The organism is Afifella aestuarii (assembly GCF_004023665.1).
Lineage (GTDB): Bacteria > Pseudomonadota > Alphaproteobacteria > Rhizobiales > Afifellaceae > Afifella > Afifella aestuarii.
In genome coordinates this window covers 850,440-904,714 of sequence record NZ_SAUF01000002.1, presented here as the reverse complement: position 1 = coordinate 904,714, position 54,275 = coordinate 850,440, and the positions used below count along the sequence as shown (strand labels likewise).

Annotated in this window: 60 protein-coding genes (2 of these 60 cut by a window edge); 15 read left to right on the top strand and 45 right to left on the bottom strand. The window is 66.1% G+C overall.

Annotated features, from left to right (window positions below; all coding sequences use genetic code 11):
• From EO094_RS12645 to petA, 3 genes are all read left to right on the top strand, one after another.
• Window positions 1-409: the final stretch of a sensor histidine kinase gene (locus EO094_RS12645; protein WP_128292623.1), read on the top strand. The gene continues 1,925 nt to the left of window position 1, outside the view; only the last 409 of its 2,334 coding nucleotides appear in the window; its start codon lies off the left edge, out of view; it ends in the stop codon at window positions 407-409.
• A 119-nt stretch (window positions 410-528) separates the two neighbouring features.
• Window positions 529-1,443 (top strand): LysR family transcriptional regulator, encoded by a 915-nt coding sequence (locus EO094_RS12640; protein ID WP_128292622.1) that lies wholly within the window; start codon window positions 529-531, stop codon window positions 1,441-1,443.
• A 162-nt stretch (window positions 1,444-1,605) separates the two neighbouring features.
• Window positions 1,606-2,175, top strand: a complete 570-nt coding sequence (gene petA / locus EO094_RS12635; protein WP_128292621.1) for a ubiquinol-cytochrome c reductase iron-sulfur subunit — start codon at window positions 1,606-1,608, stop codon at window positions 2,173-2,175.
• A gap of 57 nt (window positions 2,176-2,232) precedes the next feature.
• Here the strand turns inward: petA and EO094_RS12630 are convergent, their stop codons facing one another.
• From EO094_RS12630 to EO094_RS12555, 16 genes are all read right to left on the bottom strand, one after another.
• Complete coding sequence (locus EO094_RS12630; RefSeq protein ID WP_128292620.1) at window positions 2,233-5,238, bottom strand: bifunctional [glutamine synthetase] adenylyltransferase/[glutamine synthetase]-adenylyl-L-tyrosine phosphorylase; 3,006 nt, start codon at window positions 5,236-5,238, stop codon at window positions 2,233-2,235.
• Entirely contained in the window at window positions 5,168-6,658 is a 1,491-nt protein-coding gene (locus EO094_RS12625; protein WP_128292619.1) for a sensor histidine kinase, read from the bottom strand. The genes EO094_RS12630 and EO094_RS12625 overlap by 71 nt, the downstream gene beginning before the upstream one ends.
• The gene (locus EO094_RS12620; RefSeq protein ID WP_128292618.1) at window positions 6,651-7,328 is read right to left on the bottom strand and encodes a response regulator transcription factor; all 678 of its coding nucleotides are present in this window, start codon (window positions 7,326-7,328) and stop codon (window positions 6,651-6,653) included. The genes EO094_RS12625 and EO094_RS12620 overlap by 8 nt, the downstream gene beginning before the upstream one ends.
• Window positions 7,329-7,488: 160 nt before the next feature.
• Complete coding sequence (locus EO094_RS12615) at window positions 7,489-9,024, bottom strand: Do family serine endopeptidase (protein WP_128292617.1); 1,536 nt, start codon at window positions 9,022-9,024, stop codon at window positions 7,489-7,491.
• Window positions 9,025-9,263: 239 nt separating this feature from the next.
• Window positions 9,264-9,701, bottom strand: coding sequence for a GtrA family protein (locus EO094_RS12610; protein ID WP_128292616.1), 438 nt, complete (start codon window positions 9,699-9,701; stop codon window positions 9,264-9,266).
• A 16-nt stretch (window positions 9,702-9,717) separates the two neighbouring features.
• Window positions 9,718-11,829, bottom strand: coding sequence for a hypothetical protein (locus EO094_RS12605; protein WP_128292615.1), 2,112 nt, complete (start codon window positions 11,827-11,829; stop codon window positions 9,718-9,720).
• Window positions 11,826-12,803, bottom strand: a complete 978-nt coding sequence (locus tag EO094_RS12600) for a glycosyltransferase family 2 protein (protein ID WP_128292614.1) — start codon at window positions 12,801-12,803, stop codon at window positions 11,826-11,828. The genes EO094_RS12605 and EO094_RS12600 overlap by 4 nt, the downstream gene beginning before the upstream one ends.
• 213 nt (window positions 12,804-13,016) lie before the next feature.
• Entirely contained in the window at window positions 13,017-13,457 is a 441-nt protein-coding gene (locus EO094_RS12595; RefSeq protein ID WP_246008529.1) for a cytochrome c-type biogenesis protein, read from the bottom strand.
• Window positions 13,458-13,513: 56 nt separating this feature from the next.
• On the bottom strand, window positions 13,514-15,508 hold the full coding sequence (locus EO094_RS12590) for a heme lyase CcmF/NrfE family subunit (RefSeq protein ID WP_128293368.1): 1,995 nt from the start codon (window positions 15,506-15,508) through the stop codon (window positions 13,514-13,516).
• An 8-nt stretch (window positions 15,509-15,516) separates the two neighbouring features.
• Entirely contained in the window at window positions 15,517-15,969 is a 453-nt protein-coding gene (gene ccmE, locus EO094_RS12585; protein WP_128292612.1) for a cytochrome c maturation protein CcmE, read from the bottom strand.
• Window positions 15,966-17,219: a c-type cytochrome biogenesis protein CcmI gene (gene ccmI, locus EO094_RS12580; protein WP_128292611.1), complete on the bottom strand. Its 1,254-nt coding sequence runs from the start codon at window positions 17,217-17,219 to the stop codon at window positions 15,966-15,968. Before ccmI ends, ccmE begins: the two co-directional genes overlap by 4 nt.
• A 168-nt stretch (window positions 17,220-17,387) precedes the next feature.
• Window positions 17,388-17,864, bottom strand: coding sequence for a glycine zipper 2TM domain-containing protein (locus tag EO094_RS12575; protein ID WP_205649907.1), 477 nt, complete (start codon window positions 17,862-17,864; stop codon window positions 17,388-17,390).
• Window positions 17,865-17,991: 127 nt separating this feature from the next.
• Window positions 17,992-19,410 (bottom strand): ATP-binding protein, encoded by a 1,419-nt coding sequence (locus EO094_RS12570; protein ID WP_128292610.1) that lies wholly within the window; start codon window positions 19,408-19,410, stop codon window positions 17,992-17,994.
• On the bottom strand, window positions 19,403-20,089 hold the full coding sequence (locus tag EO094_RS12565) for a response regulator (protein WP_128292609.1): 687 nt from the start codon (window positions 20,087-20,089) through the stop codon (window positions 19,403-19,405). The genes EO094_RS12570 and EO094_RS12565 overlap by 8 nt, the downstream gene beginning before the upstream one ends.
• Window positions 20,090-20,257: 168 nt before the next feature.
• Window positions 20,258-20,533: a PepSY domain-containing protein gene (locus EO094_RS12560; RefSeq protein WP_205649906.1), complete on the bottom strand. Its 276-nt coding sequence runs from the start codon at window positions 20,531-20,533 to the stop codon at window positions 20,258-20,260.
• A gap of 116 nt (window positions 20,534-20,649) precedes the next feature.
• Window positions 20,650-21,090 (bottom strand): hypothetical protein, encoded by a 441-nt coding sequence (locus tag EO094_RS12555; RefSeq protein WP_128292608.1) that lies wholly within the window; start codon window positions 21,088-21,090, stop codon window positions 20,650-20,652.
• An 11-nt stretch (window positions 21,091-21,101) separates the two neighbouring features.
• Between EO094_RS12555 and EO094_RS12550 the strand changes: the two genes are divergently transcribed.
• Together EO094_RS12550 and EO094_RS12545 are read left to right on the top strand one after the other, a co-directional pair.
• Window positions 21,102-21,389, top strand: coding sequence for a hypothetical protein (locus EO094_RS12550; protein ID WP_128292607.1), 288 nt, complete (start codon window positions 21,102-21,104; stop codon window positions 21,387-21,389).
• A 48-nt stretch (window positions 21,390-21,437) separates the two neighbouring features.
• A complete protein-coding gene (locus tag EO094_RS12545) occupies window positions 21,438-21,704 on the top strand; it encodes a type II toxin-antitoxin system ParD family antitoxin (RefSeq protein WP_128292606.1) in 267 nt (88 codons plus the stop codon).
• Window positions 21,705-22,074: 370 nt separating this feature from the next.
• Here EO094_RS12545 and EO094_RS12540 read toward each other — a convergent pair whose 3' ends face one another.
• The 18 genes from EO094_RS12540 to EO094_RS12460 form a co-directional block, all read right to left on the bottom strand.
• Window positions 22,075-22,275, bottom strand: a complete 201-nt coding sequence (locus EO094_RS12540; RefSeq protein WP_128292605.1) for a hypothetical protein — start codon at window positions 22,273-22,275, stop codon at window positions 22,075-22,077.
• Window positions 22,272-23,090, bottom strand: a complete 819-nt coding sequence (locus EO094_RS12535; RefSeq protein WP_128292604.1) for a peptidoglycan-binding protein — start codon at window positions 23,088-23,090, stop codon at window positions 22,272-22,274. The genes EO094_RS12540 and EO094_RS12535 overlap by 4 nt, the downstream gene beginning before the upstream one ends.
• 51 nt (window positions 23,091-23,141) lie before the next feature.
• Window positions 23,142-27,032: a baseplate multidomain protein megatron gene (locus EO094_RS12530; RefSeq protein ID WP_128292603.1), complete on the bottom strand. Its 3,891-nt coding sequence runs from the start codon at window positions 27,030-27,032 to the stop codon at window positions 23,142-23,144.
• Window positions 27,032-27,481 (bottom strand): NlpC/P60 family protein, encoded by a 450-nt coding sequence (locus EO094_RS12525; RefSeq protein ID WP_128292602.1) that lies wholly within the window; start codon window positions 27,479-27,481, stop codon window positions 27,032-27,034. Before EO094_RS12525 ends, EO094_RS12530 begins: the two co-directional genes overlap by 1 nt.
• A 25-nt stretch (window positions 27,482-27,506) precedes the next feature.
• Window positions 27,507-28,406, bottom strand: coding sequence for a DUF2163 domain-containing protein (locus EO094_RS12520; protein ID WP_128292601.1), 900 nt, complete (start codon window positions 28,404-28,406; stop codon window positions 27,507-27,509).
• Window positions 28,403-29,044, bottom strand: a complete 642-nt coding sequence (locus EO094_RS12515) for a DUF2460 domain-containing protein (protein ID WP_128292600.1) — start codon at window positions 29,042-29,044, stop codon at window positions 28,403-28,405. The genes EO094_RS12520 and EO094_RS12515 overlap by 4 nt, the downstream gene beginning before the upstream one ends.
• Before the next feature lie 6 nt (window positions 29,045-29,050).
• Window positions 29,051-29,638, bottom strand: a complete 588-nt coding sequence (locus EO094_RS12510; protein WP_128292599.1) for a phage tail tape measure protein — start codon at window positions 29,636-29,638, stop codon at window positions 29,051-29,053.
• Window positions 29,639-29,644: 6 nt separating this feature from the next.
• The gene (locus EO094_RS12505; RefSeq protein WP_425455895.1) at window positions 29,645-29,785 is read right to left on the bottom strand and encodes a phage tail assembly chaperone; all 141 of its coding nucleotides are present in this window, start codon (window positions 29,783-29,785) and stop codon (window positions 29,645-29,647) included.
• Window positions 29,786-29,856: 71 nt separating this feature from the next.
• Window positions 29,857-30,222 (bottom strand): gene transfer agent family protein, encoded by a 366-nt coding sequence (locus tag EO094_RS12500; RefSeq protein WP_128292598.1) that lies wholly within the window; start codon window positions 30,220-30,222, stop codon window positions 29,857-29,859.
• A 12-nt stretch (window positions 30,223-30,234) separates the two neighbouring features.
• A complete protein-coding gene (locus EO094_RS12495) occupies window positions 30,235-30,642 on the bottom strand; it encodes a phage major tail protein, TP901-1 family (protein ID WP_128292597.1) in 408 nt (135 codons plus the stop codon).
• A gap of 142 nt (window positions 30,643-30,784) precedes the next feature.
• Window positions 30,785-31,198 carry a DUF3168 domain-containing protein gene (locus tag EO094_RS12490; protein WP_128292596.1) on the bottom strand — a complete coding sequence of 138 codons (414 nt, stop codon included), beginning with the start codon at window positions 31,196-31,198 and terminating at the stop codon, window positions 30,785-30,787.
• Window positions 31,198-31,539 carry a head-tail adaptor protein gene (locus EO094_RS12485; RefSeq protein ID WP_164879655.1) on the bottom strand — a complete coding sequence of 114 codons (342 nt, stop codon included), beginning with the start codon at window positions 31,537-31,539 and terminating at the stop codon, window positions 31,198-31,200. The genes EO094_RS12490 and EO094_RS12485 overlap by 1 nt, the downstream gene beginning before the upstream one ends.
• A 32-nt stretch (window positions 31,540-31,571) precedes the next feature.
• A complete protein-coding gene (locus EO094_RS12480; RefSeq protein WP_128292594.1) occupies window positions 31,572-32,126 on the bottom strand; it encodes a head-tail connector protein in 555 nt (184 codons plus the stop codon).
• A 145-nt stretch (window positions 32,127-32,271) separates the two neighbouring features.
• Complete coding sequence (locus EO094_RS12475) at window positions 32,272-33,591, bottom strand: phage major capsid protein (RefSeq protein ID WP_425455878.1); 1,320 nt, start codon at window positions 33,589-33,591, stop codon at window positions 32,272-32,274.
• Between the two features lie 29 nt (window positions 33,592-33,620).
• Window positions 33,621-34,247, bottom strand: coding sequence for an HK97 family phage prohead protease (locus EO094_RS12470; protein WP_128292593.1), 627 nt, complete (start codon window positions 34,245-34,247; stop codon window positions 33,621-33,623).
• Complete coding sequence (locus tag EO094_RS18480) at window positions 34,244-34,411, bottom strand: hypothetical protein (protein ID WP_164879654.1); 168 nt, start codon at window positions 34,409-34,411, stop codon at window positions 34,244-34,246. Before EO094_RS18480 ends, EO094_RS12470 begins: the two co-directional genes overlap by 4 nt.
• Window positions 34,412-34,426: 15 nt before the next feature.
• A complete protein-coding gene (locus EO094_RS12465) occupies window positions 34,427-34,615 on the bottom strand; it encodes a hypothetical protein (RefSeq protein WP_092810102.1) in 189 nt (62 codons plus the stop codon).
• A 57-nt stretch (window positions 34,616-34,672) separates the two neighbouring features.
• On the bottom strand, window positions 34,673-35,554 hold the full coding sequence (locus tag EO094_RS12460) for a LysR family transcriptional regulator (protein ID WP_128292592.1): 882 nt from the start codon (window positions 35,552-35,554) through the stop codon (window positions 34,673-34,675).
• A gap of 138 nt (window positions 35,555-35,692) precedes the next feature.
• Here EO094_RS12460 and EO094_RS12455 point away from each other — a divergent pair, with 138 nt between their 5' ends.
• Window positions 35,693-36,532 (top strand): DMT family transporter, encoded by an 840-nt coding sequence (locus tag EO094_RS12455; protein WP_128292591.1) that lies wholly within the window; start codon window positions 35,693-35,695, stop codon window positions 36,530-36,532.
• Between the two features lie 6 nt (window positions 36,533-36,538).
• Here the strand turns inward: EO094_RS12455 and EO094_RS12450 are convergent, their stop codons facing one another.
• Window positions 36,539-37,690, bottom strand: a complete 1,152-nt coding sequence (locus EO094_RS12450) for a phage portal protein (protein WP_128292590.1) — start codon at window positions 37,688-37,690, stop codon at window positions 36,539-36,541.
• Window positions 37,691-37,852: 162 nt separating this feature from the next.
• Window positions 37,853-38,722 carry an SDR family oxidoreductase gene (locus EO094_RS12445; RefSeq protein WP_128292589.1) on the bottom strand — a complete coding sequence of 290 codons (870 nt, stop codon included), beginning with the start codon at window positions 38,720-38,722 and terminating at the stop codon, window positions 37,853-37,855.
• 115 nt (window positions 38,723-38,837) lie between these two features.
• Between EO094_RS12445 and EO094_RS12440 the strand changes: the two genes are divergently transcribed.
• Window positions 38,838-39,248, top strand: a complete 411-nt coding sequence (locus tag EO094_RS12440; protein WP_205649905.1) for a winged helix-turn-helix transcriptional regulator — start codon at window positions 38,838-38,840, stop codon at window positions 39,246-39,248.
• A 382-nt stretch (window positions 39,249-39,630) separates the two neighbouring features.
• Here the strand turns inward: EO094_RS12440 and EO094_RS12435 are convergent, their stop codons facing one another.
• Window positions 39,631-40,890, bottom strand: a complete 1,260-nt coding sequence (locus EO094_RS12435) for a DNA-packaging protein (protein WP_128293354.1) — start codon at window positions 40,888-40,890, stop codon at window positions 39,631-39,633.
• A 142-nt stretch (window positions 40,891-41,032) separates the two neighbouring features.
• Window positions 41,033-41,650, bottom strand: a complete 618-nt coding sequence (locus tag EO094_RS12430) for a hypothetical protein (RefSeq protein WP_128292588.1) — start codon at window positions 41,648-41,650, stop codon at window positions 41,033-41,035.
• Between the two features lie 553 nt (window positions 41,651-42,203).
• Here EO094_RS12430 and EO094_RS18475 point away from each other — a divergent pair.
• Both EO094_RS18475 and EO094_RS12425 read left to right on the top strand, forming a co-directional pair.
• Window positions 42,204-42,647, top strand: a complete 444-nt coding sequence (locus EO094_RS18475) for a hypothetical protein (RefSeq protein ID WP_164879653.1) — start codon at window positions 42,204-42,206, stop codon at window positions 42,645-42,647.
• Window positions 42,628-43,116, top strand: coding sequence for an ImmA/IrrE family metallo-endopeptidase (locus EO094_RS12425; protein WP_128292587.1), 489 nt, complete (start codon window positions 42,628-42,630; stop codon window positions 43,114-43,116). Before EO094_RS18475 ends, EO094_RS12425 begins: the two co-directional genes overlap by 20 nt.
• Window positions 43,117-43,165: 49 nt before the next feature.
• Here the strand turns inward: EO094_RS12425 and EO094_RS12420 are convergent, their stop codons facing one another.
• The 3 genes from EO094_RS12420 to EO094_RS12410 all read right to left on the bottom strand — a co-directional run bounded on the left by EO094_RS12420 (window position 43,166) and on the right by EO094_RS12410 (window position 47,019).
• Window positions 43,166-45,241, bottom strand: coding sequence for a putative bifunctional diguanylate cyclase/phosphodiesterase (locus EO094_RS12420; RefSeq protein WP_164879652.1), 2,076 nt, complete (start codon window positions 45,239-45,241; stop codon window positions 43,166-43,168).
• 162 nt (window positions 45,242-45,403) lie between these two features.
• Window positions 45,404-46,426 carry an LLM class flavin-dependent oxidoreductase gene (locus tag EO094_RS12415; protein WP_205649904.1) on the bottom strand — a complete coding sequence of 341 codons (1,023 nt, stop codon included), beginning with the start codon at window positions 46,424-46,426 and terminating at the stop codon, window positions 45,404-45,406.
• Between the two features lie 131 nt (window positions 46,427-46,557).
• Window positions 46,558-47,019, bottom strand: a complete 462-nt coding sequence (locus EO094_RS12410; protein ID WP_128292584.1) for a YcgN family cysteine cluster protein — start codon at window positions 47,017-47,019, stop codon at window positions 46,558-46,560.
• A gap of 136 nt (window positions 47,020-47,155) precedes the next feature.
• Between EO094_RS12410 and EO094_RS12405 the strand changes: the two genes are divergently transcribed.
• The 3 genes from EO094_RS12405 to EO094_RS12395 are packed head-to-tail and all read left to right on the top strand — an operon-like array spanning window position 47,156 to window position 50,497.
• Window positions 47,156-49,303 carry a transglycosylase domain-containing protein gene (locus EO094_RS12405; RefSeq protein ID WP_128292583.1) on the top strand — a complete coding sequence of 716 codons (2,148 nt, stop codon included), beginning with the start codon at window positions 47,156-47,158 and terminating at the stop codon, window positions 49,301-49,303.
• Window positions 49,304-49,313: 10 nt separating this feature from the next.
• The gene (locus tag EO094_RS12400; protein ID WP_164879651.1) at window positions 49,314-49,889 is read left to right on the top strand and encodes a DUF1214 domain-containing protein; all 576 of its coding nucleotides are present in this window, start codon (window positions 49,314-49,316) and stop codon (window positions 49,887-49,889) included.
• Entirely contained in the window at window positions 49,886-50,497 is a 612-nt protein-coding gene (locus EO094_RS12395) for a DUF1254 domain-containing protein (RefSeq protein WP_128292581.1), read from the top strand. Before EO094_RS12400 ends, EO094_RS12395 begins: the two co-directional genes overlap by 4 nt.
• Before the next feature lie 24 nt (window positions 50,498-50,521).
• Here the strand turns inward: EO094_RS12395 and EO094_RS12390 are convergent, their stop codons facing one another.
• From EO094_RS12390 to EO094_RS12380, 3 genes are all read right to left on the bottom strand, one after another.
• Window positions 50,522-50,707 carry a hypothetical protein gene (locus tag EO094_RS12390; protein ID WP_128292580.1) on the bottom strand — a complete coding sequence of 62 codons (186 nt, stop codon included), beginning with the start codon at window positions 50,705-50,707 and terminating at the stop codon, window positions 50,522-50,524.
• A 96-nt stretch (window positions 50,708-50,803) separates the two neighbouring features.
• Window positions 50,804-51,175: a DUF1491 family protein gene (locus EO094_RS12385; protein WP_342772737.1), complete on the bottom strand. Its 372-nt coding sequence runs from the start codon at window positions 51,173-51,175 to the stop codon at window positions 50,804-50,806.
• 79 nt (window positions 51,176-51,254) lie between these two features.
• Complete coding sequence (locus EO094_RS12380) at window positions 51,255-51,866, bottom strand: peptidoglycan-binding domain-containing protein (RefSeq protein WP_164879650.1); 612 nt, start codon at window positions 51,864-51,866, stop codon at window positions 51,255-51,257.
• A 341-nt stretch (window positions 51,867-52,207) separates the two neighbouring features.
• On the opposite strand from EO094_RS12380, the gene EO094_RS12375 reads away from it, so the two are divergent.
• On the top strand, window positions 52,208-52,732 hold the full coding sequence (locus EO094_RS12375; RefSeq protein WP_128292578.1) for a DUF5330 domain-containing protein: 525 nt from the start codon (window positions 52,208-52,210) through the stop codon (window positions 52,730-52,732).
• Between the two features lie 66 nt (window positions 52,733-52,798).
• Here EO094_RS12375 and EO094_RS12370 read toward each other — a convergent pair whose 3' ends face one another.
• Window positions 52,799-53,257, bottom strand: a complete 459-nt coding sequence (locus EO094_RS12370) for an Lrp/AsnC family transcriptional regulator (protein ID WP_128292577.1) — start codon at window positions 53,255-53,257, stop codon at window positions 52,799-52,801.
• Between the two features lie 101 nt (window positions 53,258-53,358).
• On the opposite strand from EO094_RS12370, the gene EO094_RS12365 reads away from it, so the two are divergent.
• Both EO094_RS12365 and EO094_RS18750 read left to right on the top strand, forming a co-directional pair.
• Window positions 53,359-54,147, top strand: coding sequence for an AzlC family ABC transporter permease (locus EO094_RS12365; RefSeq protein ID WP_205649903.1), 789 nt, complete (start codon window positions 53,359-53,361; stop codon window positions 54,145-54,147).
• On the top strand, window positions 54,047-54,275 hold the 5' portion of the coding sequence (locus tag EO094_RS18750; RefSeq protein WP_246008528.1) for an AzlD domain-containing protein. Its footprint extends 47 nt past the window's final position; only the first 229 of its 276 coding nucleotides appear in the window; it begins with the start codon at window positions 54,047-54,049; its stop codon lies beyond the right edge, outside the window. The genes EO094_RS12365 and EO094_RS18750 overlap by 101 nt, the downstream gene beginning before the upstream one ends.

The following is a 54,275-nucleotide window of genomic DNA, read 5'->3' as shown; positions in this document are numbered from 1 at the left end:
AAACAACATCGACATCCGTCTGGAGGTGGAGAAGGACTTCCGGCTCGATGCCGACCGCAAGGCTCTGCGTCAGGCGCTCCTCGCCGTCGTCTCCAACGGCGTCAAATTCACGCCCGCCGACGGCAAGGTGAAGATCAGCGCCCGCAGGCGCGGCGGCGAAGCGCTGATCGCCGTTGAAGATACTGGCATCGGCATTCCGAAAAAGGCTCTCGAGCGGCTGGGCCGGCCCTTCGAGCAGGTGGCCCGCCAGATGACCCGCGACCACAAGGGTTCAGGTCTCGGCCTCGCCATCACCCAGTCGATCGTGCAGCTGCACGGCGGCGATATGCGCATCGATTCCTCCGAAGGCGTCGGCACACGCGTTACGCTGTCCCTGCCGCTGCACCAGCAGGCGGCGAACGCTGCCTGAGCATCCGGCACGGCGCTCCCGCCCGCGACGTTCCGCCCGCCGATCACGGCTTAATCCTGCGGCCGCGATCCTTATATGCAGGTTGCATTATGTGATCCCCGCAGCAGCAAGGCAGGCCGTTGGAATTTCACCATTTGCGCAGCCTCGTCGGCGTTGCCGAGACCGGTTCGATCTCGCGCGCGGCCGAGCACCTCGCCACCAGCCAGCCCGCTGTCAGCGCGCATATCAAGCAGCTTGAGGAAGAGTTGGGCTTTGCCCTCTTCGAGCGTTCCTCGCAGGGCATGCGGCTCACGGCGGCAGGCGCCGAAATGCTGGTGCGCGCGCGTGCGGTCATCAAAGCCCGCGCCGAATTCCTCGATCACGGCCGCTCTCTCGGCGGCACCCTCAAGGGCGTCATCAGCCTCGGCATCTCGCCCTGCGCCTGCGAGCATCGGCTGGCAGGCCTCATCGCCGGCATGGCGCTGGCGCATCCCCTCACCCGGCTCGACATCTGCGAGGCCTCCTCGGCGGAGATCCTGGAGCGCATTCGCTCCGGCGAGCTTATGGCCGGCTGCGTCTCCACAGAGCCCGATCTCGAAGCCGGGCTTGCCGCCGTGGAAATCGACACGATCGTGGTGCGCGCCGCGATCCCGAGCGCCTGGGAGGAACGGCTCGCCGGCGCCGACAGCGACACACTCTCCGAAACGCCCTGGCTTCTGCCGCCGCCCGGCACCCAGTGCCGCAGGCTCGCCGAGGCGATCCTAGAGCGGCGCGGCATCCATCCGCAGGCGATCGCCGGCACGGTCCCCGAAAAGACCGCGCGGGAGCTCATCGCCGGCGGCATGGCCGGCGGCTTTCTCCACATCTCCGCCTGCTCGGCCGAAACGCCGGGTATCTCCTGGCTGTCTGATATGGAAGGCCGGGCGGCGCAGCGTCTCGTCTACGCGGACAGAAAACCCCAGAACGCACTTCTCACCGGCCTTCTCGACGTCGCGCGCAGTGCTTTGCCTCAGCCTTCCGGGAGACCCTCGCAAAAGCTGAGTATGCCCCTCTGATATTACTATTTCTGCGGTCGTGAGCGCTCACCTACATTGAATTTGCCGGACCAACGGATGGCCTGCGGCGGCGGCTGTACCGACACGACCTCGTCCCCACTCCGTCGTTGACACGCTCTCCGAAGGGCCGGCGTCCTTTTTATCGGCAAGGGAGCAAATTCCATGACCGCAGCTGTAACGAGCGGAGGCGGCGAGCCTACGCGACGCGACTTCATCGTCGTCGCGACCGGCGCCATGACGGTCGCGGCTGTCGGCGGCCTCGCCTGGCCGTTCATCGACCAAATGAACCCCGACAGTTCGGCACTCGCGCTGGGCTCCATCCAGGTCGACGTGTCCGGCATGGAAGCCGGCCAGTCGATCACCGTCATGTGGCGCGGCAAACCGGTCTTCATCCGCTACCGCACCCCGGAAGAGGTGGCGGCAGCGCGCGACACGCCGCTTTCGGACCTGAAGGACCCGGTGGCACGCAATGAAAACCTCGAAGCCGGCGCCCCGGCGACGATGGAAAACCGCAGCCCGGCGGGCCGCGAAGAATTCCTCGTCATGATCGGCATCTGCACCCATCTCGGCTGCGTGCCGACCGGTGAAGCGGGTGAGTTCGGCGGCTGGTTCTGCGCCTGCCACGGCTCCGTCTACGACACGGCCGGGCGCATCCGTCATGGGCCGGCGCCCCGCAACATGGATATTCCGATCAACAATTTCGTCGACGACACGACGATCAAGATCGGCTGACGGCTTGGGCGGCGCTCACCCCCGGCGCCGCCTTCTTTTTCAGGTCAGGTCTCGCTTTCAGGCGCCGTCGCCCTCGTCAGCCGCCTGAGAGCCCTCCCGGCGCAAAATCGCGTCGAAGATCTTGTGCACCTCGGCCTGCGCCTGATCGAGGCGCGCAATCAGCCCGTCGAAATCGCTCATCACCTGGCTCGGCGGCAGATCGCCAGCTTCGGCGACGATCTCCGCCTGCGTGGCGAGCCGCAAGAGCAGACGCTTCGTGCCCTCCGCCGTCGCATCCGGATCGCGTGCCGCATCTTCGCCGATAAGCCGGAGCCCCTGCAGCAAAGCCGCCTGCAGGCGCGAGGCTTTGGCCAGCACCTTCCACGTCCCGTCTTCCCCCGCATTGCCCCGCTCTTCGTCCCCTGCATCGTGCAGGCTTTCGAAGATGCGGTGAGGCGGCGCCGGCTGCGGGGCCGCCCGTCCGGCCAGGATCAGATACTGCGCCAGGAATTCGAGCGCCGTCAGCCCGCCGGGCACCGTCTTCAGCTGCCAGCGCGACGTGCCGCCTTTGGCCGCCTGCACGCGGTCATACATGGAGGCGATGGCGTCCCTGAGCTTTTCGTCCTCGCGCCGGGTCGCGAGCACCTCGGAAATCACCGTCTCGACACGCGTTCCAAGGTCGCCTTCGGCAAAAATGCAGCGCGCCCGGCACAGCGCCATATGCTCCCAGGTCCAGGCCTCTTCCCTCTGATAGCGTTCAAAGCCCGAAAACGGCGTCGCCAGCGGCCCGGCACGTCCCGAGGGGCGCAGCCGCAGATCCACTTCATAGGCCGCGCCTTCCGCCGTCTGCGCGGAGAGCGCCGTCACGAAGCGCTGCGTCAGCCGCGTGTAATACTGGCTCGGCGCGAGCGGCTTCTCGCCGTCGGATTCCTTCGCGTCGGCGGCGAAATCGTAGACGACGATGAGGTCGAGATCGGAGGTCGCCGTCATCTCGCGGCTGCCGAGCCGACCCATGGCGAGAAGCGCCACATCGCCTCCCGGCACCTCGCCATGGCGGCGGGCGAATTCCCGCCGCGTCGCCACGAACAGCTCCGTGATCACCGTCTCGGCGAGATCGGCAAAGGCGCTGCCGGCTTCCGGCGCATCCATCGCGCCCGCGAGCACTTTCACGCCGATCAGAAAGCGCATCTCGCGCGCAAAGATCCGCGCCCGGTCGAGCCGATCCTCGTAGCTGCGCGCATCGGCCAGGCTCGTGCGAAGCTGCCCGTCGAGCGCCTTGCGTCCGATCGGCTCGGCCAGCAATTCCGGGTCGGTCAAAATGTCGATGACATGCGGCCGCTTGGCGAGCGTTTCCGCCAGCATCGGCGAGGCGCCGAGCACCAGCGCCAGAAGCTCGAGCAGGCCCGGATTGGCGGCCAGCAGCGAAAACAGCGGCACGCCCGCCGGCAATTTGCGCACCACGGCATCGAAGGCGCGGAAGGCCGCATCCGGATCCGGCGTCTCGGCAAGGGCGGCGAGAAGGGCCGGCGTGAACTCCGTCAGCCTTTCGCGTGCGGTTGTCGACCGCGTCGCCTGATAGCGGCCGAAATGCCAGGCGCGCACGGTCTCCGTCACGTTCGCCGGCTGCCGGAAGCCGAGGTGAGACAAGGTTTCAAGCGTGCCTGGATCGTCGTCGCCGCCCGTGAAGACGAGATTGCCGAGTTCTGTCGACAGCGGCGCCGCCTCCTCGAACAGCTCCTGATAGCGCGCGGCGACGGCGTTGAGATGTTTCAGAAGCTCCGTCTCGAAATCCTCAAGCTCGGCAAAGCCGCAGAGCCTGGCGATGCGCTGAAGCCCCTCCCCGTCTTGCGGCAGGGTCTGCGTCTGCTCGTCGCGCACCATCTGCAGCCGATGCTCGACGCCGCGCAAAAACACATAGGCGCGGTCGAGCTCGGCGGCTTCCGCGCCGGTGATCCAGCCCTTTTCGGCGAGTTTTGCGAGCACATCGCGTGTGCGCAGGCCGCGCAGATCGGCGTCGCGGCCGCCGGCGATCAATTGCTGCGTCTGGGCGAAAAGCTCGATATCGCGAATGCCGCCCCGCCCGCGCTTCAGATCGTGGCCGGCGACCCGCACCTTGGCGTGGCCGCGATGGATATGCACCTGCCGCTTGATCGAATGGATGTCGGCGATCGCGGCGAAGTCGAGATGCTTGCGCCAGATATAGGGGCCGAGCTCGCGCAGAAAGTCCTCGCCCACCTTCCTGTCGCCGGCGGCCGGCCGCGCCTTGATGAGCGCGGCCCGCTCCCAGTTCTGGCCCATGCTCTCGTAATAGGAGAGCGCGCCCGGGATCGACAGCGCGACGGGCGTCGCCCCCGGATCGGGACGAAGTCTCAAATCGACGCGGAAGACATAGCCGTCGGCGGTCCGCTCCTGCAGGAGCGAGACGAGCCGGCGCACGATCCTGACCCAGAAGACGGAGCGTTCGACACCCTCCGCCGGCCCCGGCGTCTGCGGATCGAAGAGCACGATCAGATCGATGTCGGAGGAATAATTGAGCTCGTGCGCGCCCTGTTTGCCCATGGCGAGCACGACGAGGCCACAATCGCGCGGCCCGCCCCCCTGCCATTTGCCCTGCCTTTCGGCCTCGCGCAGGAGAAAGGCGAGCGCGGTGTCGATCGCCTGATCGGCGAAATCGGACAAAGCGCCGACGACACCTTCAAGCTCCAGCGCACCGCCGAGATCGGCAAGGCCCAGCGTCAGCGCGACCTTCTGCTTCGCCTGCCGCAGCGCCGCCATCAGCGCCTTCTCATCCGCCGGCTCCAGATCCGCGAGAGCGGCCGTCGTCTCCTGAAGCAAAACCTCCGGCGCCGCCCCGATGATCTCGGCGAGCCGGTCGATATCCTTTGTCGCCAGATCGAGGAGATAGGGACAATCGCCGAGGCTCGTCCCCAGGAAGGCTTTCAGCGCGTCATCGGCGAGGAGCGCCTGAAGCGCTGCCTCCTTCTCCTGGCGTCCGGCGGCATGGGCGAGGCGCTCAAGCGCCTTTTCCGCCTCCGGAGACGGCGGCAGCGGCTTGATCCTTTGCCTCAGAGCTTTTTGCGTCATCGGTGAGCGCTCTTTCGTTGGGCAGGGCCAGGACAGCTCTAAGGCCTGGCGCGGCATCTTCCAACCTCAGCTCGCCATGATGCAGTTTCGTCACGGCCGCAACGAGGGCGAGGCCGAGGCCGAAGCCCGGGCGCGTGCGGCTTTCGTCGAGACGCACGAAGCGCTCGATGACGCGCGGGCGGTCAGCCTCCGGAATGCCCGGCCCGTTGTCGGCGACGGAAAGCTCCACACCCTCCTTCCCGCGCGTCAGGCCGATCGTCACATGCGCATCTTCCACCACCTCGCCGGCATGCTTGATGGCATTGTCGACGAGGTTCGCGAGCGCCTGGCTCAGAAGCTCGCGGTTGCCGTAGAGCATCACCGGCTCCTCCGGCAGGTCCGCACTCAGAGAAACGCCCGCATCTTCGGCGAGAGGCTCGTAAAGCTCCACCACGTCGGCGACGACGGCACTGCCGTCGATCTCGCCGAAGGCAAGCCCCGACGAGCCCGCCTCGGTGCGCGCAATCATCAGCAAAGCATCGAAGGTTCTGATCAGCTGGTCGGCGTCTTCGAGCGTCGTCACCAGCGCCTCGCGACCGCCGTCATCGGGATGCGCCAGCGCCGTCTCGACGCGGTTGCGCATGCGCGTCAGCGGCGTCTTGAGGTCATGGGCGATGTTGTCGGAGACCTGTTTCAGCCCGACCATCAAGGCTTCGATGCGCGCCAGCATGGTGTTGAGGCTGAGCGCCAGGCGGTCGAACTCATCGCCCGTCCCCGTCACTTCCAGACGCCCCGACAGATCGCCGGTCATGATCTGCCGGCTCGTTGCGGAGATGGAATCGATGCGTTTCAGGACGCGTCGCGACACGAACAGCCAGCTCGCGAGCCCGAGCACCACCATCAACCCGACGGTCAGGATCAGCGCCTGGCGGATGATCGCCACGAAACGCTGCCGTTCACCGATGTCGCGGCCGACGAGAAGCCGGAAACCGCCGGGCAGCGCAAAGACGCGCACCAGCGCCACATGGTCGGCGCTCGTGTCCTCCTCCAGCCGGCGATAGGGGATCGGATGGAGATCGGAATCCGGGCGCGTCAGCACTTCCGGGGGCACCGCGGCCACGTTGCCGACGATGATGTCTCCGTCCGGATCGGTGACGAGATAGAGGCTCGCGCCCGGCTGGCGGCTGTGCCGGTCGATGATGCGGGCGACGCGGCTCAAGCCCCCCACCTCGTACTGGCGGGCGAGCTCGCGCGTTTCCTGATCCACCGCCTCGGCGAGCTGCGTCGTCAACAGCTGCGTCGTGTTCTTGGCGATGTAGAAGATGAGGAAGGCGGCGAAGATCGTGAAGACGGCGAGATAGACGGCGGCGAGCTTGAAGGCCGTGGTGCGCAGTAGGCGCAGCCGGCCGCCGGCCTTGCCCGCGGGAGACCGTTTAGCCATCGTCGCGGATGACGTAGCCGGCGCCGCGCACCGTATGCAGGAGCTGCTTTTCGAAGTTCTTGTCGATCTTGCCGCGCAGGCGCGACATGTGCACGTCGATCACGTTGGTCTGAGGATCGAAGTGATAATCCCAGACATTCTCCAAGAGCATGGTGCGGGTCACGACCGTACCGGCGTTCTTCATCAGATATTCCAGAAGCCGGAATTCGCGCGGCTGCAGCAGGATCGTCTCGCCGCCGCGCGTCACGGTGCGTGCCAGACGGTCGAGCTCGAGATCGGCGACCCGGTAGCGGGTTTCCGCCTCGTTCGGCGTATTGCGCCGCGCCAGCACCTCGATACGCGCCAGAAGCTCTGAAAAGGCGTAGGGCTTGGCCAGATAATCGTCGCCGCCGGAGCGCAGCCCCTTCACCCGATCGTCGACCTGGCCGAGCGCCGAGAGGATCAGCACGGGCGTGCGGTTTTCCTCCTCCCGCAGTTCCGAAATCACGGAGAGCCCGTCGCGTTTCGGCAGCATCCGGTCGACCACGAGCACGTCGTAATTCTCGTGCGAGGCCATGGCATAGCCTTCGTCGCCGTCGCTTGCATGGTCGGCGACATGGCCGGCCTCGTTCAGCGCCTTGACGAGATAGGCGGCCGTTTCCTGATCGTCTTCGATGACGAGAATACGCATGAGAGGGAGCTTCCTTTCCGTCTCCTTGGTGGGGCTGAGACGCGAAACGGCGGATCGCGCTGCGATCCGCCGCTCCGGACGGCCGGCGGTGGGGGCGACTTTAACCGCCGAAAGGCCGTTTCTGAAGTAGGGGCCGGAGAGGAGGCCCCGCTTCTTATCGTCAGCCCTGGTCGTCGGTCGGCAGAGCCACGAAGCGCGAATTGCCGTTGCGCTCGACCTGCATGAGCACCGCCTTGCGGCCCTGCTCTTTCACCGCAGCAATCTGGTTTTCGAGATCGGAGCCGTCGCGCACGGCCTTGCCGCCGGCGCGCACGATCACATCGCCTTCCTCGAAGCCCTTCTGATCGGCCGCCGAACCGCTGTCGACGCCGATGACCATGACGCCGTCGCCGTCCTGGTTGGGCTCGACCGCAAGACCGAGGCCCTCAAGGCTCGTCGGCGCGGCCTGGTCGCCGCTGTCGTGGCTGTCGGCAGACGCCGTCTGCTTGCCGAGCTTGCCGAGCTCGACATCGATCGTCCGCTCGCGACCGTCGCGCAGAACCGTCAACTCGACCTTGGTGTCCGGATCGTAGGCGGCGATCATGCGGGCGAGTTCACGCGGGCCGTCGACCTTGTTGCCGTCGACTTGCGTGATGATGTCACCGGCCTGGATACCCGCCTGCTTGGCCGGGCCGCCATCCTGCGGGTCGGCCACGAGCGCGCCCTCGGTGGAGGAGATGCCGAGGCCTTCGGCGATATCTTCCGTCACCGGCTGAATCTGCACGCCGAGCCAGCCGCGGGTCACCGCGCCGTCCTTGCGCAGCTCGGAGACGACGTCGGTCACGACATTCGCCGGAATGGCGAAGGCGATGCCGACATTGCCGCCGGAGGGCGAGAAGATGGCCGTGTTCACGCCGACGACCTCACCCTTCATGTTGAAGGTCGGGCCACCGGAATTGCCGCGGTTCACCGGCGCGTCGATCTGGATGAAATCGTCATAGGGGCCGGCGCCGATGTCACGTCCGTCTGCGGACACGATGCCCGCCGTCACGGTGCCGCCAAGCCCGAACGGGTTGCCGACCGCCACGACCCACTGGCCGATCTTCGGCGCGTCCTTGGAAAGGTTCACATAGGTGTAATTGTCGCCGTCGACCTTGAGGAGGGCGAGGTCGGTGCGCTCATCGACGCCCACGACCTTGGCCGGCAGCTCCTTGCCGTCTTCCATGACGACGGTCACTTCGGAGCCGTCCTCGACGACATGGTCGTTGGTGACGATGTAGCCGTCCTGCGAAATGAAGAAGCCGGAACCCTGGCTCATGCCAAAGCGCGGATGATTGCGATGGTGGGGGCTGCGTCCGCGGTCGTTGTCGTCAAAGTCGAAGCCGCGCGGGCCGAAGCGCTTGAAGAATTCGTTCAAGGGATTGTCGTCGGGCAGATCCGGCATAGAAAAGTGGCGACCATCGCCTTGGAACGTCACGGGATTGACTTCGGATTTCACACGCACGCTCACGACGGCGGGCTTCACCTTCTCCACGAGACCGGTGAAATCGGCCGGACCTTGGTTTTGAACCTGCACCTGCTCGGCGCGGACCGGCTGCGTGTCGGACAGGATGGCGCCGGAGGCAGCCACACCCGCTACGCCAAGCGTCACAGCGCTGGCGAGAAGCGCATTCCGGAACTTTCCAAGTGTCGAAACGCGGTTCTTGTTGTTCGTCATATTGCTCGTTCTCCAGGGCGTTAACTCGGTGTCCGCTCCGCGGGGGGGCGCGCGGAGCGGACTGGAGGCCGCAGCAGGGGACAGGGGCAATGAGGTCCTGCTGCACGCTCACAGATAGGTGAGCCCGGCTTACCGCGCAGTGACCTTGGAATTAAAACTTCGTAATCCGGAGAAGATCCGCCGGGATCGCATCTGCCGCCGCAGCCTGCGCGCCCGCATTATCCGGGCCGCGTTGCCCTTCAGCCGACGCGCCGCGCCTCACCAAAAGTCCAGCCGCGGTTGAGCGCAAAGACCACGATCGGCACGATCCCGACCATGAACGGCAGAACCCAGAGATAGGACAGCGCCATCGCCTCGACGATGATGAAGATCGCCAGACTGTTGAGCGCAAAGCCGATCAGGCTGACGACGGCGAATTTCAGAAAACTCGCCCAGCTCCGTCGGGTCGCGCCGAAGGTCCAGCGGTAATTGCCGAGGTATGAGACGACCACGGCACAGGCGAAGGCGAGCGTATTGGCGAGCATCGGCTCGGCACCGAACACCTCGATGAAGAGGACGAAGAGGACGCTGTGAAAGGCCGTTGCCAGGCCGCCTACGATGCCGAACTTCAGATACTGCACGGCCGTCAGGGGCAGACGCGCGACGAGCGCATCGAGGCGCGGTTGCAGCCGCTTCACGCGCCCCTCCCCGCCGTCACTTCACCGGCCCTTCGAAGCGAGGATCGATCCAGGCGGCTCTTTTGCCGTCGACGTTCGGCTGAAAGATCACCGTCACCGGCCCCGTTCCCGCGGGCATGGGGATCGTGTCGGCCGCCGCGCCCGCGCTCAGGCGCATGCGCGTCACCTTCTCGCCGCGCATGAGTTCCACGTCCGCCTGACGGGCGCAGTCTGCACATTCCAGGAGCGCGGTCGTGAAGACCCAGTCGTCGGCGACCGCCAGGCGATGAGAAATCCGACCCTTGGCCTCCAGAACCAATCTCGCTTCATTGTCACCACCGCCGGCCCCGGCACGGTTCCCGGCGCCATCGATCGCCCGAAATCCGACCCGGCCACCGTTCTCTCCGGCGAGCTGACGATAGCGGTCCATCAGACGCATCGTTGGGCGCATCTCATCGCGCGGCAGCCGCAGCTCCAGAAGCCTGCCCTCTCGGTTGACATGCGCGGTGCGGTAATTGGAGGCGATATAGTCGGCGAGCGGATAAAGCACGGGCCTCGCCCGCAGCATCTGGCCGACATCCTGCACGATCACATCGGCGGGCGCGATCTCGAGATCGCTGATCAGGCCGGCGACTTCCGCCTCCGTCGTCTGCGGCTCGAGATAGGTGAGCCGCGTCGCGTGCTCGGGCGCGAAGGCATAATAGATCGGCCGGATCGGGTAGCTGAAAATGCGCTGAGGGCGATGCTCCTCGAAGAAGGCCTCGACCCCCTTCAGCTCCTGGTCCTGGTCCGGACCAAATTGAACGCCGCCGATGAGGGGACGCGACGGCACGGAGTAAAAGAGCGCGTCGGTACCGAAGCGAAACGCCGCCGTCGAATTCGGATAGAAGACCGCAACCATCGCGCCCAATCCGAGCACCCCGGCGACGAGGTTCGTCAGGCCCGAGGATGCGCCTCCCGGTTCATTCGCGGGCGAACCTTCCATCCGCGCGCCGAGACACAAAAGCGGCGGCGCCAGAAGCAGCACCCGGGAGGAGGTCGAGATCGCGGCAGCGAAGAGAATGAGGATCGCAAGCGCGACGAGGAGAGCCTCGATCAGGTGCCGCGGCGCGCGCCGATCGATCGCGCGAGCCACCTCCCCCCGCCTCGCCCAGATCATGGCGATGGCGATCGGCGTCAGAACGACGAGTTCGGAGATCGAAAAGACGAGATGGAGATAATCGGAACGCCCGAGGGCGGAGACCAACCGCAGGATCGCGTAGCTCGAGAACGCGATTGCGGCGGGCTCGGCGAAGACGCCGCTTAAAACGAACAGAGCTCCGATCAGCGCGATCTCGAGGAAGAAGACGTAATAGACGAAATTCTCGATCGCGAAGGGCGGGAACGGCAGGTCCATCCCGGCGGGCTGGATGAAGAGCGCGTAGATCGACGTGTAATAGAGATATTCGCCGACCGGCATGCCCTGCAGCACCAGCGCTCCAATGCCTCCCGCCACGACGACAAAACTGCTGCCGGCGATCCACACAAGGCGCCGTACCCGTTCTCCAAAGGGCTCCTTGCGCGCGGCGAGCTCGACCCAGAAAATCACCCAGGCGAGAAGAATGAAGACTTCCTGGCCGACCCAATAGCTGAGGCCGAGAAGGACGCCGGCGGCGAGGCTCCAAGCCCGATCCGCGCGCGGCCTGTCCCCACCCATCGTCATGAGATAGGCGGCAAGCGCCAGTGCCGGAATGGCCGTACGCAGCTGGAAGATCGGCGTCAGGAAGAGGAAGGTTGCGGCGACGAAAACAGCGATCGCGAAGGAGGCGCGCCCGAGAAGGGCGCGCGTGGCGGCCAGCGCCAAAGCGAAACTCGCCGCGATCTGAAACAGATAGGGTTCCAGCAGGATCGCAAACGAGGTCGCACGAAACGTCTCGCCGAAAAGCCGCTGCCCCAGCGCCAGATAATAGTAAGTGCCCGGCGTGCGAAAATGGATGAAGTCGCGAATGTAGATTTCGCCGTGGTTGATCCAGCGCGCGAAATTGTGAAACAGCGCCTGATCGCCGAACTGGAACGAGTAAAGCGACTTGGCCCAGGCAAAGGCGATGCCCACCGACAGAATGCAGAGCAGAAGAAAAAGCGCCGCCGGGACGCGAATCCGAGACGTCACGCCCCGACCTCGCCCTGCCGCGTCGCCTCGTCGGGCTCAGCATCCGGCTCGTAGATCTTGCGGACGATGTAGAGCGGGCGCTGCTTCGCCTCGATGAAGATGCGGGAGAGATATTCGCCGATCGCGCCAAGGCTCAGCATGGTGAGGCCGTTGAAGAACATGATGGCGACGATCAGGGACGGATAGCCCGGCACATCACGACCGAAGAGCATCGTGCGCACGACGACGATGATGGCATAGACGATCGCAAGTCCCGCGATCGCTCCGCCCAGATAGCTCCAGATGCGCAATGGCACCGAGCTGAAGGAGGTGATGCCGTCGAGGGCAAAATTCCACAGCCGCCAGTATTTCCACTTGGTCTCGCCGGCAAAGCGCGCCTCGCGGGAATACTCGATGCTGGCCTGCCGGAAACCGACCCAGGCGAACAGCCCCTTGTTGAAGCGGCTGCGCTCCGGCAGCGCGCAGATGGCATCGACCACTTTGCGGTCCATGAGCCGGAAATCGCCAACATTCGGCGGGATCTCGATTTCCGAGAGCTTGTTCGCCGACCAGTAGAACAGGCCCGCCGTCCACCTCTTCATCGGCGTATCGGTCTGGCGCTCGGAGCGCACGGCGTTGACGACCTCGTAGCCCTCTCGCCACTTCTCCAGCATGCGGCCGATGAGCTCCGGCGGGTCCTGCAGATCAGCATCGATCGGAATCACGCAATCGCCCCGCGAGGCGTCGAGGCCGGCGGTCAGCGCCGCCTCCTTGCCGAAATTGCGCGAGAGGTCGATCACCCGCAGATAGGGCGCGTGTTTCTGCCGCTCGATCAGGGCCGCCAGCGTCCGGTCGCGGCTGCCGTCGTCGACGCAGACGATTTCGTAGGAGATGCCAAGCTCGCCCAACACGGATTCAAGACGTCGAAAGAGTCCGTCCAGGCACTCTTCCTCGTTGTGCATCGGGATGACGAGACTGAGGCAGGGCTTGGTCATGGAGGCCCATTGCGGCTGGCGAAACACGGGAATCGATCGCAGTTCTGATCGATCCGCGATCTCCCGGCAAGGCAGCGGGCGTCCTTGTTGCAACTGCTGCGGCTGGCCGGAAGCTTTCAAAGCGCCCTGCGACCCGCGGGCCACACTTGCCGCGGAGCAATGACCGCCCACAAGAGCCTCAGGCGCTTTCCAGACGATGGAGGTACAGTGGCTCTAGTACTTCTTCAAAATATCGGCGAGCGCTCGCTCCTCGGAGGCGGAGAGCTTCGATTCCGATAGGACGCCCGTTCCGCGGAAGCGGATGAAGAGCGCGATGCCGCCGATCAGAAGCACGATCACCGGCGCCGCCCACAGGATCAGATTCTTCCAGTCGAGCACGGGTCGCAGCAGCACGAACTCGCCGTAGCGGTCGACCAGGAACTTCTTCACCTCTTCGTCGGTGTCGCCGGCCTTGATGCGCTCGCGCACGAGAAGGCGCAGATCCTTGGCGAGGTCGGCGTTGGAATCGTCGATCGATTCGTTCTGGCAGACGAGGCAGCGCAGATGTTCGGAAAGGTCGCGCGCGCGCGCCTCCAGCTTCGGATCCTTCAGCATCTCGTCGGGCTCGACCGCCCAGGCCTGCGAGACGAGGTCGAAGCCGCCGCCCCTTTGCAGCGCTCCTCCTGCGGGAAGAAGCAGCGCCGTAAGAGCAAGCGCGATCAAGAAGCGTTTCACGCCTTTGCCTCCTGCAGACGCTTGGCGCGTGCGGGTTTGGCGACACCGATGCGGAAGCGCCGGTCAGAGAGGGACACCGTCCCGCCGATCGCCATCAAAACCGCACCCAGCCAGATGAAGGTGACGAGCGGCTTGTAGTAGGCGCGCACGGTGAGCGAGCCGTCATCGTGCTGATCGCCGATCGACACGTAAAGCTGCGAGAACCAGAAGGTCTTGATCGCCGCTTCCGTGGTCGACATCTGACGCGTGGAATAGAAGCGTTTCGCCGGCGCCATGGCGAGAAGAGCCTCACCGTTGCGGGACACGACGAAGCGGTAGAGCTCCTCGCGGTAATTGTTCTCCGTATGCGGCACGTAATCCTGATAGGTCAGCGTGTAGCCGCCGGTTTCCAGAGATTCTCCGGGCTTTACGGAAACGATCGTCTCGGTCTGATAGGTCGTCGTGGCGACGATGCCGATCACGGTCACGCCGAGGCCGGCATGGGCGAGCGCCGTCGCAAAGGCCGTCCGCGGCATGCCCGTAAAGCGCGCCCAGGAGGTCTTCAGCGGCATGCGCCCGATGCCGGAGCGATCGATGATCTCGTTGGCGGCGCCGGCGATCAGCCAGATGCCGAGACCGATCCCGACAGGCGCCAGCGGATGCTGCACGCCCTCTATGATCAAGGTCGCCACGAACGCCACGACGGCCAGCACCATGGCGAAGAGCAAGCGTTGTGCGGCCGCAGCGAGATCGCCGCGCTTCCAGGCGAGCATCGGCCCGAAGGGGACGGCCAGAAGCACCGGCACCATCAGAGGCGCGAAGGTGATGTTGTAGAACGGCGCCCCCACCGAAATCTTGTCCTTGGTGAGCGCTTCCAGAACGAGCGGATAAAGCGTGCCGGCGAAGACCGTCGCCGTTGCCGCCACCAGGAAGAGATTGTTGTAGAGAAGCGCGCCCTCACGGCTGATCGGCGCGAACAGGCCGCCCTGTTTCAGCTCTGGCGCCCGCCAGGCGAAAAGCGCCAGCGACCCGCCGATGAAGAGCACCAGGATTGCCAGGATGAAGACGCCGCGCGTCGGGTCCGTCGCGAAGGCGTGCACCGAGGTGAGCACGCCGGAGCGCACCAGAAACGTGCCGAGCAGCGACAGCGAGAAGGTGAGGATCGCCAGCAGGATCGTCCAGATCTTGAGGGCGCCCCGCTTCTCCATGACGATCGCCGAATGCAGAAGAGCGGTTCCCGCCAGCCACGGCATGAAGGAAGCGTTCTCGACAGGATCCCAGAACCACCAGCCGCCCCAGCCGAGCTCGTAATAGGCCCAGTAGGAGCCCATGGCGATGCCGAGCGTCAGGAAGATCCAGGCCATCAGCGTCCAGGGCCTGACCCAGCGCGCCCAGGCCGCATCGACGCGGCCTTCGATGAGCGCGGCCGCGGCGAACGAAAAGACGATCGAGAAGCCGACATAGCCGAGATAGAGAAGCGGCGGATGAATGGCGAGGCCGACATCCTGCAGGATCGGGTTGAGATCGCGCCCCTCGCCCGGCGCCGGCGTCAGGCGCAGGAACGGGTTCGAAGTGGTCAGGATGAAGAGCAAGAACGCCGTCGCGACCCAGCCCTGCACGGCGAGCACGCGCGCCTTCAAGGTCACCGGCAGATTGCCGCCGAAGGCCGCCACCAGCGCTCCGAAGAGCGACAGGATCAGGACCCACAGCATCATGGAGCCTTCGTGATTGCCCCACACACCGGAAATCTTGAACAGAAGCGGCTTCGCCGAATGCGAGTTCTCCCAGACATTCGCCACGGAGAAATCGGAATTCACATAGGCGACGGTGAGCGCGCCGAAGGCAAAGGCCACATACAGAAAGCCGATGAGGGTCGAGACCGTGCCCACCCGCATCAGCCGGTTGTCGCGCGCCGAAGCGCCCCACAGCGGCACCGTCGACTGAATGAGCGACAGCGCCAACGCCAGAACGAGCGCGTAATGGCCGAGTTCAGCGATCGAAAAGCCAGACATCGAAGACATCACTGCGTCGCTGTCTCTTGGTTATGCTTCCACAGGCCCTGCGATTTCAGGGAATCGGCGACCTCGCGCGGCATGTAATTCTCATCATGCTTGGCCAGCACGCTGTCGGCATGGAAGCTGCCATCGGGCTCCATCCGGCCTTCGGCCACGACGCCCTGCCCTTCGCGGAACAGGTCCGGCAGAATGCCGCGATACATGACCGGCACGACCTGCGCCGTATCGGTGATGGAGAAGAAGACTTCGCCGTCCTTCTCACGCTTCACCGACCCTTCGGCGACAAGGCCGCCGAGCCGGATGCGCGAACCCGGGGCGATGTTCTTTTCGGCGAGTTCGCTCGGCGCGTAGAAGAAGACGATCTGGTCGTTGAGTGCATAGGCCACCAGGCCGACGGCGCTCGCAAGCACCAATCCGGCTCCGGCAATGAGCGACAAACGGCGTTGTTTGCGGGTCATTGCGTCATCTCCTCCATGCCCGGGAGACGCAGGTCCTGGGCGAGCTGAGCGATTTCACGCCGCTTCTCCGTGTCGGAGACCGACGCAAGGGCCGTGCGTGCGGCCTCGGCGGCATCTTCACGCCGTCCGAGCACGGCGTAGGAGCGGACGAGCTGCAGCCAGCCATCCGCATCGTCGGGCTTCTTCTCGAGACGATCGGCCAGATTGTCGACCATCCCCTCGATCATTGCCATGCGATCTTCAGGAGCCATGGCGCCGGCGGCATCCATTTCCTCCTGGCTCGGCCCGCGCGCGGGCGTCGCAGCAGGCGGCGCATCCGCGCCGGCCCGCGCGCTAGGCGCGTTCTCGCGCAAAGGCCCGAGCGCCGGCTTGTTCGGCTTGGCGAAAAGGGCTGCTGCCGTGTCCTTCTCCGCCCTCTCGATGCGCGCCACCGTCTCTTCGATCGCCGGACGCCAGGCGGCATCGACGGGCGCGTCGTCGAGAAGCGCGTGCAAGGCGGTCGTCGCGCCCTCGTTGTCGCCTTCCTGCTCCATGGCGAGAGCCAGATAGAAACGGGCCTTGGCCGTATCGCTGTCGAGCTCGGCACCCGATTCGGCGGAGGCTTCAAAAGCTTTGCGCGCTTCGTCGGTGACGATGCCGCCGGAGGCCATGACGAGCGCTTCGCCGAGCGCCGTCTGCCGCGCGGGCGTGGAGCCGCCGAGGCGGATCACGTTGCGATAGGCGCGGGCGGCGTCGACCGGGCGGCCGAGACGCGAATAGACGGGCGCCAGCACCTCCCAGCCGCGCGCATCGTCGGGATTGCGCGCCAGATGGTCTTCCACGCGTCCGACGAGAAGCGAAATGTTCTTGCTGTCCGGCGCATCGCCGAGACGCGCCTGCAAGGGCTCGTCGGGCAGGCCCGGAGAGCCCTGCGCGAGATAAAGCCCGAGGCCGATGAGCGGGATGCCGACGAGTGCGACGGCAGCCGTCGCCGCGCGCCGGAAGCCGCCACCGGCGGTGGCCGTGCGCGCCGCCTCGCGGCGATCCGCAGCGATCAGACGGCGGCCGATCTCGGCCCGCGCCGCTTCGGCCTCTTCAGGCCCGATCCGGCCAGCCTCGCGATCGCGCTCGAGCTCGTCGAGCTGTCGGCGGTAAACTGCCGCATCATAGTTTTCGCGCGAATCGACGGGTTTTCCCTCCCGCAGGAGAGGAACAACGACGGCCAGAACAGCGATGACCGTGAAGATTGCAATCGCCAACCAGAGAAGCATGAGATCTCAAGCTCTTAACTTGGGCTAGATGTACCCGTCCAAAGCCCGGGTCACAATGCGACGAACACGCTTTCGTCTAGATAGGATGCCCAAGAACCTCGCGGCAGGTCACTTTTTCAGGCCGCGGCACAACACCGCGGCCTGGGATCACAAAGAACGCTACCGAGCTCAGCTCACCGGACGCCAGGTGCCGTCCGGCTGACGGCAGGCCGTGCCGCGGGCCACCTGCGGCGAGCCTTCGATATAGATCGTGTGCGCATAGTCGCGGCAATCGACGGAATTGATCTGGTAGGTCTGTCCCGGAACGATTTCGCCGCGGTAATTGCCAGAGCTCGCCTGCCACTGAACCGGACGGCCCGGCGCACCGTATTCGAGCGCCTGGTATTCGGCGGCAAGCGCCTGCTGACGGGCCTGCTGGTCCATATTCGCGCCGACGCGGTTGCCGATCAGGCCGCCGGCGAGTGCGCCGATCGCGGTTGCCGCAACACGACCCGAACCATGGCCGATCTGGTTGCCGAGAACGCCACCGACCACGGCACCGCCGAGGGTCCCGATGCCTTCGCGCTGCCCCATCCCCCCGGGCTCGGTCTGGCAAGCGGTGAGAAACAGAGCACCGATCGCGGCACTCGTCACTGCAAGTCTCATTGAACAATCCTCTCGAAAAAACCCCTCGGCCAATCCATGGCAGATCGAGCGAACCGGTTCCAGAGCAGCATGGCAAAATTGCGGTCGGAGGCCTCTTCACCTTTCAAGGAGCAGACGTTCCGACGGCCTATCCGTTCTTTTCCGCCACCGGCAGGTCGAGCACGGCCTTCAGGCCCCCTTCCGGCGCCGCCTCCAAGGTCAAAGCGCCACCATAGATGCGGGCGAGTTCGTCCACGATCGACAGGCCGAGACCGGAGCCCGGCTTCGTCTCGTCGAGGCGCATGCCGCGGGCCAGCACTTTCTTACGCTCGTCCGGCGCGAGCCCCGGCCCGTCATCGGTGATCATGAGCCGCGCGCGCCGCGCATTGCCGTCACCGGCGGGCAGGCACGAGAGCGTCACCTCAGAGCCCGCCCATTTGCAGGCATTGTCGAGGAGGTTTCCGACCATCTCTTCGAGATCCTGCTTCTCGCCCCGGAAGACGAGCGTTGCCGGACAATGCACGCTGATCTCGAGCGGACGGTCGCGGCCATGCACCTTCTGCATGACGCGCGCCAGGGCCTCCACCACGGGCGCCACCGGCGTCATGGCGCCGATGACGTTCGTCTGCGCGGCGATGCGGGCCCGGTCGAGATGATGGCCGATCTGGCCGCGCATCACCTCCACCTGACGGCCGACGCGGTCGGCAAGCTCGCCCTCGCCCGCCTCCGCCTCGTTCTGCAGAATGGCGAGCGGGGTCTTCAGAGCATGCGCAAGATTGCCGACATGGCGGCGGGCCCGTTCCACGATCTCGCGATTGGAGAGGATGAGCGCATCGAGATCTTCGGCAAGCGGGGCGATTTCGTCGGGCCACTGGCCGCCGAGGCTGACGCGTTCGCCGCGCCGGACCTCCTGCAAGGCGGCGCGCACGTCGCGCAAGGGTCGAAGCCCGAAGCGAATCAGGACGGCTGCGCCGATCGCGAGAAGCAGTCCGAAGATGCCGAGCGTAATCGCCACGATGGTGGTGAATCTGGAAATGTCGCGCGCCACGCCGCGGGCATCGCCGGCCACCAGCACCGCAAGGCGCTTGCCGTCCGGCTTGGTGATCTGGCGTTCCACGGCTCTGAGGCCGCGTCCCCCGGGCCCCTCGAAAGAAAGGCGGCGCGGCCGCCCGTCCGGGTCGGGCAGATCGTCGACGGCGAGATGATCACCGAAGAGCGACGGCGAGGCGGTCAGAACCGCGCCCGTCTCCATATCGCGGATCTGCCAGTACCAGCCCGATTGCGGCAGGGAAAAGCGCGGCTCGCCGAGCGCCACCTGCGTTTCGTTCGGCCCCTCGCCCGAGGCGACGACGGCGCCGACGAGCGCCTTGTGCAGCGCCACCAGGCGGAAATCGAAACTGCGCTGCAGGCTGTCGCGAAAAAGCGAAATGAAGAGAATGGCGGCGAGAAGCAGCGCGACCGTCGTGCCGGCCGCCGCGATGATGGCGAGCCGCAGGCTGAGCGAGCCCTGCCCCTCGGACGTGCTGCGCCTGAGCCCCCAGCTTCGTGGATGCAGCCGCTCAAGCATCGGCGCCGTCGGTCTCGCCTCCCGGCGGATCGATGCGGTAGCCGAGCCCGCGCACCGTCTCGATCAGATCGATGCCGAGCTTCTTTCTGAGACGTCCGACAAAAACTTCGATCGTGTTGGAATCGCGATCGAAATCCTGATCGTAAAGATGCTCCGTCAGCTCCGTGCGCGAGATCGTCTTGCCGCGATGGTGCATGAGATATTCGAGCACCTTGTATTCGTGCGAGGTGAGCTTCACCGGATTGCCGTCGACCGTCACGCGGCTCGCCCTCAGATCGAGGCGCACGGGCCCGGCGGTGAGGTCGTTCGAGGCATGGCCGGCGGCGCGTCGCACGAGCGCGCGCACGCGCGCCAGAACCTCCTCCATATGGAAGGGCTTGGCGACATAATCGTCGGCGCCGGCGTCGATCCCCTGCACCTTGTCGGACCAGCGGTCGCGCGCCGTCAGGATGAGGACGGGCATGGTGCGCCCCTCGCGGCGCCAGGCTTCCAGAACCGACAGCCCATCCATCTGCGGCAGGCCGAGATCGAGAATCACGGCGTCGTAGGGCTCCGTCTCGCCGAGAAAATGGCCGTCCTCACCGTCGAGCGCGGCATCGACCGCATAACCCTGCTCGGTGAGCGCGCTCACCATCTGACGGTTCAGATTCTCGTCGTCCTCCACGACCAAAATGCGCATGAGAGCCTTCGCCTTTCGTCTCTGCTCGGGATTTGTCGCCCGCTATCGGCCGCCTCTTTTGACCGGCCTTTTTCGCCGTTCCGTGTTCTCCGGCCCGGGTTCGTCGGCCCGTGTTCGTCGGCCAATGTTCATCGGCTGCGATTCGTCTTCGAAAGACTATCTCTTTGCCTAACGCGCCGGAATGTTGACGCGCTGGAGCCTTCCGTCCGGGCCGAGCACGGAGGCCTGATAGACATAGCCGCCGCCCGCCTCGCACAATTTGACGTCGACGACCTCGCCGGAAATGCCGGCACGCCGGAGCGCCTGCGACAGCGGCACGGCCTGGCCGGACGCCACCACCTGGCGCGCCTCGCCGGGGCCAAGACAGGCAGCAGCCGCCTCCCCGGCCACCAGAAGCGACAGGAGAAGGGCGAAGACCGACAGGAAGGGGCGCAACATCATCATGCCTGTCTCATAACACGAGCGGCTGAATGCGGGCTGAATGGGGGAGAGTTTCTGGGGAAAGGCCGCGACACAAATCGTCCCGGGCAAAGCCATTGCTACCCGCCCGCCCTTTTGTGTCATTCGCTTGCTGAACCGAGCATGCGCGCCAGAGCGTTGACCACCCTGCCGAACCAGCTCGTCTCGGACCATTCTCCCGTAAGGACCACTCGGATCAGAACGGCAATCGCAAGCGTCGCGAGCGCCAGACCGATCGTCGCGAGCAGCCCTGCCCAGACGAGAATGAAAGTCAAGGAAGAGAGCGCCATCGCGATCAAAATGAGGGATGCCACGATGCCGAAGCGATAACTCGCATTCGCCCGGGCGTCTTCCCTGTCTCTCTGATCCACGATCTTTTCGGCAAGCGCAGGGTTCTCGCTGGCAATCTTCCGCAATTCGGCCAGGTCGTTGCCGTGGAGATGAAGACTGCCGATCGCGAGGTAGCGGTCGCCGGCCCGCGACCCGCCTTCCTCGCCCTTGCGGTTCGAGCTATCCGGCCTTTCGGGAAGCTCGTTCGTCATAAGCGCTCACATTGCCGCGAGAGGCCATATCGCCGGCTGAACCAGTCTTTTTACCGCTGCGCCTCGCATGCAAAAGTTCGCGCAGTGCATTGCGGATTGGACCCAACGTCAAAATATCGTCGACGCCACGCCGGAAATCTTTCTGGCTGAACTTCGTCGTTGTTGATGACATCAAGCGCCTCACCTTTGCCGATGGCGAGGACAAACTTGCCATCGGCTGTATGTTGCATATGGCTTCAAACGGCCGCAAGCGCCATCATGATCCACGCATACGCCCGTCGATCTTCGGCCGCCGTTGACAAAAACTGTGGCGCCCCGATCTTTAGATCGTTGATTGGAGACCCGCGATGACGACTGTGACCGTCAACTTGCGCCCCGACCTTGCCGACTTCCTCGAGGGCGAAGTGGCGAAGGGCGGCTACACCTCGTCGAGTGACGTCGTGCAGGACGCGCTCTTGTTGCTGCAGCACGAGAAGGCCGCAGAGGAAGAAAAGCTCCTCACCCTGAGACGGGAAATCGCACGCGGACTTGAAGAGGCCGAGGCCGGCCGTTTCTCCAAGAAAACGGTCGATGACATCCTGTCGGACATACTCGCAGGCAACACGAGTGGATGAACTACGAGCTTACGCTTCTTGCTGAGAACGACGTCCAAGCCATTCTCCAGGAAACGCTGACGCTCTTCGGGCCAAAACAAACCGAAGCTTACGCAGGCATTATCAGGAAGGGGATTGAGCGCATCGCCGGAGATCCCGTTGGGCCTGGCACTCTCGATCGTTCAGATGTGGCGAAGACGTCCGCTTCTTCCCCCTCGCCCTTGCAGCGGGTCGGCGCCACGGCGCCGCACATTGCCTCTATTTCAAGGTCGGGGCTCTCTCCGACGGGTCAACCGGCACCATCATCTTGCGAGTGCTGCACGAAAGGATGGCGCCCCGACATCACCTCGCGATCGGCAACCTGCCCTCCAATGACTGACGTGTTCCCCCCTCACACATTCGGCCGGTCCTTCACGAAATAACCGACGATCAGCGCCAGCGCCGGGGCGAGCGGGGCCCAGATCTCAGGATCGGCGAATTCGGGAAAATGCCGCGCCACGAGAAGCTGGGCGAGATTGGCGAGCGAGGCGGCAAACGTCGCCGCGGTCAGCTTGTTGGTCGGCAGGAGCGTCGGCTGGGTCACCGTGGTCATGAGATTTTTCCTCCAGACAGAAAAATGGCTGCTGCGAGAGCGGCCAGGACGCAAAGTGTGAGAAAGATCAGGCCCCAGGGCGGACCAGCGCGGCCCGCCTGAGGCGCCGGGCGCATCGCGGCGCCCGCCTTCAGCGCCGGCAGTTCGGAGAGCGCAACATGCAGCTCGTGAAGCGTCTTCGCGCCGGCGATGTCGTCGGGGGTGAGGCCGCGGGCGGCCTGAAAGCGTTTCACCGCGCCCTTCGTCAGCTCCTGGCCGAGGAGGACGAGCGCGGCGCGCACATAAAGGCGCCGCCGGTCGGCGAGGCCGTTCGTCCCGCCATTGACCGCCCGCGTCAGGCCGATCAGATCGCCCACCGCGGCAAGCCGGCCGAGATCGCGGCTCTCCCAGTACCAGAGCGCCGACACGAAGGCCCATGGAAAGGCCGCCAGGCGGTTCGGCTTGGCCAAAAAATCCGGAGCATCGGCAAAACGTTCTTTCGCCCAAACCGAGAAGGCCGCAACGTTCGCCCGCCCCGTCACCTGGATGAGCCCGCGGCCGCGGTAGCGATAGCCGTCGCCGTCCGTCTCCGGTGTGTTGCCGAGATCGGCGCGGATATCGTAGCGCCGCTGCGCGGCCGTCGGCCCCCAGATCTCTTCCAGATAGCGAAAGCGCCCGCTCTCATGGCCGATCTGCGCCAGAAACGCGGCGAGCATCTCCGGCCGGTCGAGCCCGAAAGCCTTGCCGTGCCGGGCAAGCCCCTCGGCCACGCCTTCCAGAATGCCGGCGCGCGCCCTCGCGCCCGCAATCGTCCGCATGTCCTTGACGGCGATCATGCCGCTCTCCCTCTCTGTATTTGAAAAGCCTTGTCTCGGCGCCGCCGCCCGTCAGAGGCGAAGCGTCGCCTCGGCCGCAAAGCCCGGCCCGATCATCTCCGAGAGCTGTGCGACACGCACGGTCAGCACCTCCGGCAAAGCGCCGAAATCGGCGAGCTGCGCGGCGGCGGTATAGGCAAAGCCCGGACCTGCCGTTTCCACCTCGCGCCGCACGGCACCGCCGTCCAAAATCTCCAGACGATAGGCTTCGCGTGTCTCGTTGAGCGGCACGTCGGCGAGTGCCCAGCTATCGCCGCCAAAGCGCGTGCGCCGGATCCAGGACAGCGACACATCGCCCGTCGCCGAAACGCGCCTTGCCCGCAGATGCACCGGGCTCGCCGGCTTCAGCCCCCGCCCCTCGGGCGTGACGGCGATCTCGACGAAACTCGCCGCGGCATGGCTTTCGGCGATCGGCCCGATGCGCAGGCGCTTGTCCCGCCCGATCGCATCGAGCCCCATCGGCAGGACGGAAACGGCGTCGTTCAACAGCACGAAAGCATTGCCGGCGCTCGCACCCGCCGCCATCGCGGTCTCGCTGCCGCCCTGCCCGCGCAACAGCCGGGCGAGACGATAGCGGCGGGTCCCGATCAGCTCGGCCGTGGTGAATTGCAAAACTTCCCAGCTCCCGTCGTCGGCTTTGACCGCCGCGAGATTGCCGCCCGCCAGCACATCGATCTCCGGCAGCGAGGCGAGCGCCCCGCCATAGAGCGTCACCTCCGGCGTATTGGCTCGGTCGAAACGGCCGAGCGGGCCGGGCCTCAGAGCCGTCACCAGCCGGCCGCAGGTGGCACGGGTCGCAATCGTCGAGAAAAAGGAAAAACCGCCCCCCGCCTCTCCCTGATAGACGGCGAGCGTGCCGGGCCATGGCTCGGCGAAGGCCGCCAGCCGCGGCTGATGCGCCTTTTCGCCATCGGCCGGCGCCGGCAGCTCCATCACATGGACGAGCGGCGGACCATAGGCCGGCGGCGTCACGACCCCCGGCGGGGTCGGCGTGGCCGGCACCATCGCCTTCCGCCGCAACGTCACCCGCCGCGCCTCCACCTCACGTGCCTCGCCATCGGCAATCCGCGTCACCAGAAACGTGTCCGAACGCCCCTCCAGGGTGAGCCGCACCGCATCGCCCGCATCGAGCGCGGAACAACTCGGCGGCAGCGCGAAGGAGATCTCCTCACGCCCCCGCCACAGATCGGCGAGCATCGCCTCGGCGAGCGCTTCGGCCTCCGCATCGCGCGCCACGATCGGCAGATCGAGCGTCAGGACGCGCCGGCTTCCCCCGGCGAGCCGGCGCGAATGCGCCGCCGCCATGCGGTAATCGTTGTCGGGAGACAGAGTGCGCAGTGCCACTTCCGCGGCAAGCTCCGTCTCCTGCGCCCGCCGCCGCGTGGTCAGCGGCGCATCGGCCGCATCGACGAGCCGCGTGTCCGACAGGCTCGCATCAAGCGGCCGCGCGCGCCCGCGAAAGCGGATTGTCGTGCCGGCATCCGCCGCATCGACACCATAGGCGGACAAAAGCGGTTCGAGCGTCGCGCGTGCCGATGACCGCTCGCCGACGACGAACCCCTCGACGAGCCCGTGCACATCGACAACTTCCGCCGCATCGAAACCGTGATCCGACAGCACCGCCTCGATCAGACGGGCAAGGTCCATGGCGCCGAGCCGACCGTTGAGCCAGTGTCCGAACCGCCAGTTCGGCGCATCGCCCCAGACATCCTCGAGCGCGGGAAACCAGGGATAGGGCCGCGCATCCCAGGTCCACAGTGTGAGATGCGCCGGATCGACCATCGGACCGTTCGGCCCATCCCGGTTCATCCCCGCATAATCGGCATGGCTCGGGTCATAGGCGGACAGAAGCGCCTCGATGGTGCGCCGCTGGATCAGATCATCGCGCTCGCCGGCGGAAAAATGCGGCAGCGCGCCTTCCGAGGATTTTGGATCGTAAAAAACGTTCGGCTGGTTCGCGCCCTTATCGACGGCCGGACAGCCGAATTCGGTGAACCAGATCGGTTTCGACAACGGCACCCAGGCCGTCGGCGTCGCCTGTTCCACGCCGCCGGGCCGGTCGTAATGCCGGTTTTCCCACCAGCTCTCGATGTCCTTGAAGCGAAACACCCAGGGCTTTCCCGCCGTCCCGTCGGTGACCCTGCTGCGCCGCTGTGCCTTCCGGTCCTCGTCGGAGGCATAATACCAGTCGAAGCCTTCGCCGGCCGCGAGGTTCTTGCGCAGATAATCGCAGCGGTAGATCGACCTCCCCGCCGCCTCGTCGGCATGGCCCGGCTCGTCGCGCCAGTCGGCGAGCGGCCAGTAAATGTCGATGCCGACGAAATCGGCCTCCGCCCAGAACGGGTCGAGATGGAAGAAGACGTCGCCGGAGCCATCCGCCGGCTGATGACCGAAATATTCCGACCAGTCGGCCGCATAGGAGATCCTTGTCGCCGCCCCCAGAACCTGCCGGCATTCGCCACGCAGCACGCCCAGCGCCTCGACGAAGGGATAGCGGTTCCCCTGCCCGCGGATCTGGCTCAGCGCCACCATTTCCGAGCCGACGAGAAACGCGTCGACCCCGCCCGCCGCCTTCGCCAGATGCGCATTGTGCAGGATGAAGCGGCGATAGCGCCAATCCGTCGGCCCGGAATAAGAAACACCCCCGGCGCCCACCGAAAACTGGCCAAGCGACGCCTCGCCCAGAAAATCCGCGATCTCGTCTGCCGCCGCCGCGCTCTTGTCGGGCGAACCGGCACGACCCGGCGCTACCGACAGCGTGATGCGCCCGCGCCAGGGATAGGGCGGCTGCCCCGCCTCGCCGCTTCTCGGATCGGGAAGCGCATTGTCCGCCGCGACATCCATCAGCACGAAGGGCAGAAGCGCCACCTTCAGGCCGCGCGCCTTCAGTTCGCGGATCGCCCTGATGACCGTCTCGTCGCTCGGCGTGCCGCCATAGGCCGCCCGTCCGTCGATATAGGAGACGACCTCCGCCTCGCCGCGGGTAAGCCCCGCCACCGACCAGTCGCCGCCGGAGATCCGCTTATGGGCATCGTCGACCATCGGCTGGATCAGGCATTCAGGTGCGCGCAGATCGTTGCCGAACCAGGCGACGACCAGCGTCACCCATTCAAGCCGCGGGCAGAGATCCATGAGCTCGTCGAGCGAGGTCTCGAAATCCGCCTCCTCGCGGCGGGCAAAGGTGTTGGCGGTGGCATAGGTGCCGGGATCGCCCTCACTGAGGCGAAGCGCGGTGTCGTAGACGAACTCGCCCGCGCCGGGGATCATGCAGACGGCGCGGATATCCTTTTCGATGCTGCCGACGGGGCGCAAAATCTCGAATGAGAGCTGCGGAATGCGATTGCCGAATTCTGCCAGCGCCAGACGCTCGAAGACGACATAGGCGGTGCCACGATAGGCCGGCGGCTCCTCCTCATGCGCGGCAATCAAAGGATCGGGCAATTGGTCCTCGCTGCCCTTATAGATGCGCAAGGTGACGAGTGAGGGATCGAGCGGCTTTCCGTCCGCCCAGATCCTGCCGATATGCGCCACCTCGCCTTCGCACAGCGCCACGGCAAAATTGGCGAAGTAGCTGTAGGTGGTCGTCGTCACCTTGCTGCCGCCGCCCTTGCCGCCCGCGCGCTGCGTGTCGGTCGTCGCGACTTCCTCGAAATCCGTCGCCCAGATCACCTGGCCGGCCAGACGCACGCGGCCATAGACGCGCGGGATCGGGGCACCTTCGGTCGAACTCTGCACGGTCAGGTCGGAAAGCCGCGCGCCCTCCGCCTTGCGCTCGGTGGAAAATACGCTGCGATCGATCGCATAGCCCGCAAGCGCGCCGAGCGCGCGTCCGGCGATCGCCCCCACCCCACCGAAAATGCCGCCAAGGCTCGCGCCCGCCGCGCTCAACAGAAGCGTCGCCATCAGCCCTCCTCCCCTCCGACATCCGGAAACGCGAAGGCATAGGCGATGCGCCGCCGCCAGCCGGGCACCAGCGCCACTTCGGCCACCGCCGCCCCTTCATGCGCGTGGATCATCGTCGTCTCGCCGGTAAGGATCGCGGCATGCTTTGCCGGCAGCCCCCTTCGCCAGCGGAAGAGGAGCACATCGCCGGCCCGCGCCGCTGAAATCTCGATCTCGCAGAGATGCCGGCGCGCGGCGTCTCTCAGCGTTTCTTCGCCCCGCGCCTCGGCCCAGTCGGGCGTATAGGCAGGCGGCATCTCGGCCTCTTCGCCATAAATCTCGCACCACACGCCACGCACGAGGCCGAGGCAATCGGCACCGACGCCGCGCAGGGCGGCCTGATGGCGATAGGGCGTGCCGATCCAGCGCCTTGCCGCGCACACGATCGCCGCACGCGTCACCTTTTCCATGCGCCGGCCCCTCCCCGTTCGGTCCTCATTCGTTTGGGCCCGGGCGCCCGATGAAGGGCGTCGTGGTGCTGACCTCGCCGCCGCTTGCCACCGACCAGACGAAATCGTTACCCGGCATATGCGGAAAGCCGCGGAAATTGAGCGTATTGCCGAAGCGTCCGCGGCAGGTCGCAAGGCGCTTGTCGCAGCCGGGCGTCACCGCAACCCGGTCGCCGACAGTGATCGGCCGTTCCATCTTCTGCCAGAGCGTCATGCGGTGTGCCGTTCCCTCGACAGCATGACGCGCCACTTCGATGGCGCGGCCCTCGTTGGCGCCGGAGAGAAACGTCAAAAGCCCTCGCGCCAGGCTGCCATCCTCTGCGCCAGGCCCGCCGGCCTCGATCCAGCCCACCCCATCCGTCGCCGTCACGACCGCCTCGACGCGCAGAGCCGCAAGATCGACGCGGCAGCGGCCATCGCCGAGATCGGCGTCGCAGAGATGCGCGAAAAGCCGGCCGCTCTCCTGGTCGAGCGCGTGCGCGAGCCCGCGCAGTTCGGCCTTGAAGGCATGGTCCTCGCGCGTCACCTCGCCGATCGAGGCGATGCGCATCAGATGGCGCATCGCGGGCGCGCCCCAATTGACGAGCCACATCTCGACTCGGGCATTGTCATAGAGCCCGGCGAGGAGATCCTCCTCCGACAGCCTGTCCGAACTCAGCGCCCCGGCAACATCGAGGCCGCCGACTTCCAGTCCCGCATGGGCGACGCCGCCCGAAGCCGTCAGCCCGTTCTGCGGCTCATAGGTCACCCCGCCGAAGACGAGTGTGCGGTCGTGATCGGTGAAACCGAACCTCACCCCGTCGGCGCGGATCAGCGTCCAGCAGGCGCAAAGGCTCGTGACGCCCGCTTCAAGATGCGCGGTCAGCGCAGCGGAAAAATCCTTCACGGCTTGATCTCCACAATCGGGACGGAAGGCGCCTCGCCCGCCTCGAAGGCGGCAAGATCGATGTCGAGGCGGTCGGTGTCGAAGCGCACCGGAACGTCGAAGAGGAAGCCGGCGGTGACCGCCGCTCCCGCCGCAGGCACATGGCCGGAGGAAAAGGCGATGCGCCCGGTGGCGGCGTCGAGCGAGAATGCTCCCGCCCCCTTCTCCACCCCGCCGACCGCAACGCGGATGGTGCCCGCCACAGGCTTTTCGATCGTGCGCAGCCACGGGGCGAGCCCGTCGCCGTAGCGCTTCACGAGGACAAATTCCGCGTTCGCGCCATCGCCCGTGCCGATCCGCTGATCGAAGGGGCCTGGCTCGGCCGGTGCCGGCGCGGAGGAAAAATCACTGCGGTCGCGGAAGCGAAAGCCATAGAGCCGGCCGCGTCGTTCTTCGAAAAAAGCGATCAGCCGTTCCATATCGGCGCGCGAACGCACGCCCGAGCCGACATTGTAGCGGCGCCTGGAATCGGCCCAGCGCTGGTTGCGTTCCTCACGCCCGGAGGCGAGCGTCACCACCTCGGTGCGCCGCTCCGGTCCGCCGGACGAACCGAAGGCGAGCGCCAGCGGAAACGAAACCTCGTGAAAGCCCGCGGACATGACGGCTCACAGCCCCCGCCGGCCGCGCGACACGGCACGCGCCAGCATCGCCGTCATTTCGGCTTCGGACCGGCGGAAGCTCGCCGCATCTTGCGTCGTCACGTTGAAGGTGACGTGGAGGGGCGGCCCCCCGGCGCCCGCGGCTGCAACACCGAGCCTGCCGTCGGCGCCGCGCCGCAAGGGCAGGATCGCCTCCGCCCCCGCCTCCCCCATCAGGCCGATGCCGCTGCCCGTCTGAAAATAGCTCGGCGCGGCAACGACCCCGCCCGAAGCAAAGGGGGTGACCTTGCCGCCCGCAAACACCCCGCCTTGGCCGAAACCGCCCAAAAACGATCCGAACACAGAAGTAAGCGCGCCGGACAGCCCGCCCGCGATCGGCGCGAGCGCGGCATTGAGGGCACGGCGCGACAGCCCGAGCGCCAGGCTTTTCAACACGCTGTCGAAGCGTCGTCCCTCCACTGCCGCCTGGCGGAAGGCGCTCGTCATGGAGCGCCCGAACCTGTCCGCCAGATGCTGAAGGTCGCCGAGCGTCGCCGACAGTGCCTCAGCGCTCCCGGACAACTCGTCCGAGCCGAAATCGAAATCGTCTGCCATCATGTCCTACCGATCGGGAAAGCGCGCCATCAGCTGTGCAAGCTCACCCGCTGTGAGCGGCGTCTTGCCTGCCCCGCACAAAGCCGTGCGGCAGGCCGAAAACTCGCGCGGCGTCATCGCCCAGAAATCGCGAGGAGAAAGCCGCAGAACGGCAAGGCCGAAGGCGATCGCCTCCTGCCAGGGAAAGGCTTTTGCGCCTTCTCTCGCACCGCCCGCGGCTAAAGAGGGTTTTTTGGGGGATCCCCCGGAGCGCCGGAACCTCCATGGTCCCCCTGCGACCCACCGAACGTCGCCCGCAAAAGCTCCGCCGCGATCCTGGCAAAGCCGGCCGCACCCCCGTCCGACCGCAACACCGCCACCTCGTCGTCGGAGATCGCTTCGCCCGCGCCTCTCAGACCCGCACCCAGGATGCGGATGAGATCGCGGGCCGACAGCCGGCCCGTCTCGAAGCGCGCGGCAAGCGCCACCAGATCGTCGGCCTTGAAGGCGGCTTCGAGCTCGGCGAGCGCACCGAGCGTCAAACAGAGCCTGCGCGTCTCGCCGCCGAGCACCGCATCGATCTCGCCGCGATGGAAATTCGCCATCTCCGCCTCCGCTCACAACGCCGCAAAGGCGAGTTCGCCGGCCGATTCCAGCGCCAGATCGTAGGCGACCTCGCCGTCATGCTCGCCGGAATATTCAAGCCCCGTCACCTGAAACGGGCCCGTCACCGTGCCGAAATCCGGGATCACCACCTGCCAGGCGACGATCGTGCCGGCAAAGAAGATCTCGCGGATCGTCGCGTCGCTCGCCTGGTCGCGAAACACGCCGGAGCCGGAAAGCCCGGCCCGTTTCACGCCCGCGCCCTCCAAGAGCTCGCGCCAGCGCCCGGCGGAATCGGTATTGGTGATGTCGACGCTCGCCTGGTTGAACGAAATCCGCCTGGCGCGAAGCCCGGCGACAGTCACGAATTGTCCGTCCCGCTCCAGTTTCAGGAGCAGGTCCTTGCCTTTCTGGGCACTCATGATGGGTTCTCCCGCTGATTGGGCGGCCCAGACGCCAATGGGGGCGTCTATCGCGCGATGGTTGCGGTCAGGCCTTTCTCTGCCCGCTCGCCCGGATGTCTGTTTGTGGAGAGGTCCGCGCGTTTCGCCAGTGCCGGCGCCCTCACGCCTCCTCCACCACCGCGCGAAATTTCAGCACCGCCCGCCGGCCGCTCGCCTCGCCGGCGCCGCTCGTCTTCATCTGGACGAAGCGGCAGCCGACGAGCGTGAAGCCGGCGAGCGCGAAATCGGCGTCATGCAGCAAATCGCGCAAAGCCGCAGCAAGCCCGAGCGTCTCGCGGCGGCCGCGACCGCGCGAAAAGGCGACGAGCGAAAAGATAATCTCGACGAGCTTCGTCTCCGCACCGCTGCCGGCGGCCACGGGCGTCACCTCCATCTCGCCGAGATGCACGTAAGGCGCGCTCATATTCCGCGGCACATGATCGAAGACCTTGTCGGCGCCGATCAGGGCGGTCAGCGCCGCATCGCCCGCAAGCCGTTCATAAATCGCCCGCTGCAGGGCCTCTTCGGCGCCCATCACACTTCCTCCACGGCTTCGGCGCGGGTGAAGCGGCCGCTCGCGTCGGGGTCGTGGCAGATGACGCAGAGAAACATCCGCGCACCGAGCCGCAGCCGGTCACCGGCCAGAAGCCCCACCTCGCGCCGCACGAAAATCTCATGTGTCACCGCGCCGACCCGCCCTTCGCCGAGCGCCACGTCGCGCGCCGTCCCGGGGCGGAGATCGGCCCAGACATGCCCGATCGGCAGATAGTTAAGGCTCTCGCCGCCGAGCCCGTCGGGGGCGGTCACCGGCCGTTCCCAGACCATGCGCTGGGAAAGCCGGCCCGGCCTCGTCACGGGTCGCGTCACAGCTCGCATTCCGGACTGCCTCGACCGTCGGCGCGCCGCGCTCATACCGGCACCACCTCGCGAAACGGCGCAATCAGCCGCTCGTAGCCCGCCGGCAGCGCGCCGGGCCCATCCGCCTCGAGGGCCGCGCCGCGATGCTCGTACCAATGGGCGGCACGCAACAGGATCGCCTGGCGCAGGGGCGCCGGCACCTCGGCTGCGGTCTCGCCGAACCCCGCGGTGACGTCGATTTCGAGGCGGATCATTCCCCAAAGCCGCGTGTCGAGCCGGAGCTCCTCCGCCGTGCTCCCAAGCGAAATCTCATCCTCTTCGAGGAGCCTTTCGCCTGAAGCCGTCTTAAGCCGCGCCCGATCCACCGACAGGAGCGGGCGGATCGGCAGGCGCAGACGTCCGGCTTGCGGCCGTTCCGTCAGGACCAGCCGCCATGCCTGGGCAATCAGAACTTTTCGGAGATCGCCTTCGAGCGCTACGCGTGCGGCGACAAGATAAGCGGAGATGAGTTCGTCTTCGGCCTCGTGCTCGACGCGCAGATGCGCCTTCGCCTCGGCGAGCGACACGGGCTCCACCTCCGGGCCTTCCAGAAGAATGCGTTGCATATGTCACCTTGGGGAAAAAAGGAGCGGCCTGCCCGAAGGCAGGCCGCAGGCCGGGGCCCCGTCGGAGGATGGGGGTGCAGGAGCGGGACCCCGGATCACATGAGGGCAGCACCCTCAGGTCGGTGACGACCTTGTCTTCGCACGCCTAGCTTGCGCTAAACTTGACAAGTTTGATCGCTTCAAAATTGAGAACCCCGCCGCCGACCCGTTTCGTGGTGTAAAAAAGCACGTAGGGCTTGGCCGAATAGGGATCGCGCAGGATGCGGATGCCCTGGCGATCGACGATCAGATAGCCGCGCGAAAAATCACCGAAAGCGATCGACAGAGAGCCTGCGGCGATGTCGGGCATGTCTTCGGCGTCCACGACCGGGAAATTCATGATCGTGGCGCGGCTGCCGAGCCCGACCGGCGGCGCCCAGACATAATTGCCATCGGCGTCCTTCAGTTTGCGGATTGCCGCCTCGGTACGCCGGTTCATGACGAAATGGGCGTTCTGGCGGTAGCCGGCCTTCAGCGCATAGACGAGGTCAATGAGAAGATCGCTCGGCATGTCGGCCGGAAAGCCGCCGGAAACCCCGGTCGAAAGCGTGCCGAGCTTGCCCCATTCCCAGGCGCTTTCGGCAACATTCGGCACGGCGAGAAATCCCGTCGGCTTCTTGTTGCCGTCGCCTTTGACGAAGGCCGCACTCTCCTGTTCGGCAAAGGCCTGGTCGACCTCGCCGGCCAGCCAGGCGGAGAGATCGACGATCGCATCGTCGAGAAGCGCACCCGTCGCCGCGGGCATCGCATAAAGCTCCATCACCGGATATTCGAGCGCATCGAGAACCGGCGTGTCGGTTTCGGGCCGCGCATCCGTCTCGCCAACCCAGCCGGTCGCCGGCCCGCTCACCGCAAAGGGCTTCTTGTAGAGGCTGCCCGAAACGGTGATCGTGCTCGCAATCGCCCGGATCGGCGACACTTCGGCAAGCCTGCGGCCGATCTCCGCTTCCGTCTCGTCGGGCACCAGATAGCCGCCATCGGCGCCGTCGGAGGTGCCGATCGCCATCGCCTTTCGCTCGAGCCGTGCAAGAGCCGCGGTCTCGCCCGCCCGCAGATAGCGCGAGAAGGCCGCGCCATGGCCGGAGAGATCGGCGCCGGCGCGCTCCAGACGCGGCTCGGCCCCGGTGCCGCCCGCAAGCCGCGGCCGCCGGCCCTCGATCGTCAGGCGTTCGATCGCCCTTTCCTGCCGGTCGAGCACATCGTTGAGGCGCGCCACCTTTTCCTCGGTGACGACGTCGGAGGTGAGCCGCCGCTCGATCTCGCCGAGCCGCTCGTCATTCGCCTCCTTGAAGGCCTCGAAGGCGTTCATGAATTCGTCGAAGGCGGCGCCCACTTCAGGCGTCGGCCCCGCCTTGGTCTCGACAAGGCAATCGCCATGCATCTTGTTTTCCAGCGCCGGGCGCAGCTCGGCCGTTCGGGCAGACATCGTCATTTCGTCCTCTTGGTTTCGCGTCTTCAAGAAAAGGCCGGTCTTCCGCCGGCAATCCGGGCAGCTTTCGACCCAACAGCTTTCGGCCCAGCAGCTTTCGGCCGCGCGGGTGTCAGGCGCCGCGCGGCGTCCAAAAACCTTGCGGAAAGACCCGCCTCGCTTGCCTTGACGGAGGCGATGCGTGCCTCCGTCAGCATCGGAAAGGTGACGATCGAGACCTCCCAGAGGTCGATCTCGTAGAGGCGGCGGATTCCGGCCCGCCGGTCCTTGCGGCCGCGCAGCGTGCGGTAGCCGATCGACAGCCCGTCGAGCCCGCCCGCCTTCAACAGCGCGTGGACGTCGCGCGCCCGCGCCACGCCGAGCGTCAGCCGCCCACGCACGAAAAGCCCGCGCCGATCCTCGGCGATCTCTTCCCACACGCCGATCGGCTCGGCCGGATCGTGCTGGAAGAGCATGCGGATGCCGGCTGCCCCGCGCGCTCCCAGGGATCTCGCAAAGGCGCCCGGCATGACCATGTCGCCGGCCAGATCGCGCCGGCCGAAAAGGCTCGCATAGCCGGAAAACCGCCCATCGGCGCCGATCTCCTGCAGGCTTTCGCGCAAGGCCGCGGTGGCGGGGAGGATGGCCGGCCCGTGCCGGGCGAGCGCCCTCATCGCACCACCCGGAAGCGCGGCCTGCCTGTCTCGCCGGCCGCGCCGTTTCCGTGGCGCGCGAATCTCTGCTCGGCGATCGCCCCCAGAAGCCTGACGGCGAATTCCGAAAAGACGGCGCGATGGTCCGTTCGCGCCGGCAACAGCGCGTTCCAAAGTCTCTTCATCTTGGCCTCGAAGGTTCAGGAATGGTCGCGGAACAGCCGGTTCAGCTGCGCGATCTCCTTGACGAAATCGTTGAAACGCCGGTTGGAGGCGGCGAGCTCGCGCAGGCTCCAGACGAGAAGCCCGGAAGCGCCCGACGCCCACAGAAAGAGCGCGAGATGCGCCAGATCGCCCCGCTCGGCGAAGGTCTTGGTGAGCTCAGGCATCGTCACCCCTTCGCTTCCTGTCATGTTCGCCCAGCCGGAGAACCGGCGAGCGCCGGATCAGCCTGGCGTACCGGGCGCCATCGCCGCGTCTTCCAGCCATGCGATGAAGAGCTGCGCGTCGCGGTTCGGTCGGCGCGGCCTCAGTGCGACATAGGCCTGCCCCGTCGGGGCGAAGCCGAAGGGCGCCAAGAGCCGCCCCGCCGCCACATCGTCGCGCACCAGCACTTCCGGCGCGATCGCCACGCCGAGCCCGGCCGTCGCGGCTTCGAGCAGGAAATAAAAATGCTCGAAGACACGGCCGCCCGCCGGCGGTGGCAAATCCTGTCCCCGGCACCAGTCCGCCCAGGCCGCCGGCCGCGTCTTGGTATGCAGCGCCGGCAGCGCGTGAAGCATCTCCGGCCCATCAAGATCGACGCTCGCGGCACATTTCGGACTCACCACCGGACCGGCCGCCTCGGCAAACAGCTCCGTCACCTCCGCATCGCCCCAGGGCGCGCGGCCGACGCGGATCGCCACGTCGAAACGATGGCGGGAGAAATCCACCGGCCCGTACTCGCCGGTCAGCCGCACCTCGATCTTCGGATGCGCCGTCTGGAAATCGACGAGCCGCGGGATCAGCCAGCGCATAGCGAGCGTCCCCGTACACGACACGTCGAGAAACCGGCTCTCACGCTGCATGGCGCGGGCGACCGCCACCTCGATGCCGTCGAAGGCTTCCGTCAGGGCCGGCTCGAGCTCCAGCGCCGTCTGCGTCGGCATCAGCTTGTTGCGCGGCCCCTCGAACAGCGGAACCTGCAGGATCTCCTCCAAAAGCCGCACCTGGCGGCTGACAGCGCCATGCGTCACGCCGAGCTCGTCGGCGGCAAGCCGCATCTGGCCGTGCCGCATCGTCGCCTCGAAGGCGCGCAGGGCATTGAGCGGAAGAGCGCCGCGCTTCATGTGCGTTTTCCTCACATCACGCGCCAGGAATCATCGTTTTTCTGAAAAAACGCAATCACCCAGAAGAGGAAAAGACACATCGCGCCGCGCTGCCTGCCGCCGCAGACCAGCCACCTGACCCTCTCCTGGAAAGCCTGCATGGACAATCACGTCTTCGCCGCGGTCATCCTCGCCGCCCTTCTCCATGCCGGATGGAATTCCGTGGTGAAGGTCGGGCTCGACCGTGTCTCCACGATCCTGCTCCTCGCCATCGCGCAGGCGGCGATCGCCGCTGTCGCGCTGCCCTTCGTCGACCGGCCGGCGGCTGCCGCCGTGCCGATGATCGTGGCTGCGGCCGCCCTTCATGCGGGCTACAAGCTCTTTCTCATCGAAGCCTATGCGCGCGCCGATCTCAGCCAGGCCTATCCGCTCGCCCGCGGCGCCGCGCCGATCTTCGTCACGGTCATCTCCGTCCTGTTTCTCGATGCCACCTTTGCGCCGTCCGCTCTGGTCGCCATCGGCGCCATCTCGGCCGGGATTCTCCTGATGGCGGCGAAGGGCTCCACCTCCGGCCGCATGGACGGGCATGCCCTCTTCTTCGCCCTCGGCACGGCCGGCTTCACCGCAAGCTACACGCTTCTCGACGGGCTCGGCGCGCGCGTCGCCGGCACAGCGTCCGGCTTCGTCCTGTGGATGGTCATCGGCGATACCGCTCTCCTCACGGCCTTCATCGCCCTCCGGCATGGCCGCGCCGCCTTCGTCGGCCTCCGGCCCGCCTGGAAAAGCGGCGTCGCCGCCGGGGCGATGTCGCTCGGCTCTTATTGGATCGCGGTCTGGGCGTTCACCCAGGCGCCGATCGCGCTCGTCGCCGCACTGCGCGAATCGAGCATCCTCTTTGCCGCGCTCATCGCCGCCTTCGTCCTGCGCGAACCCGTCAGCCGCTGGCGCTGGATCTCGGCCGCCTGCATCGCCTGCGGCCTCGCCCTGATGAAGGCCTGACAACCGTCACGCCTCGAGCGGCCCGTAACCCAGCGCCTCGCGCTTTTCGTCGTCGCTCAAAAAGCTCGCCTCGGACAAGCGCTTCCAGCGCTCCGCCCGGTCGGCGGCGAGCGCATCGATCTGATCGGCGTCATAGGCAAGGCGCAGACGCTCGCCGAAAGACGGCGCCAGCCAATTGGAGAGCGCACCCGTCATGCGCCCGATCAGTGGCAAGACCGTCTGCCGCCACAGCGCCCGGTTCGCCTCCTGGTAATTGGAATAGGTGTTGTCGCCCGGAATGCCCAAAAGCATCGGCGGCACGCCGAAGGCGAGCGCGATCTCACGCGCCGCGGCGTTCTTCGCCTCCAGAAAATCCATGTCCCTCGGCGACAGGCTCATCGCCTGCCAGGAGAGCCCGCCCTCCAACAGCAGAGGCCGTCCGGCATTGGCCGCGCCCTCGAAATTCTCTGTGAGCTCGCCTTTGAGACGGGTGAACTGGTCTTCCGACAGGTTCGCCCCTTCCGGCCCCTGATAGACGAGCGCACCGGAAGGTCGTGCGGCATTCTCCAGAAGCGCCTTGTTCCAGGCCGACGCCTCGTTGTGGAGGTCGAGCGCCTTCTGTGCCGCTTCGAGCGGGGCGAAGCCGTAATAATCGTTGAGCGGATGAAAGAGCGTCAGATGCAGGATCGCCGACAGCCCCTCCTCCGGCATCTGAAAGCGCAGGCTGCGCCCGGCGACCGTATATTCATACGCCTCCGCCCAGCCCTCGGGCCCGGCGATCACTTTCATCCGGTCGGGCCGCAGCGCATAGATTTCACGGATCTCACCGTCTGAGCCCGTCACCGCCTCCAGATAGGCATTGCCGGCGGTCAGGAGATGGCCATAGGCCGCCTCGAACAGCTCCGCCCCGGCCTGGCGCGGATTGGGGCGGGCGAGAAGCGCCAGAAGCGGATGCTCGGCGAGCTCCCGCGCGCCCTCATAAAGAAGCAGCGGCACGGAGGCCGCCGCCTCGGAAATCAGCCGCACGGCGCGGTAGACGATGGCATTTTCCATATAGCCGCGCCGGGCGAGCGCCGCGTAATGGCGCGGCGTCCACACCGGCGCGCCGGTGCGTGCAAAGGCGATCAGCGGTCCCGTGCGCGAGGCTTTCGCCTCCGGCGCTTGTCTCCACCAGCGCATGCGTGTCTCCCTTGTTCAGGCGGCGTTTTCGAGACGCGCGGGCACTCCCGGCGCTTGAACCCGCACCCGTCCTCTCCCCGCCGGGGAGAGGGGGGGCCGGTTGACCGGCCGGGTGAGGGGCAAAAGCGGGAGGACTTGCCCAAACAGGGAGATCCCGCCGGATCAGCCCTTCAGAGCCGCCTCGATCGTTGCCGCGAAAGGCGTCGTCGGCCGGCCGATCAGCCGGGACAGTTCATGGCCATCGTCGAAAAGATCGCCCTTGGCGGCGCCGGCATCGGAATCGGCGAGCATCGCCGCCACGCCTTCCGGCAGGCCGGCGCTCTTGAGCGCTTCGCGATACTCCGCCTCGGGCATGTCGGCATAGGCAACCGCCTTGCCCGCCTGGCGCGAGATTTCGGCGGCAAATTCGGTGAGCGTATAGGCCTCGTCGCCGGCGAGTTCGTGAACTTGGCGCGGCTCGGTGTCATCGACCAGCGCGGCAGCCGCCGCTTCCGCATAATCGGCGCGGGCAGCACTTGCGATCCGACCGCCATCGGCGCTCCCCATCAGGGCGCCGTGCTCCAGCGCCGGCGGGATCGAGCCGGCGTAATTCTCCGTGTACCAGCCGTTGCGCAGCAGCGTGACCGCAAGGCCGCTTGCGGCCAGCGCCGCTTCGGTGTCGCGATGCTCCTCCGCCAGCCCGAGGCTCGAGCGGTCGGCGTGCAGGATGCTCGTATAGGCGATGCGCTCGACACCGGCGCGCTTTGCCGCCTCCACGACATTGCGGTGCTGGCTCGCGCGGCGTCCGACGGCGTTTGAGGAAATCAGCAACAGCCGCTCCACACCGGCAAAGGCGGCATCGAGCGTCTCCGGGCGCTCGTAATCGCCTTCACGGATCGTGACGCCCTCAGGGAAAAGCCCTGCGGACTTCGCGGGATCGCGCACGATCGCGACAACCGCCTCGGCGCCGACGCGGCGGACGAGGGCTGCAATGACGAGACGGCCGAGCTGGCCGCTCGCGCCGGTGACGGCATAACGTGGATTGGTGCTCATCGGAATTCTCCGGTCTCTTGTCTTGACATAGTCTCATTTAGAGACCGTATATCCGCCAGAGAAGACGGCACTTTCCCGTCACCAGGTTACCGACAAGCCCCCTATGGAGGTCGAGATGGCGCAAGAGCTGGAGCCGCACCGCGCGCTCGGTGAAAAATTCGAAAGCTGGATGCAATTCGATTTCGACGCGACGCGCTGCCCGGTGCGCAACCTCCTCGACCATATCGGCGACCGCTGGTCGATCCTCATCCTGGCGGCGCTCGCCGGCGGCCCGAAACGCTTCAGCGCGCTCGCCCGCGCCGTCCCGGACATCTCCAAGCGCATGCTGACCCAGACGTTGCGCCGGCTGCAATCCGACGGCTTCATCGACCGCGACGTGCAGCCGACCGTGCCGCCGCAGGTCACCTATTCGCTCACCCCCCTCGGCAAAAGCCTCGCCGGCCCCCTTCTGACCCTCATCGACTGGGCCGAAACCAACTTCGCCGCCGTCGTCGAAGCGCGCGAGAAAATGGCCGAGGCGGCCTGACAACACGGCCGCGCGGCACGCTCCCACCTCCCCCTTGTGGGGAGGTCGGCGCTCCGCCAGGAGCGCCGGGTGGGGGTCGCTGAGGATCCGTCAGATCGCAATGTCGGTCGTCTTCCCAGACCCCCACCCCTAACCCCTCCCCACAAGGGGGAGGGGAAAAGTCCGTGCCCTCACCTCAACTCTGTTTCAGACCAGTTTCGCCACTCTTGCTCCGTTCCGCTCTCTTCGAAGCTCGTTTCCCGGCACGCCCGCGCCGCACGCTCCCACCTCCCCCTTGTGGGGAGGTCGACGCTCCGCCAGGAGCGGCGGGTGGGGGCGCGGACGTCGATCCACTCACGACGGCAGTTTCTTCATCGGCCCAGCGGGCAACCTCCGCGCCCCCTCAAATCCGCCGCACCCGCGCCTCGCCGCCGCCGGTCAGCATCAGATCGGTCAGCGCCCAGACGAGCGCGTCGACCCGGTCCGGCGAGCGGCCCGACGACAGCCCGCCGAGGCCGAAATCGGCCATTTCGTCTTCAAGCTCCGGCAGCGCGCCGACATGGCGGATGCGCCCCTGCTCGTAGAGGGCGGCAACCGGCTCGGCGCGCACCACCTTGCCGCGGCTCGCATGAACGAGGCGCACGGCAACGCCCGGATCGGCCTGGCGGATGACGGCGGCCACCATGTCGCCGCCCTGGTTCGCCTCCGCCACCAGCCGGTCGGCGGAGAGCGCGTGAAAGAGATCGACGGCCCGCCCCGCCCAGCCGGCGGGCGAAAGCCCCTGCGCCGTCTTGTCGGCGAGCACATAGCCGAACCCGTCCGCCCCGCGCCCGGCCGCCACGATCCCGCAGGCATCGGCCTCGCGCCCGGACGAGGCCGGCGGATCGACGGCGACGACCACGCGGATCATCTCCGGCGCCGCCTCGACCCGCCCCGCCTCGATATCGGCGCGCTTGAAGAGCGCATCCGGCCGGTCGGAAATCAGCTCCGCATCGAGCTCCTGGCGCCCGAGCCTGGTGCCGCGATAGCGCCCGACGACGGCCTCCAGAAAACCCGGCGCCAGATTGTCGGCGTTCATCGCCGTCGTCGCCTTGGTGACGGCCGTGCGCGGCGCCGCCAGAAGCCGTTTGACGAGCGGCACGTTGCGCGGCGTCGTCGTCACGAGCTGGCGCGGGTTCAGCCCGAGCCGGAGCCCGAATTGCAGCATGTCGAAGGTCGCCTCGGCATAGGTCCATTTGGCGAGCTCGTCGCACCAGGCGGCGTGAAACTGCGGCCCGCGCAGGCTTTCGGGATCCTGCGAGGAAAACATCAGCGCCTGCGCCCCGTTCGGCCACAAGAGCCTGCGCCGCGTCGTCGAAAAGCTCGGCCGTTCGCTCGGCCGGTGCAGGCCCAAAAGCCCCGACGGCCCCTCCACCATCACGTCGCGCACATCGGCGAGCGTCTCGCCGACGAGCGCGATGCGCTCCAGCGGCTCTCGCGCAAACGGGCGCTGACCGAGCGCCAGCCCTTTTACCCATTCCGCCCCGGCGCGCGTCTTGCCGGCGCCGCGGCCGCCGAGATAGAGCCAGACCGTCCAGTCGCCCTCGGGCGGCAGCTGGTCGGGCCGGGCCCAAAGCCGCCAGTCGAGAAGCCGGGCGAGCTCGTCTGAACTCCTCTCCGACATCGCCGCATCGAGATCCTCGGCGCCGACGAGCGCCGTCCATTCGGCGCGCAGCCCCGGCGGGCATTTCGGGCGCATCACCGCCTCCCCGGCGGCCAGGCCACCTTTTCGTGTTGTCGCGACGCTCAGGGGCCTCCGCGCGGCCTCACCGCTGCCCGGCGCGCTTCTTCAACGACACGATCCGCCGCGACAGCTCGGCGCGCAGCCAGTCCTGATCGTCCGTCTCGCTCGGCGCTTTCTCGCCGCCCTTGCGCGCCAGCGTCTCGGCCCGGTCCAGCATGCGCGCCACTTCCGACAGAAGCCGCGCATCCTTTTCGTCCACCTCGCCCTCCCTGGAGAACCGCGCTTCCAGCCGCCCGAGCTCGGCATCGACGAGCCGCAGAAGCCGTTCGACCCTCCCCGGCGGCCGTTCCGGCGTTTTCGAGCGCGATGCGCCCCGCGCCCCTGCCTTGCGCCCATCCCCCCGTGCACCGGCCCCGCCCGCCGACGAAGCCGCAGCACTGCCGCGCCCGCGGGGCGCAGATTTCGTCGATCCCTCGGCGGACCCGGCCGCGCTCTCGGCCTTCGCCCGCTCCTCACGCTCCGCCGCGCGTCGGCGGCTGATCGCAGCCAAATCGCTGGAGCGCGGCGTCCAGCCCTCGCGCCGGCGGCGCTCGGCGATCGCCCCCGCACTCACATGAAAGCGCCGGCGGATGGCGGACAGCGGCTCCGCGCCGTCCTCATAGGCGGCCCGGATCGCGGCCCAGTCAGCTTCCTCGGCCAAGACCCCTCCGCATCTGAACGTATTGAAAAGCCCGGCCCGCGGCCCGATCAGCTCGTCACACCGCCGGCCGGACCCGCAGCCCGCCGGCCATGAGCGAGCGACAAAGCGCGCTCGAACGAACACTCAAGAACAAATGCGTCGGGCAAGCAGGCAAGCGGACAAGCGAGCAAACCGACGAGGACAAGCGCACTCCCGCCTCACCAGCGCCGCGCGAACCCCAAAAATCTCGGAAAACGATCGGCCCCAAACCGTGCGTCAGCCGCACATCTCCGACCGTGCCTGAACCCTAGCAAAGCACCGTACGGTCGTCAAGGAATTTTTTCCTAATTCGAATGGTCGTCACGACAAAGGAGATCCGGAGGGCGGGCAGGCCGGCATGGAAGCTCGTCTCGTCACCAATACGAATTATTAGAACCTGACATCCACCTTCGAAAACATCCCTTAGAAACAGATCAACACAAGATAGCCTGACACCCATAAGACTCACTTACAAAATGATCTAATTATATGTCTAATACCTACAACTCTGAGGGGGATCAGCGGGAGGGCCGATATGGAGAGTGACCCCTTTTGGTGGAACCGCCTAGCTGCACGGGTAAAAAGATGGCGATTGCCGGGCCAGTGGAGAGCTTTACCTTGGGGTGTCGTCGGTTGGTGCTTACATGGCCTCTGGGCGTTTTTGATTCTATTAATCTGGAATTCGAGCGGCGATCCCGATGTCTCCAATCTTTCGTTTTCAATCACCCTTCTTCAGACATTTCTGATATTGCTCGCGGTCGGAGGTTTCTGGCTCTTGAGAAGCGAGGTGAGATCAAGGGCTGCGGAAGAAATTGAATCGATCGCGCCGAAGCTTGTGCGAGAGGAGCTTTATCCCAAAATATTACGGGAGCTCATTGATAGCGAAGGGCTATTCGATGGGATGGACGCGACGGATGAGCAAATCGGTGAGTTGGTAACGGAGATGGGGAGGGAGGAACATGCGAGAGAACGATCTTGAAATCCTAAAGCACCACATGGCTCATCCCCCGGTTCAACCGAAAGATATAATCGAGGGGTTAGGAGTGAGATTCGTCACGGAGGATATGGAAAACGGTGCGTCGGGCTGCATCCAGAAGTACCGTGACGGAGGCTATAGAATTTCAGTCAATGCAGCAGAGGGTCCGCAGAGACGCCGTTTTACAGCAGCACACGAACTCGCCCATTATCTGCTCCATCGAGATCTTTTGGACGAGCGTGGGCATCTAGACCGCCTTTATGGCGGTGCTGCAGCCAATCCATCTGCGCCACTTTCGCCGCTGCATGAGGTGCAGGCAAATAAGCTTGCTGCTCAGATCTTAATGCCAGCACCGCAGATTCGAGCTAGAGTCGGTGGAGGTAAGCCGGACGTCGAAGCACTAGCCAGTGAATTCGATGTTTCTCCAGCCGCTATGCGCATCCGGCTCAAGACTCTTGGATTTGAGGTTTGAGAGCCGGGATAGAGCGTTCCGTTCAGCTTCCGCGGCTAGCCTCGCCCCCTCATGCCCGCCTCACTGCCTCTTCAGCAGCATCCCATTCGGCGATGAATTCCGGCACGTCGTCGGCGGGCATCGGCCGGCCGAAATAATAGCCCTGGCCATAGCGGCAGCCGGCGCGGTGCAGGAAGGCGGCTTCGGCCGCGGTCTCCACGCCTTCCGCCACGATGTGATAGCCGAGCTCGCTGCCGAGCCCGATGAGCGCGCGCACGATGGCGCGGTCCCCCGGCGAAAACGTCAGATCTTTCACGAAACTGCGATCGATCTTGAGCACGCCGACCGGCAGGCTCTTCAAATGCGTCAGGGAGGAAAAGCCGGTGCCGAAATCGTCGAGCGCCACGCCGACGCCCGCCGCCCGCAGCGCTTCGAGATGCGCGCGGATCGCCCGGTTGTCCTCGTCGATGACGCTCGTCTCCGTCACCTCGAGAACGATGTCGCCGGATGAGAGCCCCGCTCCGGCGAGCGCGCCGAGCAATCTCGGGGCGAACCCCTCCTGCTGCAGATCGGCGGCGGTGACGTTGTAGCCGATCCGGCCGAAATCGATGCCGGCGTCGCGCCACGCTTTCAGATCGCCGACGATTTTCCTCAGCATGTATTCGCCGAGCTCGACGGACAGCACCTTGTCTTTGAAGACCGGCATCAATTCGCAGGCGGGCACGATGCCTTTCTCCGGATGGCGCCAGCGCATCAGCGCCTCGAAACCGGACAATTGGTTCGACGAAAACTCGACGAGCGGCTGATAGAACGCCTCGATCTCGCCGGAAGCGAGCCCTTCGCGGAAATCGGCGAGAAGACGGAAGCGGTTCTGCGCCTCGCGCAGCAATTGCGGCTCATAGCGCTCGATCGTGGATCGGCGGCCGCGCTTCGCCTCGTAGAGTGCGAGGTCCGCGTGGCGCAGAAGGTCCTCGGCCGTCGCCCCGTCATCGGGAAAGACCGCGATGCCGGCGCTCAAGCTGTAGGTGATGGAATGGCCGAAACCGCTGCGGCGCACGAGCGGCTGCAGACGCCGCCGGAGCGCCTCTTCCGCCTCGGCGGCCGTGGCCGCGCTCGTCAGAAGCGCAAATTCGTCGCCGCCGGAGCGCGCCGTCAGGTCGCCGGGCTCCGCCGTGTTCCGCAGCCAGTCGGCGACTTCGCGCAACACCTTGTCGCCGATGTCGTGCCCGAAGAAATCATTGATATCCTTGAAGGCGTCGAGATCGAAGATGCACAAAGCCGCCTCGCGCTTGCGCGCGCCGAGCTTCTTCAACGTCTCCGTGAGCTCCATGCGGAAGGCGTTGCGGTTGCCGAGCCCGGTCAGGGGATCGCTCACCGCCAGACGCTGTCTCTCCTCTTCGCGGCGCCTTTCGCTCGTCACGTCCTGGATCGTGCCAAAAACGCTGACGGGTCGGCCGTTGCGCCTTTCGCATTCGCCGAGCACGCGCACATAGCGCTCCTCGCCACGCGTCGACAAAAACGGCAATGTCAGATCGAAGGCGCGCTCGCCGCCCATCGCCTCGTCGATCGCCGCGTGCAGCACCTTCGCCACGTCGGGCGGAAAGACGCTGAGCCCTTCCTTCAGCGTCACCCTGGCCCCGACGGGGATGCCATAAAGGCGATAGAGCTGTTCCGACCATGTCAGCACGTCCTGCTCGGGGTCGTAGCGCCAGGCCCCGATATTGGCCATGCGTTCCACATGGTTGAAGAGAACGTTCAGGATGCGCTGCTCGCGGCCGAGCTCTTCCAGACGCTCCTGATCGCGCACCTCTTCGGTGACGTCGCGGGCAATGCCCTGATAGCCGCGAAAGCGGCCCCGCCGGTCGAAGGTGGGGGTGCCGCTCGTCTCGAAGCAGCGCGTACCGCGCTTATCGTTGAATTCGTAGCGCAGGCCGACGAAGGGCAGCCGCTTTTCAAGCTCGTGGCGATGCCGGCGCGCCATCGCGTCGCTCATGCCGGCCGGAATCACCTCATAGCGAGACATTCCGACGAACTCTCCCGCGGGAAGCGAGGTGATTCGCTCGAAATTCTCCGAAAGATAAGTAATGTGCAGATCCTTGTCGGTCGCCCAGGCCCAGAATTCGGCACAGCTCAGGACGTCGTCCAACGCCTTCTGCAGCATCGCGGAAAAAGGTTGTCTCGGAGAGGGCATCATGTCGGCGACTACGCTTTCATCAATCCGGTTCTCAATTGGTGAACGGCGTTCGGACAGTTTTCATCTTCGCTGTCTTTTTCCCCTTTTACGCGAAAAAATTGTCGTACGCACCCATCAAGCGAATTCAGTCTTACCCGGCTCGCGTGAAGGCCGCGACAGATCGAAGGCGCGCGCCAGAAGATCGAGGCTTCGCACCCGGGCCTCGGGGTCCCAGACATTCGTCGTCACCATCACCTCGTCGGCGTCGCACGCGGCCGCGCGCGCCTCGATTTCCCGCCTGACCTTCTCCGGCGTGCCGGTGATGGCAATCCGCCGATAGGCCTCCACGGCGGCGCGGTCCTGCGGTGTGAAGGCGTAATTGGCCGCTTCCTCCGGGCTCGACAGCTTGCGCAGCCCGCCCTGGCGCAGACGCAGCCAGGCAAGCTCCATCGAACCCGCGAGATAGGCCGCCTCCTCCTCGCTCGGCGCGCAGATGGCGGCGAGGCAGAGGAGCGTCCTCGGCTCCGGAAAATCGTCCGAGGGCTTGAAGGCCTGACGGTAGGCCTGAAAGGCCGGAGCTGCCGGCGCCGGCGAAAAATGCCCGGCGAAGGCATAACCGAAACCGTTGAGGCCTGAAAATTCCGCGCTCGCACCCGACGAGCCGAGAAGCCAGATCGGCGGCAGCGCCACCTCGCCCGGCACCACCTCGATTGCCTGATAGGGATGCCCCTCGGGGAAAGCCCCCGTCTCGAAGGCGATCAATTCGGCCATCTGCTGGGCGAACTGGCCGCCGTCCACCGCCCTCAGCGCCGACAGCGTACGGCTGTCGCTGCCGCCCGCACGGCCGATGCCGAGATCGATGCGGTCCGGATAAAGCGCTTCCAGCGTCCGATAGGTCTCCACCACCCGCAAGGGCACGTGGTTCGGCAGCATCACGCCACCGGAGCCGACGCGAATGCGCCTCGTGCGCTCCGCCGCATGGCCGATCAGGACTTCCGGCGAGGCCGACGCGATGTTGGGAATGCCGTGGTGCTCGGCGTACCACAGGCGCTGATAGCCGAAACGGTCGGCGGCCTCGGCGAAGGTCGCGGTGGCGCGCAGCGCGTCCGCGGCGCTCGTCCCCTCCGGCACGGGCGCCAGATCGAGAACGGAAAGCATCAAATTGTCTGACATTCCGCAGGAGATGGAAGCCCGCAGCGCGCGGTCAAGCGCCAGCGGACTTCAGCGACCGCGAGACGCCTGATTTTCAACTCAGGACCGAAAATCCACGCACCATACACCCGGAAGCTCTACCGCGGCGGCGTCTCTTCGGGCCATTCGACGAGAAAATCTTCCCATTCGTCCACCGGCACGTCCCTCTCCGACACCGTGCGCCCGCGCGTCGAGATCCCCGCCTCGTGCACGGTCTCGCGCGATCCGGAGACGAGATGGTGCCACCAATAGAGATCGCGGCCTTCCGCGACGAGGCGATAGGCGCAGGACGGCGGCAGCCAGGAAATCTCGCGCACCGCCTCCGCCGACAGCGGCAGGCAGTCTGGCACGATCTCGATGCGGTTCTCGTAATCGCGGCACCGGCAGGCATTTTCGTCATAGAGACGGCAGGCGACATTCGTCCACGAGATCTCGCCCGTGTCGTAATCCTGGAGCTTGTTGAGGCAGCAGCGGCCGCAACCGTCGCACAGCGCCTCCCACTCTTTGTCAGTGAGTTCTTCGAGCGCCTTTTGGCGCCAGAACGGCTCTTTTTCGAGCATCCCTGCTCCTGTGACCATCGCGCACCGCTTTCTCGCCGATCGGCGGCAAGGCCCTGCCGCCACTTATCAAAGACCCAAATCGTGCTAGAACCGTGCCTGACAAGGCTCGCGGCCGAGCCTCTTGTGAAAACACCAAATGCGCGATCCGTTTACACCGAAGAAGAAGCTTCCGCACTGGCTGCGTGCGCTGGAGATCGATTCCGCGATCGACACCTTCTTCTTCGAGCTCGGCCAAAGCTCCGGCATGGCCTGGGAGCGCACCATTCTGTTCTTTCGCCGTTTCCATGCCACCGGCTGGAAGCGGCCCGTCTTCGAGCTCCTGTCAGAGAGCGTCACCCTCGGCTGCGCCGGGCTCATCGTCTTGCTGGCGCTCGCCATCCCCGCCTTCGACGCGGTCAAGCGCGACTGGCGCGCCCAGTCCGATTATTCCGTCACCATGCTCGACCGCTACGGCAACGAGATCGGCAAGCGCGGCGTCCTGCAGGAGGTGCAGTTCTCCCTCGACCAATTGCCCGACCATCTCATCCAGGCCGTGCTGGCGACCGAGGACCGGCGCTTCTTCGAGCATTTCGGCATCGATGTCATCGGCACCTTGCGCGCGCTTGTGGAAAATGCCCGCGCCGGCGGCGTCGTCCAGGGCGGCTCGTCGATCACCCAGCAGCTCGCCAAGAACGTCTTCCTGTCCAACGAGCGCACGCTCGACCGCAAGATCAAGGAAGCCTTCCTCGCCCTGTGGCTGGAAGCCAATCTCACCAAGCGCGAGATCCTGAAGCTCTATCTCGACCGCGCCTATATGGGCGGCGGCGCCTTCGGCGTCGGGGCGGCGTCCGAATTCTATTTCGGCAAGCCCGTCACCGATCTCCGGCTCGAAGAATCGGCGATGCTCGCCGGCCTCTTCAAGGCACCGACGCGCTATGCCCCCCACATCAACCTGCCGGCGGCGCGCGGGCGCGCCAACGAGGTTTTGACCAATATGGTCCAGGCCGGCTTCATGACCGAGGGCCAGGTGATCAGCGCGAGGCGCCATCCGGCAACGCCGGTCTCGCGCGAGGCGACACCCTCGCCGGATTACTTCCTCGACTGGGTGTTTGAGGAGGTGAAGCGCCTCGCCCCTCCGGGCCAGCGCAATCTCATCGTGCGCACCACGATCGACATGCGCCTGCAGCGCGCGGCCGAGCTTGCGGTGGAATCCTCGCTGCGGGAATCCGGTGATGCCTACGGCGTCAAACAGGCGGCGCTCGTCTCCATGGATATGTCGGGCGCCGTGCGCGCCATGGTGGGCGGCCGCGACTACGGCGCCTCCACCTTCAACCGCGCCACCAATGCGCAGCGCCAGCCGGGCTCGTCCTTCAAGCCCTACACCTATGCCGCCGCGCTCGAACACGGCTATACGCCGGACAGCGTCATCCTCGACGCGCCGGTCTCCATCGGCAATTGGTCGCCGCAGAATTATTCGCGCCGTTACCGTGGCCGCATCACCATGATGCAGGGCCTCACCCATTCCATCAACACCATCCCGGTGCGCCTTTCGATCGCCTTCGGGCGCCAGCCGATTGCGGAAATGGCGGAGCGTCTCGGCGTCCAGACGCCGATCCGCGTCACCCGCTCGCTCCCCCTCGGCACGTCGGAGGTGACGGTCCTCGACCAGGCGACGGGTTATGCCGCCTTCGCCTCAGGCGGCTTTCGCGCGCGCCCGCACGGCGTCGCACGCATCCTCACCCCCGACGGCGAGGTCATCTACGATTTCAACCGCGCCAACGGGCCGCCCAAACGCGTCCTGTCGGAAGGCGTCGCGCGCGACATGGTCAAGATGATGCACAACGTCGCCGAGCACGGCACCGGCCGCCGCGCCCTCATTCCGGGTGTCTCCGTCGCCGGCAAGACCGGCACCACCCAGGCTTATCGCGACGCCTGGTTCGTCGGCTATACCGGCGATTTCTCCACCGCCGTCTGGCTCGGCAACGACAATTACAAGAGCACCAACCGTCTCACCGGCGGCACGCTGCCGGCCATGACCTGGCAGAAATACATGCGCGTCGCGGAAGCCAATATCGAGCATCGCCCGCTTCCGGGCATCCCGCTGCCGCCGCCTGCGGAAGACGAGGTGCCGGTCGCAGAGGGCCTGCCGGAGGGCGGCGAGCTTTTGGGCTCGGGCCGCCTCGCTCCGCCGACGGAAGACATTCTCGATCGTCTGGAAGAGCGCGCCAAAACCGCCGAGATCGCAGCTCCCGCCTTGAAGCGCGAGGCTTCCGCCGCCGCGCCTGGCGGCACGGCCACCCGTTAGGCCCACTGCCTTGCGTGCCCTCGTCATCATTCTCGGCGTCGCCATCGCCTTCGTTCTGGGCGTCGGCAGCGCGTTTTTGAGCCTGCGCGACCTCACGCCGATCGACACGATCGAAAGCGGTGCCTGGAAGGGCTGGCCGCGCGCCGGCACGGAGGACGAAGATCCTTATTCGCGCGCCCGTCTTGCACGCACCGGCGAGCTCGCGCTCGGCCCGAGCGAAGGCCTGAAACTCCTTGCCCGCTCCGACGATACGGGCGGCGATCTCAACGGCGCATGCAGCTACGAAATTTCCGGCCAGATGCCGTCGGCCCGGCTCTGGACCATCTCTGTGGAAACCGCTGCGGGCGGACATCTGCCGCCGGCGGAACGCGGCGGCCGGGCACTCGGCAGCGACGAGATCGTGCGCAAGGCGGACGGCACCTTCACCATCACGCTGGCGCCCAATCCGCAGCCGGGCAACTGGCTCTCCTCTGAAGGTGCCGGCCAGATCCGGCTCGCCGCGCGCCTCTACGACACCACGGCCCGCACGGTGACGGCGCTCACGCAATTCACCGTTCCGGCGATCACTCCGAAGGGCTGCCGATGATCTACGAGGAGCGCATCGGCCGCCGCCGGCGGCTCATCCCGGCCGGCTTCTTCGGCGGCCTACTCGCCTGGCTGCTCGCGATTTTCCTGCTCGCCGCCTCGATCCATATCGTGGTGATTTTCCTGGTGCCGCGGCTCGCCTCGAGCGACGGCTGGTCGAAGCTTGCCGCCGTCACGACGGAAGCGGGCTTCACCCTCCTGCCGCCCGACGGCCAGGGGCCAGCGATCGCCGGGCTCGATCCGCTCTTCGTGCACGGCGCCTGCCGCATCTCGCTGAAAGATGCGCCGGCGTCTCTGTCCTTTTCGGGGCCGAACAGTTTCTGGTCGCTGGCGCTCTACCAGCGGCGCGGCACCGTCCTCTTTTCCGTCAACGATCGCACGGCGATCGACGGGCGGCTCGACATGTTGATCGTCGATCCGATTCAGAATGCTCAGTTGAAGGAAACCACGTCCGCAGCCCTCGATCAGACCATCGTCGTGGAAGCGGCACAGCCCGATCTCATCGCGCTCGTGCGTTTTTATGCGCCGACCCCGCGCGAACGCCAGGTCGCGATCGAACATCTTCAGGCGGCGGAATGCGTGCCGGCCCCGCTTGAGCCGGCCGGCTGAAACGCAGGCGCCGCCGCAAATGTATTAGCTTGCGCGGCGCTTCTTCGGCTTCGTCGCCGCCCGCGCCCGACGCGAAAGCGCCACGCTGCCCGGCTCGTCGCGGTATTCCACCCGCACTCCGGTAAACATCAGAATCTGGCACGGGCCGCTATGTGCAGGCTTGCGCGCCTGGCTTTCGCTCAGCGTCGGAAAGTTCAGGATTTCGGCCATATCCACCTCCTCAGAAGGGCCGTCCGTTGATCCGGCGAACCCACTGTCGCCGCAGTATGGTTAACAACTGCTGAACGGGGATAAAGCGATTCTGGGTTACGGCCGCCCCGACGAAGCGTCGCTATCTGCCACCGCGACGAAGGAACGCCCTTCCCGATCCTCAATCTCCACCACCCACAAGTCAGGATCGAAACGGCTTTCGCTCACCAACCTTTCCTCAATCTTGCCGCGCTCTCCCTCGCGCACAAGTGGTATGAAGAAACGATCGGCCGGCATCTCCATCTCATCCATGAAAAAGCTTTGTGGCGCAGGGCCATAGAGATCGAGACGTCCGTCGAGACGATCGACGATGATGAAGAGGGTGCCGGCTTCGAGCGCGCCTTTGCGCGCTACGGTGGCAAAGGCCCCCGTGGCCGAGACACGGCGAATCAACGCCTGCACGAAGATGTCGGTGCGCAATCTCACCATGGGCTCACCATGGCCTCACCATGGCCGTGAGGGTCCAGCTTCGCAGCCGGCCCGAAACCACATGAGCGGAAACACGGGCTTACGGATTGTCCGGCATGGCGCCGATCGCGGCCAGCCGGTCGAGCGTCTCGCGGTCGATCTCGCCGTTCACCTTGAGCCCCTGATCGAGCTGGAAGCGCCTCAGCGCCTCGGTCGTTTCATGGCCCTTGAGACCGTCTGCCGTCACCGGGCCATAGGCCGTGTCGGCGAGGGCCTGCTGCACGGCGAAGACGACCGGGTCGGGGGCCGAGCCCGAAGCGGGGCGTTCCGAGGAAGTCTCGGCAGAGACGGCCGTCTCTGCGGCCCCGACCGCATCCGGGCGTTCGCGCGGCACGACGAGGCCGGTGCGGATGATCATTTCGAGATCGCCCTTCTCCCCCGCCTGGAGCGTCGAGACGGGCTCTCTCTCACGCGTGGCAAAGAGCGGATCGGGATGGCGTCCATGCTGCAGGACGAGCGCGTTGACGATGGCGGCCACAGCCAGAAGCCCGAGCGCAGCCGCCGGGCCATGGCGCAGGACGAGGCCGAGCCGGCTCCGCTCGCCGAGGGCTGAGGCCGCCTTCGTCGCTGCCGGCTTTGCCGCCGCGGTCTTGTCACCCCGCGTCTGTCGCTTCCGGCGTCCGCCTGCAGCCCGGCTCGTCGTCCGGGACATCGGTCGATCCGCCTCGGAGGCCATCACACTCACACACCAACCCCATCGTCGACCGGCCTCCTTCAGACCGGCTTGTCGTGCCTCAACTTCGCCGCTTTGGCTTAAGGAAACTTGAACTCTGCCAAACCGCGGCCGGCGGTCGCGCCGATCGCCGGCACAAAGCATGTATTAACCACCCCAGCAAGCTTTCGGGAACAGCTCGAGGAAATAGCCCCTTAGTGCCTGGAATGAGCCGGATTTGCGTCGAATTGTAGATATCGGATGAACGCGATTTTGGAGCCTTCATGGTTCCTTCGCGGCGCTGGATCGGAAGAATCCGCAAACAGGGTAAGGTTATGTTCTTGTTCCGATCAATCTTCTGGTTGACGGCACTGATCTTGGTTCTGCCTCCGTCGCCCGATGGCGGTCCGCCGCCGCGCGTCACCCTTTTGGAATCCGCCCTCGCCTTCCAGGTTCTCGCCAAGGATGTGAGCGGCGTGTGCGATCGGCATCCGGAAGCCTGCGCCACGAGTCGCGAGACCTTCACCCTTCTCGGCCGCAAGATCGCCACCGGGCGCGACATGGCCTCCGCCGCCCTCTCCGCCAGCACCGGCGGCAACGATGACGGCGACGTCGATCACGGCAGCCTGAGCGCAAGCGACCTTTCCGTGCCGTGGAGCGGCCGGGGCGCGCCCCCGATCGAGGCGATCCCGGCGAGCGCGCGCCTGCCCGTGTCGGAGCCGGCAGAGGACGGCATCGACGCTCAAACCCAAGAGACAGACGAAGCGCGGCTCGACGGCTCGCAATCCGCCTCGAGCGACGACGCCTCTCCGAGCGCCAGGCACGTGGAGATCGACCTGCCGCAGCCCCGCCCGCGCCTTCTCTAGAGCGCGACCGGCGCACAGCCGGAGCGCCCGTCGTCAGCTGAGGGCCACTGACGCCGCGCCCGCCCCTCACGGCAGGATCGGATATTCCGAACTCGCCTTTTCCGTCGAGACCACGATGGAGGTTCGGAACTTGCGGACATTGGCATCGGCGAAGAACAGCCGGTGCGTCAGGGCCTCGTAATCGGCCATGTCGCGCGCCACGGCGATCATCACGAAATCCATCTCGCCGGCGATACAGTAGAGATGCAGAACCTGCGGTTCGGCGCGCGCCTTGCGCTTGAAGGCGTCGATCTGGTCGAGCCGGTCGCGCTCCAGGTCGACTAAAATCACGGCGGTCACTCCGAGACCGAGCTTCTGCCGGTCGAGCAGCGCCACCTCGTTTTGGATCACGCCCTCCTCGCGCAAAGCTTTCAATCGCCGCTGAACGGATGCGTTCGAAAGCCCCGCCCGATCGGCCAGTTCGGCGATCGGCAGCCGGGCATTGCGCTGCAGTTCGACAAGCAGCGCACGATCCTTGTCATCCATGATCTTTTTCACTCGAAAGGTTGCCTATTATGCGCTGATCATATCACCGAAAGCGCAACAGGCGCATTCATCATCTCGCCCCGGACAGATAAACCGATGGCATGAAACGAGGCATGCTCTCCATCCTGCCGCTCGCCGTCGGTGCCGCACTTTACGGTCTCGCCTTCGGGGTCCTGGCGGCTCAGGCAGGCTTTCCCTGGTGGGGCGTCGGGCTCATGAGTGCCGGCGTTCACGCGGGATCGTCGCAGATCGTCGCCGTCGATCAGTTCTCGGCGGGAAGCGGCCTGGTCGGCGCCGTCTTCGCGGGCGCGATCATGAATCTGCGCTATCTCGGGATCACGGCTTCGCTCGCCGGCATCCTGGCCCGCCTGCCGCCATGGCGGCGTCTCCTCGCCCTGCACCTCACCTCCGATGAAAACTGGGCGCTCACCATGTCGGAGCGCGGCAAGGATCCGAGCATCGGCGCGCCCTTCCTCCTCGGGGCGGGCAGCGTCATGTTCGTCACCTGGTTTGCATCGACGGCGATCGGCGCGCAGATCGGCGCCATCCTGCCCGACCTCGATGCGGCCGGGCTCGGCTTCGCCTTCACCGCGGCGTTCATTGCGATGGCCCGGAGCATGGCGCCCCGACGCATCGCCGCTTTCCTTCCCTGGGGAATAACCTTCGTGCTGGCGATCGGCCTCGTCTCGGCAGGGATCTCGCGGGCGTCGTCGCGTCTCTCGCCGGCCTCGCCCTTGCGGCTCTCCTGCGCCGCTATCGGAGGCCGGCATGAGCTCTTCGCAATGGCTGTTGATCGCCGGGCTCGCGGTCGCCACCTTCGCGACGCGCCTTCTCGGGTTCCTCGCCGGCGACCGCCTGCGTCAGTCCCGCTTCGCTTTCGTTCTGGATGATCTGCCGGGCCTGATCGTCGTCGCGCTCGTGGCGACGTCCCTCGCCGGCACGGAGGCTACAACCTGGATCGCCGCGGCGCTGGCCGTTGCCATCGCCTGGGTTTCCAACAACGTCGTCGTCACGATGG

What these genes read in the sequence shown, in the direction of transcription:
- EO094_RS12480 (WP_128292594.1), bottom strand. Translation starts at nt 32,126, where the DNA reads ATGCAACGCATTCTTCTGGAAGGCCCGGAGGTGGAGCCCGTGTCGCTC.
- ccmI (WP_128292611.1), bottom strand. Translation starts at nt 17,219, where the DNA reads ATGCTTCTCTGGTTGGCGATTGCAATCTTCACGGTCATCGCTGTTCTG.
- EO094_RS12385 (WP_342772737.1), bottom strand. Translation starts at nt 51,175, where the DNA reads ATGGTGAGATTGCGCACCGACATCTTCGTGCAGGCGTTGATTCGCCGT.
- EO094_RS12440 (WP_205649905.1), top strand. Translation starts at nt 38,838, where the DNA reads ATGGCGCAAGAGCTGGAGCCGCACCGCGCGCTCGGTGAAAAATTCGAA.
- EO094_RS18475 (WP_164879653.1), top strand. Translation starts at nt 42,204, where the DNA reads ATGGAGAGTGACCCCTTTTGGTGGAACCGCCTAGCTGCACGGGTAAAA.
- EO094_RS12425 (WP_128292587.1), top strand. Translation starts at nt 42,628, where the DNA reads ATGCGAGAGAACGATCTTGAAATCCTAAAGCACCACATGGCTCATCCC.
- EO094_RS12620 (WP_128292618.1), bottom strand. Translation starts at nt 7,328, where the DNA reads ATGCGTATTCTCGTCATCGAAGACGATCAGGAAACGGCCGCCTATCTC.
- EO094_RS12390 (WP_128292580.1), bottom strand. Translation starts at nt 50,707, where the DNA reads ATGGCCGAAATCCTGAACTTTCCGACGCTGAGCGAAAGCCAGGCGCGC.
- EO094_RS12485 (WP_164879655.1), bottom strand. Translation starts at nt 31,539, where the DNA reads ATGCGAGCTGTGACGCGACCCGTGACGAGGCCGGGCCGGCTTTCCCAG.
- EO094_RS12590 (WP_128293368.1), bottom strand. Translation starts at nt 15,508, where the DNA reads ATGTCTGGCTTTTCGATCGCTGAACTCGGCCATTACGCGCTCGTTCTG.
- EO094_RS12465 (WP_092810102.1), bottom strand. Translation starts at nt 34,615, where the DNA reads ATGCCTGAGCTCACCAAGACCTTCGCCGAGCGGGGCGATCTGGCGCAT.
- EO094_RS12365 (WP_205649903.1), top strand. Translation starts at nt 53,359, where the DNA reads ATGAAACGAGGCATGCTCTCCATCCTGCCGCTCGCCGTCGGTGCCGCA.
- EO094_RS12500 (WP_128292598.1), bottom strand. Translation starts at nt 30,222, where the DNA reads ATGGCGAATTTCCATCGCGGCGAGATCGATGCGGTGCTCGGCGGCGAG.
- EO094_RS12515 (WP_128292600.1), bottom strand. Translation starts at nt 29,044, where the DNA reads ATGTCCGCGGGCTTTCACGAGGTTTCGTTTCCGCTGGCGCTCGCCTTC.
- EO094_RS12495 (WP_128292597.1), bottom strand. Translation starts at nt 30,642, where the DNA reads ATGAGTGCCCAGAAAGGCAAGGACCTGCTCCTGAAACTGGAGCGGGAC.
- EO094_RS12435 (WP_128293354.1), bottom strand. Translation starts at nt 40,890, where the DNA reads ATGTCGGAGAGGAGTTCAGACGAGCTCGCCCGGCTTCTCGACTGGCGG.
- EO094_RS12380 (WP_164879650.1), bottom strand. Translation starts at nt 51,866, where the DNA reads ATGTCCCGGACGACGAGCCGGGCTGCAGGCGGACGCCGGAAGCGACAG.
- petA (WP_128292621.1), top strand. Translation starts at nt 1,606, where the DNA reads ATGACCGCAGCTGTAACGAGCGGAGGCGGCGAGCCTACGCGACGCGAC.
- EO094_RS12410 (WP_128292584.1), bottom strand. Translation starts at nt 47,019, where the DNA reads ATGCTCGAAAAAGAGCCGTTCTGGCGCCAAAAGGCGCTCGAAGAACTC.
- EO094_RS12565 (WP_128292609.1), bottom strand. Translation starts at nt 20,089, where the DNA reads ATGCGCATTTTGGTCGTGGAGGACGACGAGAATCTGAACCGTCAGATG.
- EO094_RS12445 (WP_128292589.1), bottom strand. Translation starts at nt 38,722, where the DNA reads ATGAGCACCAATCCACGTTATGCCGTCACCGGCGCGAGCGGCCAGCTC.
- EO094_RS12540 (WP_128292605.1), bottom strand. Translation starts at nt 22,275, where the DNA reads ATGACCACGGTGACCCAGCCGACGCTCCTGCCGACCAACAAGCTGACC.
- ccmE (WP_128292612.1), bottom strand. Translation starts at nt 15,969, where the DNA reads ATGACCCGCAAACAACGCCGTTTGTCGCTCATTGCCGGAGCCGGATTG.
- EO094_RS12405 (WP_128292583.1), top strand. Translation starts at nt 47,156, where the DNA reads ATGCGCGATCCGTTTACACCGAAGAAGAAGCTTCCGCACTGGCTGCGT.
- EO094_RS12455 (WP_128292591.1), top strand. Translation starts at nt 35,693, where the DNA reads ATGGACAATCACGTCTTCGCCGCGGTCATCCTCGCCGCCCTTCTCCAT.
- EO094_RS12575 (WP_205649907.1), bottom strand. Translation starts at nt 17,864, where the DNA reads ATGAGACTTGCAGTGACGAGTGCCGCGATCGGTGCTCTGTTTCTCACC.
- EO094_RS12545 (WP_128292606.1), top strand. Translation starts at nt 21,438, where the DNA reads ATGACGACTGTGACCGTCAACTTGCGCCCCGACCTTGCCGACTTCCTC.
- EO094_RS12525 (WP_128292602.1), bottom strand. Translation starts at nt 27,481, where the DNA reads ATGGAAAAGGTGACGCGTGCGGCGATCGTGTGCGCGGCAAGGCGCTGG.
- EO094_RS12370 (WP_128292577.1), bottom strand. Translation starts at nt 53,257, where the DNA reads ATGGATGACAAGGATCGTGCGCTGCTTGTCGAACTGCAGCGCAATGCC.
- EO094_RS12555 (WP_128292608.1), bottom strand. Translation starts at nt 21,090, where the DNA reads ATGACGAACGAGCTTCCCGAAAGGCCGGATAGCTCGAACCGCAAGGGC.
- EO094_RS12530 (WP_128292603.1), bottom strand. Translation starts at nt 27,032, where the DNA reads ATGGCGACGCTTCTGTTGAGCGCGGCGGGCGCGAGCCTTGGCGGCATT.
- EO094_RS12395 (WP_128292581.1), top strand. Translation starts at nt 49,886, where the DNA reads ATGATCTACGAGGAGCGCATCGGCCGCCGCCGGCGGCTCATCCCGGCC.
- EO094_RS12600 (WP_128292614.1), bottom strand. Translation starts at nt 12,803, where the DNA reads ATGACCAAGCCCTGCCTCAGTCTCGTCATCCCGATGCACAACGAGGAA.
- EO094_RS12460 (WP_128292592.1), bottom strand. Translation starts at nt 35,554, where the DNA reads ATGAAGCGCGGCGCTCTTCCGCTCAATGCCCTGCGCGCCTTCGAGGCG.
- EO094_RS12570 (WP_128292610.1), bottom strand. Translation starts at nt 19,410, where the DNA reads ATGCTTGAGCGGCTGCATCCACGAAGCTGGGGGCTCAGGCGCAGCACG.
- EO094_RS12415 (WP_205649904.1), bottom strand. Translation starts at nt 46,426, where the DNA reads ATGCTTTCCGTTCTCGATCTGGCGCCCGTGCCGGAGGGGACGAGCGCC.
- EO094_RS12560 (WP_205649906.1), bottom strand. Translation starts at nt 20,533, where the DNA reads ATGATGATGTTGCGCCCCTTCCTGTCGGTCTTCGCCCTTCTCCTGTCG.
- EO094_RS12475 (WP_425455878.1), bottom strand. Translation starts at nt 33,591, where the DNA reads ATGTCTGCCCGAACGGCCGAGCTGCGCCCGGCGCTGGAAAACAAGATG.
- EO094_RS18480 (WP_164879654.1), bottom strand. Translation starts at nt 34,411, where the DNA reads ATGAAGAGACTTTGGAACGCGCTGTTGCCGGCGCGAACGGACCATCGC.
- EO094_RS12630 (WP_128292620.1), bottom strand. Translation starts at nt 5,238, where the DNA reads ATGACGCAAAAAGCTCTGAGGCAAAGGATCAAGCCGCTGCCGCCGTCT.
- EO094_RS12535 (WP_128292604.1), bottom strand. Translation starts at nt 23,090, where the DNA reads ATGATCGCCGTCAAGGACATGCGGACGATTGCGGGCGCGAGGGCGCGC.
- EO094_RS12450 (WP_128292590.1), bottom strand. Translation starts at nt 37,690, where the DNA reads ATGCGCTGGTGGAGACAAGCGCCGGAGGCGAAAGCCTCGCGCACGGGA.
- EO094_RS12615 (WP_128292617.1), bottom strand. Translation starts at nt 9,024, where the DNA reads ATGACGAACAACAAGAACCGCGTTTCGACACTTGGAAAGTTCCGGAAT.
- EO094_RS12470 (WP_128292593.1), bottom strand. Translation starts at nt 34,247, where the DNA reads ATGAGGGCGCTCGCCCGGCACGGGCCGGCCATCCTCCCCGCCACCGCG.
- EO094_RS12625 (WP_128292619.1), bottom strand. Translation starts at nt 6,658, where the DNA reads ATGGCTAAACGGTCTCCCGCGGGCAAGGCCGGCGGCCGGCTGCGCCTA.
- EO094_RS12510 (WP_128292599.1), bottom strand. Translation starts at nt 29,638, where the DNA reads ATGGCAGACGATTTCGATTTCGGCTCGGACGAGTTGTCCGGGAGCGCT.
- EO094_RS12490 (WP_128292596.1), bottom strand. Translation starts at nt 31,198, where the DNA reads ATGGGCGCCGAAGAGGCCCTGCAGCGGGCGATTTATGAACGGCTTGCG.